The 46,791-nt window shown below is 44.2% G+C and carries 40 protein-coding genes and 1 riboswitch; of the genes, 23 read left to right on the top strand and 17 right to left on the bottom strand.

The genetic code is table 11. The features are described from left to right. Positions 1 to 628: 628 nt before the first annotated feature. From DN068_RS18220 to DN068_RS18205, 4 genes are all read right to left on the bottom strand, one after another. A complete protein-coding gene (locus DN068_RS18220) occupies positions 629 to 1,132 on the bottom strand; it encodes a hypothetical protein (protein WP_111000379.1) in 504 nt (167 codons plus the stop codon). 127 nt (positions 1,133 to 1,259) lie between these two features. Continuing rightward, positions 1,260 to 1,928: an RloB family protein gene (locus DN068_RS18215; protein WP_111000378.1), complete on the bottom strand. Its 669-nt coding sequence runs from the start codon at positions 1,926 to 1,928 to the stop codon at positions 1,260 to 1,262. Continuing rightward, entirely contained in the window at positions 1,909 to 3,117 is a 1,209-nt protein-coding gene (locus tag DN068_RS18210) for an AAA family ATPase (RefSeq protein ID WP_165836447.1), read from the bottom strand. The genes DN068_RS18215 and DN068_RS18210 overlap by 20 nt, the downstream gene beginning before the upstream one ends. A gap of 204 nt (positions 3,118 to 3,321) precedes the next feature. Further along, positions 3,322 to 3,729 (bottom strand): helix-turn-helix domain-containing protein, encoded by a 408-nt coding sequence (locus tag DN068_RS18205; RefSeq protein WP_111000376.1) that lies wholly within the window; start codon positions 3,727 to 3,729, stop codon positions 3,322 to 3,324. A 283-nt stretch (positions 3,730 to 4,012) separates the two neighbouring features. On the opposite strand from DN068_RS18205, the gene DN068_RS18200 reads away from it, so the two are divergent. Continuing rightward, the gene (locus DN068_RS18200) at positions 4,013 to 4,285 is read left to right on the top strand and encodes a hypothetical protein (protein WP_111000375.1); all 273 of its coding nucleotides are present in this window, start codon (positions 4,013 to 4,015) and stop codon (positions 4,283 to 4,285) included. A 424-nt stretch (positions 4,286 to 4,709) separates the two neighbouring features. Beyond that, a complete protein-coding gene (locus tag DN068_RS18195; RefSeq protein WP_111000374.1) occupies positions 4,710 to 8,240 on the top strand; it encodes an NHL domain-containing protein in 3,531 nt (1,176 codons plus the stop codon). A gap of 264 nt (positions 8,241 to 8,504) precedes the next feature. On the opposite strand, the gene DN068_RS18190 is transcribed toward DN068_RS18195, so the two are convergent. Next, positions 8,505 to 10,103, bottom strand: coding sequence for a T9SS type A sorting domain-containing protein (locus DN068_RS18190; protein WP_111000373.1), 1,599 nt, complete (start codon positions 10,101 to 10,103; stop codon positions 8,505 to 8,507). 271 nt (positions 10,104 to 10,374) lie between these two features. On the opposite strand from DN068_RS18190, the gene DN068_RS18185 reads away from it, so the two are divergent. The 5 genes from DN068_RS18185 to DN068_RS18165 are packed head-to-tail and all read left to right on the top strand — an operon-like array spanning position 10,375 to position 16,913. Next, a complete protein-coding gene (locus tag DN068_RS18185; protein ID WP_111000372.1) occupies positions 10,375 to 11,418 on the top strand; it encodes a hypothetical protein in 1,044 nt (347 codons plus the stop codon). A gap of 38 nt (positions 11,419 to 11,456) precedes the next feature. Then, the gene (locus DN068_RS18180) at positions 11,457 to 12,191 is read left to right on the top strand and encodes a hypothetical protein (protein ID WP_111000371.1); all 735 of its coding nucleotides are present in this window, start codon (positions 11,457 to 11,459) and stop codon (positions 12,189 to 12,191) included. A gap of 49 nt (positions 12,192 to 12,240) precedes the next feature. Then, on the top strand, positions 12,241 to 13,152 hold the full coding sequence (locus tag DN068_RS18175; protein WP_123985399.1) for a hypothetical protein: 912 nt from the start codon (positions 12,241 to 12,243) through the stop codon (positions 13,150 to 13,152). Positions 13,153 to 13,169: 17 nt separating this feature from the next. Next, entirely contained in the window at positions 13,170 to 14,822 is a 1,653-nt protein-coding gene (locus tag DN068_RS18170) for a beta strand repeat-containing protein (protein WP_111000369.1), read from the top strand. Positions 14,823 to 14,882: 60 nt separating this feature from the next. After that, a complete protein-coding gene (locus tag DN068_RS18165) occupies positions 14,883 to 16,913 on the top strand; it encodes an autotransporter-associated beta strand repeat-containing protein (RefSeq protein WP_165836446.1) in 2,031 nt (676 codons plus the stop codon). 446 nt (positions 16,914 to 17,359) lie between these two features. Here the strand turns inward: DN068_RS18165 and DN068_RS18160 are convergent, their stop codons facing one another. Next, positions 17,360 to 18,664: a cryptochrome/photolyase family protein gene (locus DN068_RS18160; protein WP_111000367.1), complete on the bottom strand. Its 1,305-nt coding sequence runs from the start codon at positions 18,662 to 18,664 to the stop codon at positions 17,360 to 17,362. 742 nt (positions 18,665 to 19,406) lie between these two features. Here DN068_RS18160 and DN068_RS18155 point away from each other — a divergent pair. Then, positions 19,407 to 19,586 (top strand): hypothetical protein, encoded by a 180-nt coding sequence (locus DN068_RS18155; protein ID WP_111000366.1) that lies wholly within the window; start codon positions 19,407 to 19,409, stop codon positions 19,584 to 19,586. Between the two features lie 33 nt (positions 19,587 to 19,619). After that, entirely contained in the window at positions 19,620 to 20,222 is a 603-nt protein-coding gene (locus DN068_RS18150) for a TrmH family RNA methyltransferase (RefSeq protein WP_111000365.1), read from the top strand. Between the two features lie 230 nt (positions 20,223 to 20,452). Here DN068_RS18150 and DN068_RS18145 read toward each other — a convergent pair whose 3' ends face one another. Further along, on the bottom strand, positions 20,453 to 21,322 hold the full coding sequence (locus DN068_RS18145) for a sigma-70 family RNA polymerase sigma factor (protein ID WP_111000364.1): 870 nt from the start codon (positions 21,320 to 21,322) through the stop codon (positions 20,453 to 20,455). A 263-nt stretch (positions 21,323 to 21,585) separates the two neighbouring features. Between DN068_RS18145 and DN068_RS18140 the strand changes: the two genes are divergently transcribed. The 10 genes from DN068_RS18140 (at position 21,586) to DN068_RS18095 (ending at position 32,615) form a co-directional block, all read left to right on the top strand. Further along, a complete protein-coding gene (locus tag DN068_RS18140; RefSeq protein WP_111000363.1) occupies positions 21,586 to 21,969 on the top strand; it encodes an START-like domain-containing protein in 384 nt (127 codons plus the stop codon). A 495-nt stretch (positions 21,970 to 22,464) separates the two neighbouring features. Continuing rightward, positions 22,465 to 23,931, top strand: coding sequence for an LptF/LptG family permease (locus DN068_RS18135; protein ID WP_165836445.1), 1,467 nt, complete (start codon positions 22,465 to 22,467; stop codon positions 23,929 to 23,931). Continuing rightward, entirely contained in the window at positions 23,924 to 24,583 is a 660-nt protein-coding gene (locus tag DN068_RS18130; RefSeq protein ID WP_165836444.1) for a phosphatase PAP2 family protein, read from the top strand. Before DN068_RS18135 ends, DN068_RS18130 begins: the two co-directional genes overlap by 8 nt. Positions 24,584 to 24,597: 14 nt before the next feature. Continuing rightward, entirely contained in the window at positions 24,598 to 26,223 is a 1,626-nt protein-coding gene (locus tag DN068_RS18125) for an ArnT family glycosyltransferase (protein ID WP_111000360.1), read from the top strand. Between the two features lie 464 nt (positions 26,224 to 26,687). Then, complete coding sequence (locus tag DN068_RS18120; RefSeq protein WP_111000359.1) at positions 26,688 to 26,927, top strand: hypothetical protein; 240 nt, start codon at positions 26,688 to 26,690, stop codon at positions 26,925 to 26,927. 203 nt (positions 26,928 to 27,130) lie between these two features. Beyond that, entirely contained in the window at positions 27,131 to 28,540 is a 1,410-nt protein-coding gene (locus DN068_RS18115; protein WP_111000358.1) for a DUF1800 domain-containing protein, read from the top strand. A 19-nt stretch (positions 28,541 to 28,559) separates the two neighbouring features. Next, positions 28,560 to 29,768 (top strand): DUF1501 domain-containing protein, encoded by a 1,209-nt coding sequence (locus tag DN068_RS18110; protein ID WP_111000357.1) that lies wholly within the window; start codon positions 28,560 to 28,562, stop codon positions 29,766 to 29,768. 210 nt (positions 29,769 to 29,978) lie between these two features. Further along, positions 29,979 to 30,881: an ABC transporter ATP-binding protein gene (locus tag DN068_RS18105; RefSeq protein ID WP_111000356.1), complete on the top strand. Its 903-nt coding sequence runs from the start codon at positions 29,979 to 29,981 to the stop codon at positions 30,879 to 30,881. 4 nt (positions 30,882 to 30,885) lie between these two features. Further along, on the top strand, positions 30,886 to 32,244 hold the full coding sequence (locus DN068_RS18100; protein WP_111000355.1) for an ABC transporter permease: 1,359 nt from the start codon (positions 30,886 to 30,888) through the stop codon (positions 32,242 to 32,244). 92 nt (positions 32,245 to 32,336) lie between these two features. After that, positions 32,337 to 32,615, top strand: a complete 279-nt coding sequence (locus tag DN068_RS18095; RefSeq protein ID WP_111000354.1) for a hypothetical protein — start codon at positions 32,337 to 32,339, stop codon at positions 32,613 to 32,615. A gap of 58 nt (positions 32,616 to 32,673) precedes the next feature. On the opposite strand, the gene DN068_RS18090 is transcribed toward DN068_RS18095, so the two are convergent. Then, positions 32,674 to 33,249 carry a DJ-1/PfpI family protein gene (locus DN068_RS18090; protein WP_111000353.1) on the bottom strand — a complete coding sequence of 192 codons (576 nt, stop codon included), beginning with the start codon at positions 33,247 to 33,249 and terminating at the stop codon, positions 32,674 to 32,676. Positions 33,250 to 33,553: 304 nt separating this feature from the next. On the opposite strand from DN068_RS18090, the gene DN068_RS18085 reads away from it, so the two are divergent. Continuing rightward, complete coding sequence (locus DN068_RS18085; protein ID WP_111000352.1) at positions 33,554 to 34,201, top strand: DUF47 domain-containing protein; 648 nt, start codon at positions 33,554 to 33,556, stop codon at positions 34,199 to 34,201. A gap of 19 nt (positions 34,202 to 34,220) precedes the next feature. On the opposite strand, the gene DN068_RS18080 is transcribed toward DN068_RS18085, so the two are convergent. Then, a complete protein-coding gene (locus DN068_RS18080; protein WP_111000351.1) occupies positions 34,221 to 35,648 on the bottom strand; it encodes a TlpA family protein disulfide reductase in 1,428 nt (475 codons plus the stop codon). A gap of 443 nt (positions 35,649 to 36,091) precedes the next feature. Here DN068_RS18080 and DN068_RS18075 point away from each other — a divergent pair, with 443 nt between their 5' ends. After that, the gene (locus DN068_RS18075) at positions 36,092 to 36,679 is read left to right on the top strand and encodes a nitroreductase family protein (RefSeq protein ID WP_111000350.1); all 588 of its coding nucleotides are present in this window, start codon (positions 36,092 to 36,094) and stop codon (positions 36,677 to 36,679) included. Between the two features lie 429 nt (positions 36,680 to 37,108). Here the strand turns inward: DN068_RS18075 and DN068_RS18070 are convergent, their stop codons facing one another. Beyond that, positions 37,109 to 37,888 (bottom strand): chitinase, encoded by a 780-nt coding sequence (locus tag DN068_RS18070; RefSeq protein ID WP_243630311.1) that lies wholly within the window; start codon positions 37,886 to 37,888, stop codon positions 37,109 to 37,111. 194 nt (positions 37,889 to 38,082) lie between these two features. On the opposite strand from DN068_RS18070, the gene DN068_RS18065 reads away from it, so the two are divergent. Together DN068_RS18065 and DN068_RS18060 are read left to right on the top strand one after the other, a co-directional pair. Beyond that, complete coding sequence (locus DN068_RS18065) at positions 38,083 to 38,574, top strand: YajQ family cyclic di-GMP-binding protein (RefSeq protein ID WP_111000348.1); 492 nt, start codon at positions 38,083 to 38,085, stop codon at positions 38,572 to 38,574. 58 nt (positions 38,575 to 38,632) lie between these two features. Then, the gene (locus DN068_RS18060; protein ID WP_111000347.1) at positions 38,633 to 39,238 is read left to right on the top strand and encodes a thiamine phosphate synthase; all 606 of its coding nucleotides are present in this window, start codon (positions 38,633 to 38,635) and stop codon (positions 39,236 to 39,238) included. A gap of 87 nt (positions 39,239 to 39,325) precedes the next feature. Here the strand turns inward: DN068_RS18060 and moeB are convergent, their stop codons facing one another. From moeB to thiS, 7 genes are all read right to left on the bottom strand, one after another. After that, the gene (moeB, locus tag DN068_RS18055) at positions 39,326 to 40,387 is read right to left on the bottom strand and encodes a HesA/MoeB/ThiF family protein (RefSeq protein WP_111000346.1); all 1,062 of its coding nucleotides are present in this window, start codon (positions 40,385 to 40,387) and stop codon (positions 39,326 to 39,328) included. A gap of 23 nt (positions 40,388 to 40,410) precedes the next feature. Further along, positions 40,411 to 41,514, bottom strand: coding sequence for a 2-iminoacetate synthase ThiH (thiH, locus tag DN068_RS18050; RefSeq protein ID WP_111000345.1), 1,104 nt, complete (start codon positions 41,512 to 41,514; stop codon positions 40,411 to 40,413). Positions 41,515 to 41,702: 188 nt separating this feature from the next. After that, positions 41,703 to 42,488, bottom strand: a complete 786-nt coding sequence (locus tag DN068_RS18045) for a thiazole synthase (RefSeq protein ID WP_111000344.1) — start codon at positions 42,486 to 42,488, stop codon at positions 41,703 to 41,705. Then, positions 42,481 to 43,119, bottom strand: coding sequence for a thiamine phosphate synthase (locus DN068_RS18040; protein ID WP_111000343.1), 639 nt, complete (start codon positions 43,117 to 43,119; stop codon positions 42,481 to 42,483). The genes DN068_RS18045 and DN068_RS18040 overlap by 8 nt, the downstream gene beginning before the upstream one ends. Then, a complete protein-coding gene (locus tag DN068_RS18035; protein WP_111000342.1) occupies positions 43,116 to 43,874 on the bottom strand; it encodes a hydroxymethylpyrimidine/phosphomethylpyrimidine kinase in 759 nt (252 codons plus the stop codon). Before DN068_RS18035 ends, DN068_RS18040 begins: the two co-directional genes overlap by 4 nt. Positions 43,875 to 43,997: 123 nt before the next feature. Next, positions 43,998 to 45,851 (bottom strand): phosphomethylpyrimidine synthase ThiC, encoded by a 1,854-nt coding sequence (gene thiC / locus DN068_RS18030; RefSeq protein ID WP_111000341.1) that lies wholly within the window; start codon positions 45,849 to 45,851, stop codon positions 43,998 to 44,000. 168 nt (positions 45,852 to 46,019) lie between these two features. Next, positions 46,020 to 46,223, bottom strand: coding sequence for a sulfur carrier protein ThiS (gene thiS / locus DN068_RS18025; protein WP_111000340.1), 204 nt, complete (start codon positions 46,221 to 46,223; stop codon positions 46,020 to 46,022). 66 nt (positions 46,224 to 46,289) lie between these two features. Then, positions 46,290 to 46,398, bottom strand: a riboswitch (TPP riboswitch). Positions 46,399 to 46,791 lie beyond the last annotated feature (393 nt).

Genomic DNA, 46,791 nt, shown 5'->3' with positions numbered 1-46,791 from the left:
AAATCTAAAGGACCGTGTTTTTGTATAGCTCATGATACATAGCGCGCCCGCGTTTGTCCTCCTATGTTTGCCATAGAATGTTTTACTCGCGTTTGTCCTCCCGATGAAAGAGGGATCCCGCGAAATGCGTATCTACATTTCGCGGGACGTCTCCTTTGTCGACGTGACATGGAAAAAAACACTCGCGTTTGTCATCCCGATGACGAGGCACGAGGAAGTGGGGATCTGATTTCGCGCCGAGGTAAAACGCCAATGACCCAACCTATCGATTCAATAGCAGCACCTATAAACTTCATTAGCTCCACCTAATCCCTCCATTAGCTCCACCTTTCAATTGAATAGCTCCACCTATTGACTTCATTAGCTCCACCTAATCCCACCATTAGCTCCACCTTTCAATTGAATAGCTCCACCTATTGACATCATTAGCTCCACCTAATCCCACCATTAGCTCTACCTATCGATTTGATAGGTGGACCTATTCCTACCATTAGGTCCACTTAATGATTTAATAGGTGGACCTATCGATTTAATAGGTCGACCTAATGATTTGATAGGTCGCCGGAAAGGGTGTTATGCATAAAAAAGCCCCACGATATGTGAGGCTATTTGTAAGAATGTCAATTGTTTATTGTTGGTTGTCTGGAGCGGCGTTATTCGCCGTTGCGTCAGTAGCAGCTTTTTTGACGCCGTAGCGTTTGTTCCAGTCGTCAATTTCATGCATGGCAGAATCGAGCGAGCTATTTCCGGACCGGCCTACCTGCAAAGAAGCTCCATAGTGATCGGCATACTGCATGATGTCTTTGCTGTTGGCGATCTGGATATTGTTGATGAGCTCAGAAAGTGCCATGAGCGATTGGCGGAGATCTTCAAGGTGCTGGTCGTAATCGAGCGCATCTGCGAGCAGCTGCGGATCATCGTTGCGGCTGAGACAATCGGGGTGGGCCAGCGCAATGCGCGACAACAGGCGAACATAACCTTCGCGGCCCTCCGCCATTACGCGGATGCCTTGTTTCTCTACGCCGGTAAGCGACACAACAAAAGGCAGCAATGTGGTTCTGAAATCGTTTACGGAGCTTTGGTAGCTGGTGAGCACTGCGTCTGCAATGCGCTGCTGAATCATTTTATTCATAACAGAGAGTTGTTTTGATTAACCTTCTGTTGTCAACTAGCGTGCCGGATTTTGCAAGGAAATGTTAAAAAGAAAGAGCCGTGCGCCGCACGGCTCTTTAAAATATTGAGACTTAGTGAGATTCACACTATTCAGCTTTTGCCTTGTCAAGCTTTTCTTTCAAAAGAGGAAGAAAACTCTGTGATAATCTAAATACCTGTGTTGTACCCACCGACGGCCGGCCATTAGAATCTTCGTAGTTCTTAGACGAATTTTCAACTGCAGTTTCAATATTAAGCGGATGTTTTCGTGAATTGAATCCACCCGGTATTTCTCGGTTCACAATTCCCTTCCAGGTAATACACGCTAAATGGTCGTCTCCGATGTTTTGTGGTCTTTCAGACGCAAAATGATAGTAGAGCCAGACTTCAAAACACGGATTGCTTTCTACTACATCCCAATTCTGTTCATTACATTTTTTCTTGACTTCCTCAATCTTGGCCGCTCTGGAATCTACCTTATCTAAGTCTGTATCTAAAACAATCCACACTTCATCGCCTTCAATACATTCATACTTTGGTGTTGGGTTTTCTTCTGTCGCAATTATAGAAGCACATGCCTTGGCATATAATCCCAAGGGAGAGTTATCTTCTTGATCATCTAATTCATGGACTACAATATTTATCCTTGAATCTATCTCTTTAAAATAATTGAAATAGTGGAATTCCCTTTTTGTTCCCTCGCAGAAAATATAGATTTTCTTAGCGTCTTTGCTTGGCTCTGTTCTTTCAAATGATCTATTTTTTCTCAGAAGCATAACCGTGCCAGTTTAAGTTTTCAAGATTCGCGAGGAATGGAATAGCACCGTATCTGCCAGTTAAATATCCCTTTCTAATGTCTATGGTTTTATGTTCTTTAAAGTCGCTTAAAGAATATAGATCAGTAACACCTTCATTATTCTTTTCTGCAAACCAGATTTCGTCTTGTCTGAATATTTCCTGATCTAGTAACGAAGATTCATGGGTTGTAAAGATGAGTTGGCCTTGTGTTTGTTCATCCAATGAAAACCTTTTTACCAGTTCTTTTATCAATAAAGGATGGATACTTCTTTCTATTTCGTCGATAATAAAGACTTTCTTTTTCAAGAATATGCTTCGAAAAGCAGGGATCAAGTCTAATAATCTTACAGTTCCATCTGATTCTTCATCCAAGCTAAACGACACCACGCCGTCTTTACCTTTATGCTTCAGCGCCAATTGCTTCACCACAATCTCACTACCATCTGCCGCAATGACATTCCCACGACTATCGGCAACAAACTCTTTATTTGAGTCCTTAATATCTGCAAATATTTCTTCAATTTTATCTACTTCCTCGTCTGAGTAAACTTCTTTAACGTTGGCTTTATCGACATGCAGTTCGCTGATGCCAATACCGAAAGATTTAATAGTATCCTCGGCGTAACATTTGAAATCAATATCGGTATCGATTGTATGCGCAAGCCCGCCAGGCTTTGCATTAGGTGTTACAACTTGAAGAGCTTGAAACCACTCAAATGCTTTTGGAATCTCTTTCAGATGTTCGCCAGCCCTTTGAGCCAATATTTTCAAGGCAGTCTCACTGGGTTGAATGAAGTCTTCTAGAAGAGATTTTAACAGAGAACTTTTTTCATCTTTCTCGAAGTCTTCATTAAATTTTAAAGTTGATAGACTATTTGCATTTATTTTTCGTTCAAAAATTAAACGATCTTCTTTTCCTAGTCCCGATATGTATAATTCTTCCGTACTGATTCGTCCATCGGTTATTTCAACACCATAATAAAATGGGATGCCGTCTTGCAGAAATTCCAACGCCAATAATTGTGGCAAATCGGCTTTTCGTAGCTTGAATTGGGTTCTTTTTACCCGGGAGGTACTTATCTCGCCGTGAACCAAGTCTTTTAACAGCGCTATAGACTTAACAAGATTGGATTTCCCGGCAGCATTAGCTCCATAAACAGAAGCCATTTTTAGGTATGAAAAGTCACCCGACGAGTATTTATGATGCGAAAGCGTGCCCAATCTCGGATTAGGGAGCATATTGAATTCCTTTCGTTCGCCGAAGGAAAGGACATTGTCAACTACAAACCGGATTAACATGGCGTGAAATTTTCACGCAATATACCATTCTTCTGGTAATCACAAAAAAAGCGCGGCTCACACCGCGCTTCTCTATTTCTTATCCAACAATCTTTGCAACAGCTCAACTTTCTCCTTTTCGCTTTGCAGCAACCGTTCGTAAAGCTGTTTATTTTCTTCTAAAGCGGCCAACCATTTTTCTGTGGGATTAATGATTGTATCGTGGTTAATTCCAACTGCTGATTCTGTGATCGTATTGCCAATAATATTTACACTTGGGTCTTCATTCAGCGCATCAAAAGCTTCAACCGGAATTTTCAGGACTGTAGAAAGTTGTTGCAGAATGGCGTCATCAATTATTTCTTTTTGTTCCAGCAGCGAGATTTTTTTCTGGCTCCAGTCGTCGCCCATTTCAAAGGCGAGGGCTTCTTGTTTCAGGCCTTTCCATTCGCGAAACTTGCGCAGGTTTTTTCCGTGATGTGCTTTGTTGTGATTCGCCATAGACACAAATATAACAATTGACAGTTGACAATGGATAATTGACAGTTGCACTTATTTCGCCACAAATCTGAGTGTATTATTTTCAGCGTGCGTCTATTCGCGTGCCTATTGTATGTCATTGCGCAGGCTGCTTCATTCTTCGCAGTGACGCGTGTGGGTGTATACTTTCCTAGCGGCGGAGTTACCGGTTTTTGCGCGGTGTCGCGGTTGCTAACTTAGGCACAGCGCGTACTATAGTAGAAGGATAGTAGTTGCTACTTCGCTGTACAAAATAAATTCTGCTATGAATCGCAAACAAATGCCCGGTGTTATCTGTACAGATCGTGAGCTGCAACCGATGTTTCTTTCTGACGCCGACGTGGTGAATCCTAAACAAGTGCTGGAACGTTTCTTTGAGCTTTACACACTGCCCGATTTTCGTGCCTGCCTCGGTTCGTTGCTGAACGATGCGTTGAATAATCCTGCATTGCCGGAAGAAGTAACTAAGGCGCATCAGGCGTTTGCGTTGGAGGTTACTCAAGTGGTGGAGGCGGCGTTTGTTTTAGTGAATGATTGATCAATGGCCTTGCTGGCGCTGAAGGGTGCGACGCAACTCAGGCTGAACCGGAGTGTAGTTGCTGGTGCAAAAAAAGAAAGGTATACGCCGTTAATTATATTAATATTTTCAAATTATGCAATACCTCTGTTTTTGCATGCCTGTTTCCCGGTAAGTTTTTATCCCGTTTAGGAGAAATTGCTTTTGATGTAGCCTGAAAAAATATTTAGAGTTCTCATTAGGGAAATATATTCATTATCAATTTTTTATTTATTTCCATGATATACTATGTAGCGTTTGGTGCAACGGGAAAAGGTATTTATACGGGGTGTCTTCTGGATGTACTTTGAATCATAAATCAATGATTTCAGTCTGCAAATTGGCGTTTTAGCGAAAAGTATCAGCAAATACTGGGGGTAGATTTGCGCTTCCAATTTTTAGACGTATGAATAGAAGAATTTCCCTTTTGATTTTTCTCGCGTGCAGTGTGCTCTCTTATAAGCCAGCTTCCGCTCAAATTATTACGACCTATGCCGGGTCCAGTGCCGCAGGTTTTGTAGATAATGTTCAGGCAAAGTCGGCAAAAATAAACCAACCCTACGGTGTTGCTTTAGACGCGAACAATAACGTGTACATCGCAGATTACAATAACAACCGGGTTCGTAAAGTAGACGCCGCTACAGGTATAATTTCTACGATTGCCGGAAACGGAACTTCAAGTTCTACCGGTGATGGCGGGCTTGCAACAAACGCAACATTGAAAGGTCCGTCTGGTATAGTTGTCGACAAGTTCGGAAATATCTACGTGTCGGAGCTTGGCGGAAATAAAGTCCGTAAGATTGCTACAAATGGCAATATCAGCACCTTTGCCGGGAATAGTACGCCAACTTTTGCAGGCGATGGTAACTTAGCTGTCAATGCCAGCCTAAATAGTCCAATCGGCCTGGCAACTGATACTGCCGGTAATATTTATATCGCTGACGAGCTCAATAATAGAATACGCATGGTGAATACAACCGGTTACATTTCTACAGTAGCTGGTAATGGTCCGTCAGGTTCTGGTTCGTATGCAGGTGACGGCGCTGTGGCAACCTCTTCCACAGTGAGATTGAACAAACCTTATGGTGTGGCTGTGGCTCCCAACGGTGATATCTATATCGCAGATAACGGAAATTGTAAAATACGCAAGGTGGATTTTGCCACCGGTATCATCAGCACATATGCTGGGGTTAATACCGGAGGTGGTAGTACCGGTGACGGTGGTGCAGCTGCGAGTGCAAAATTGCTGAACCCGTACGGTGTTTCTCTTGATGCGGCAGGCAACGTTTACATCGCAGATAAAGGAAATAATAAAATCAGAAAAGTGGATGCTGTTTCAGGCATCATTACTACCATTGCAGGAAATGGGAGTAACGGTTTCAGCAGCGACAGCGTATCGGCTACTACGTCAAAGTTGTCGGCTCCGGCAGGCACAGTGGTAGACGCTAACGGAAATATTTATATTGCGGATCTTGGCAACAGCCGCATCCGCGAAATCGTTCCATTCTATCCTTCGGTAAGCATAGCTGCTTCGCAGAATAATGTATGTTCCGGTACTTCGATAACTTTTACAGCCACACCAACAAATGGCGGGGTAGTACCTTCTTATCAGTGGATGGTAAACGGAGCGTCAGTTGGCACCAACAGTGCAACTTATACTTATGTTCCTGCAAATGGTGATGCGGTGAGCTGTGTGCTTACCAGCAACAATCCATACGTGAATCCAATTACTGCTAACAGCGATACAATCACAATGGTGTTAAGTACCTCTTTAGTGCCATCTGCTACTATTGCTGCTTCGCAAAATAATATGTGTTCCGGTACACAGGTTGTTTACACTGCTACAGCAGTAAACGGTGGTGCTACACCTTCTTATCAATGGATGGTAAATGGTGCACCAATGGGAACGAATAGTACCACATTTAATTACGCACCTGCCAACGGTGAAATGATCAGCTGCCAGCTTACCAGCAGTCTCGGTTGTGCTACACAGGCTACTGTTGCCAGTGATACGGTAACGGCAAACGTGGTTACGTCTGTAGTGCCATCAATCACCATTACAACACCGCAAAACAATATTTGCGCCAACACACCGGTAACGTTTACCGCTGCTATTACAAATGGTGGTACAACACCGGCATACCAATGGTTAGTAAACGGCGTAAATGCAGGTACAAGCATCAATACATTCAACTATACACCGGCAGACGGTGACAGCATCAGTTGCATACTGACCAGCAGCGCGGGTTGTGCAAATCCTGCGGTTATAGCCAGCAACGGCATTGTTATGACCGTAAATCCGGTGGTGAATACAGCGGTAAGCATCAGTGCTTCGCAGAATAATATCTGTTCCGGTACGCAGGTTACTTACACTGCTATCCCTACCAATGGCGGTACGCCTTCTTATCAGTGGATGATCAACGGTGCTGCTGTAGGAACAAACAATGCAAGTTTCACCATTGCTCCGGCAAATGGTAACGTTGTGAGCTGCGTGATGACCAGCAGTATCGCCTGTGTTAGCCAGGCAGCTGCAACCAGCAATAACGTAACAATGAACGTAACAACTTCTGTAGTGCCGCAGGTAAATATTACTCCTTCTTTAAGCAGCGTATGTGCCGGTACTTCAGTGTTATATACTGCAATTCCATCCCACGGAGGATCAGCCCCTTCCTATCAGTGGACGGTGAATGGTGTGAGCATGGGCGCAACTGGTACTAACTTTAGCTACATTCCTTCAAATGGCGACGTAGTAAATTGTATTATGACCAGCAATGCCGCTTGTGCCATCCCGGCCATAGACACCAGCAATAATTCTGTGGCTACCGTAGCGGCTCCGACAACACCGGCAGTAACCGTTACGCCATCTCAAAACACGATCTGTCTGGGTTCATCGGTTACTTATACGGCTACACCTACAAATGGCGGCGGTTATCCTACGTATCAGTGGAGTGTGAATGGTGCGAATATAGGTCCGAATACAGCGGTGGCTACATTTTCATACGTGCCTACAAACGGAGATGTAGTGGCGTGTACCATTACCAGCAATGCAGTTTGTCTCACTCAGGCAACTGCTGTGTACAATGATACTGCAGTAGTAAATCCGATTCTGATCGCAAATGTAAATCTCACGCCTTCGCAGAATAATATCTGTGGCAGCACTCCGGTTAATTTCACAGCAACGCCAATCAATGGCGGTACTGCACCTGCGTACCAATGGAAAGTAAATGGTGTGAGTGTAAACGGCAGCGGTAATACGTATAGTTTTACGCCGCTAAATAATGACGCGGTGACTTGTGTGATGACAAGTAATGCGCTTTGTGCTGATCCTGGTGTTGTATCTGCTACAGTTGATATGGTTGTTAATCAGCCGGCGGTTCCTGTAGTTACAGTGAGTGCAAATCCTTCGTCTGGTGCTATTACCGGCCAGCCGATCACATTCACAGTCAGTACTGCAAATGCAGGCACAAGTCCACAGTACAAATGGTATCGCAATAACGTTCTGATTGCAGGTGCGACGCAATCCGTTTATACTGCACTGGCAGGTACAGATGTAGCAAACAACGATCAGATCGCTGCTACAGTTACTAATACAGATCCGTGCGGCGATACGGCAATCAGCAATAAATTTACAGTGGCAATTGTGCCTAGTGGTGTTGCAAACATCAATGCAGACAATAATTCCGTGAGTTTGTATCCGAATCCGAACACCGGCGATTTTATCGTAAAAGGTTCATTGGAAAATAAAACACAGCATGCCGTTACGCTTGAGGTATTCAATACACTTGGTCAGAGTGTGTACCAGGAAACAATCCAGGTTTCCAACGGTGCGTTCGAGCATAAAATCTCTTTAACAGGAAATGTTTCAGCAGGCAGCTATTTCTTAAAGCTCAATGGCGGGAATGGCAGCAATATGGTAAGATTTGTAGTAGGGAAGTAGTTAAGTATTTTTGCAAAGTGGGCAAAAATGTACAACGGCAGCTGATTAGCTGCCGTTTTTTTGTGCGGTTCCGTTTTATTTGTTCACCGGCGTTTTCGCTCCGGTTGGGCCTGAGTTGCGTCGCTCCGTTCATCGTCAGCAATGCTATTGGCCCATCGCGAGCTTGAAAACGCGAAACCCGTTCCAGGCTCATCCTGCGTCGTTCTCAGGACGGCCACGTTGTGCCGTTGCTCGTCGTGAGAAAAATCAGCGCTCTGCCATTATTTAATAGGCGTTCTTGACCAGTAGTTTCAATGCTTGTACAAATGTGCCATCATTGTCTGTTACTACCACAGAGTACATGCCCGATGCGTAGTTGCTGATGTCAAGGATCAGCCAGGTAGTTTCTGCTTTATAATCTTTCAGCAGCCGGCCGGTTATATCATACAATGCAATTTTCTGTCCGACGATCAGCCCGGTTACAGAAGTGGTGTAATAAGCAGGGTTGGGCACCAGCACGATTTGCTGTTTACTGTTAGCGTCACAATTGGTGCGTACCGTTTGTGTAGTAGAATAGAGCGCTTTGCCGTTATGCTGCACGATGCTCAAGTTGTACAGCGCTACCGGCGAGTATTGTGGTATTTTCACGTTGTAGTCCGAACCATCAATATTCTTGGCAGGAATGGATGCGACCGGGCTAAAAACTTTTCCGTCTACAGAAGAGCGTACCTGATACATTACTACGTCACTTTCATCGCCAGCTCGCCAGGATAATGACGCATTGCAGCCTTCTGCTTTAGCTTCAAAGAAAAGCAGCACCACCGGTAGCGGATCGGTTGTATTGCTTGCTTTAGAATAATAAGCTTCGTTCGCGGCTGAGGTGGTGGCCAGTGCCGGATAATTACGGCTGTTTACTTCAGAGCCAGCCACAGTACCCGGTGTACTTGCCGAAGGGGTATTGCTTTGCCACGGTCCTGCAGAATTCTGGTCACCTGTATGATTGGGCGGATTGCCATACTGAGTCACGAAATTGGCATTAGTAAGAAACTGAACCTCGTTGGTAATACTGTTATGCTGTAACGAAATCAATGCACCGTCAGTAGTATTGCCATAGATATTCCAGGTGCGCTGTACGCCGTCAGGATTGGATTCTAACGGGGCACTGTTTGCATAGGTTGCAACATTCACATGTATCGTATTTGCCGTGGCCGGGGTTACAATTGCCGGCGTATAATCATTGTCTCCTTGTCCTACCGGAAAAGTAAATGCGCCGCTGTAATTTTCTTTCACCAGATGTCCGTCAGATGCTGTGACAACGTATTTTGTTTCGTTGTAGCCCGTTACTGCTGCATTGTCTGATAGTACCGTATTCTGGATGTCTGTGTATACGTGTCCGTTGGTAAAAGTCATGTTACTGCCGATACGTGTATCGGTATTCATCAGTTTTACGCCGGAAGCATTATTAATTTCAATAGCGGTAAAGGTGTTTTGCGTATTGTTTGCAGGATTGCCGCCGTTACCACCATCCAGTGTTTGCTGTACGGTGCTGTTGTCATTCGGATTCGGTTGCACAAATACGATGCTGCCATTGCCTGCACCCTGCACGAGTGTTGTCCAGATATTGTCTGCGCCATAGATTCTTGCTCCGTTGGTAGCTTGAAAATTGGTGCCATAAAAATTTATTTTCCCGGTGTCCTGTATATACAATTGTGCATTGGCACCCAGAGAAGCATCCCCGTACCATTGTTCATTGCTGCCCGACGCAGTATAATACGGGCCATTTATATAAATAGCATCGGTTTGCGCTCTTGCAGAAAAACTGCTAGAGAAGAATGCTGTCGAAAGGCCGACAAAAAACAGCAATGAATGCTTGTTTCCTTTCATTACCGATACTCGAATCCATTCGGGAAGTCGAATTCAGTAAAGATATGCTATTTTAACAATATGTATTTTGTGGATTTTATTCGTCAATGATTTAGCGGTAGAATGCAGAGCGAAGCTATTTTATTTTTAATATTGTTTATATTTTATATATATATTTGCGCTTGATAGCTCCGACCGTCATAAAGACTCCCCGCGTACTGAGATCTTCCGTGAAACAAATAGACCGGTATTATAAATGTCGTTTTCTTAATCCTTTAATGTCAGATTTTTTATGGAACATTTCTCTGTTTCTGATTTATGGAAAAGAGGAATTGCAGGATTCAAAGCTATTAGCAGCCTGTTGCTCGCTGTGTGCTTGTTTTCTGTGTCAGTAAAAGCGCAGACCAAAATTGGCGGTGTTCCGGGGCCTATCAATCCTTATGCTTATTTACAACTGGGAGATAGCGGCACTGCCAACAAAGGGCTTTTAGTAGCCAGGGTCACATTGACTGCTACAACGCAAGCTGCACCTCTTGGTGCGCATGTAGCAGGCATGGTTGTTTACAATCTGGTTGCCGTAAATGATGTAGTTCCCGGATTGTACTATAACGACGGCACACGATGGGTACTGATCGCAGCTGTACAATTGGGACAGAGCGCTTATTTGCGGATCGCGGACACTGCAGCGATGCTGGCTCCTTATTTAAATGATGCTCAAAACGGGCTTCATAAGTCCGGACAGATTGCGAAATTAGGCGGGGCGCTCATTGAGCCAACCAATATAGGTACTTCCATCGCTAATCCGCTATCGATATCCGGTTTACAATCCGGAACCAATAATGATAGTATTTTGGTTGTAGACCCCCTCACCAATAATCTTCGCTTTATTTCTAAAGCGAGCCTGCTCAATGCACTTTATTTTAATAATGGCCTCACAAGAAATGGCGACAGCGTTCAGCTAGGTGGTACGCTGACGCATCCGACGGTGATTAATACAGATCCGGTAAATACGCTATCAATAAAAGGTTTGCCAGACGGGCAATTCACCGACAGTATTGTAACTGTAGCACCCAATACAGGCACCCTTCGTAAAGTAAGTCCGGCGGCATTAGGAACTACCATGGTAAAACAAATATCGCTTGCTACAGCCGGTCAGACAGTTTTCACGACACCGATGGTTATTACCTCGCTCGATAAAGTTCAGGTATTCAGAAATGGCGTAGAAGTGCCTTTTAATGCGACAGTCGGTACATCACAAATCACTTTGATCCTTTTTAGCGATACCAATAACGCCTGCTTCGACGGCGATGAAATCAAAATCTATCAATGGCAATAAAAACGAGAAGTATTTTTTAACCACAACAATACCGCAACATGAAACAAAACATTACATCCCCAAAGCGAATGCTGAAGTTTGCAGGCGTTCTGTTTATCTTATTAGCTGGTTTTAATGCCCAAGCACAACACGGTACTCCGGACATCGCAAAACAACCTGCACCTACTACGCTTGGCTCGGTAGGCAACGGCAGCAGTACTCCGGGTGGTTATATCCGCGTTGTAGACAACAAGGGTACTATCAAATTCCTGCAAGTGCAAAACGGCATCACACAGGTGACCAGCACTACTCCTGCAGGTGGCATCATTACGACATGGCAACTTGGTGGTCAGTTAACCGATTCTACTTATATTGATGTAAACGGAAAAGCATTTACATTCCAAAACATGGACTCCATCGCCAGGGGGACCGGAATAGCAGCTACTCAGTTTGCAGCCACCGGTGATGGTTCTGTGACAGGCTATAGTTTCCTGGTGCATGATGAAGCTACCGGAAGGGTTAAAAAAATGCTCGCAACGGATCTCATACAAAGCGGACAAACCATTTTCACTGCAACAGCAGCGCAGAGCGCATACGATATGACTGCCTCTACCGGTGGTCAGCCATTGCCTGTATTCAGCAAAGTATGGGTTTACCGGAATGGCGTAAAGCTGGAAGGTAATGTAGATTATACGATTGCAGGCACCATTGTGACCATTGTACCCAATGCAACGCCGGATCAGGATTTTACAATTCTGGCAGGTGATAAAATTGAAGTGCAGTATCTGAAATAGAAACATCAGACGTTTGTCTATTAAGTTGTTTTAACATTATCATCATTTCATGAAAATTGCGACGTGGATATTATTCTTGTTGTGTCTTCCTGTTTTGTCAATCGCACAGAAAGGTGTCAGAGTTGTGGATAATAAAGGAACCGTGCAGTATGTCGATACGAGCAAATGGTTTAGTCTCGGCAATAATCTGTACAATAAAAATAAAACAGGGAATATCGGCATCGGACTCGATACTTCTGTCATCCCTTCTGCACGGCTGGTGGTCAGTAACGGAGGGAATAGTTCGTTGCCGCCATTAAAACTTCAATATCCGTTGAGTGGTGCACTCGCAGATAGTGTACTTACATGGAACAGTGCCGATAGTACCGTGAGGAAAATACCAGCGGGTACTTTGTTAAACAATGCCTGGCTACGCAATGGAAATGCAGGCACGAATCCAGGTACCTTCGCTAGCCCTGGTCCTGATTTTATTGGTACCACCGATGCTGCAGGTTTTGTCATTCAGACGAATAATACAGAACGACTGCGTGTGTTGTCCGCTGCACCAACACAGGTTGGCGTGGCCACGGATGCACCTGCGTTTACAACACCTGCCAACACCGGTGCTGCTATTCCTACATTCGGCGTAGATGGTACTATTAATGCAACCAATTATACCAATCCCGTTCAAACGGTTACTGGTGGCGCCTGGGATATGAGCAAAGGCGCCACTGCCAAATGGACATTAGCCGCAGGCGCCAATACACTTACGGTAACCAATATGAAAGCGGGCATGTATGGTTCTATTATCGTCACCAATACCGGTACCAGCACCATTAGTTTTGGCAGTGGTACCAACAAGGTAATTAACGGTGGCGGCGGTGCTCCTACGCTTACGCCCGTCGCAGGCGCTGTAGATGTTCTTTCTTTTTTGTACGATGGTACTACCTTTTGGTGGACGGTCGGCAATAATTTCAACTAATCCGTTAACTCGATGAAATGGCTGCTAGATGGTCTGTAGGTTCTAAACTGTATTTAATAGTACTTCTGATATTTTGGGAGTTCCCTGATGCGTATGCCCAAACTCCTGTGCAGCAATTCTGGTTGCAGAATCAATCGGTCGATAGTCTGATCTGGGACAATACTGCGGGCAATGGGGTCATTGATAACGGAAGTGGCACATGGGATACCACATCACTCAACTGGCTGCATTCGCAAATTGGTTTTGGAACGGTCAATGATAACTGGCCGGGCGCATCGAAACGAAAATGCAGGCCAGCTATATTTGGCGGCAATCCTGGAGTGGGTAATGCGGGTACTGTTACTCTGGCTTACCCGATTGCCAATGTAATGTCTATAAATTTTAAACCTGTGCCGGGAGGCAACTTTACCATAACAGGGCAGAGTATTCAATCGTGTGCTCCCAGGCTAAACCTGTTTACAGCTCCTAATGTGAGCGCTACCATTGCGTCAAGTATTACTGGTGCCCCCGCACTTATAAAATCGGGGACAGGAACACTTATTCTGACGGGCGCTAACACATATACTGGCACTACTACGGTAGCTACTGGTACGTTGCAGGTGGGTAACAATGGCACGACGGGCACCTTAGGCACAGGAAGTGTGACCAATAACGACTCCCTGATGTACTACAGAAGCGATGCAATTGCCGTGCCTGCTTCAATATCTGGTGCTGGCAATTTAATACTTCAGACTGCCGGTAACATTAATCCGTCGAACGGTTCTGCAATTACGCAATCTTCCATTACCGCAAATGGTACCCAGTTCAGTCTGACGAACACAAACTGGAAAGCACCGGTAATAAACGCAAACGGCAATTATTTACCGCTTAATGGTACTATTACAATTGATGCAACCGGAGGCGCAGCAAATTTTACTTTTAATAACACCGGAAACTACGCAATAGCTTCTGGAAACGGCACTACTTTAAACACGTTTGGCAATGTTACCCTCACCGGTAACATGACGGCAGGTAATGGCATCTACGGTGGCATTGGTTTTGGCAATACGCTGAAAAATACAGGAGGATTACTGAAGCTGGTTGCCACATCGATAGGAAGAGTGGCGTATGAAGCAGGCGTTACAGGTTCATATGCAACAGGCATCAATATTGTTGGTAATGTAGAAATTGACGGTATGGCCGGAGTATTTATTGGCAACTATCATGACATAGCTTCCGCCGGACAGGTGCTGGGAAATGGAACGCTGACTTTGGTGGGCAACAGATATGGATTCAATTTACAAAGCAATGTGCTGGACAATGGTGGCCCGTTTGCAGTTATTTTCAGGACAACGGATGCCGCTAATGGCACCATCGTTGTTTCCGGTACGATCGGTGTCGGTGCGTTGACCTTTGACGTTGCGGGTGGTACAAGCACACTCAATGGATTAATCAGGAACGGTACGTTCAACGTTTGTACTATAACGAAAGCCGGAGCCGGAACCGTGCAACTAGGCGGCGCCAATACCTACACTGGCGGTACGACTATAAACGCTGGCACGCTTACCGCAGGTAGCATTAATGCATTTGGTACTGGTACCATCACGGTCAACGCTGGTGGTACGCTTAATAAAAATGGTTTTGCTATTACTAATACAGTGGTCAATAACGGCGGAACAGTGATCCCCTGAATTTAGATTATCAGATATCAGATGTTAGATATTAGATGGCAACGACGGATTTTTTTCGCTATGCGAAAATATTTACTGGCAATCCTGATTTTGGTTTGCCGGAAAACCCATGCCCAAACTCCTGTGCAGCAGTTCTGGTTGCAGAATCAGTCGCCCGTTGCAACAGATACTTTAACCTGGGATGTGGGTCCGTGGAACAGGCAAATAGATAATGGAAGCGCAACACTTCAACTCACGGCCCCCCTTTGGACTCAAAACGGCGGCAAAACCAATACAAAATTTATCAGCTGTAAAAATGTGGTGTTTGGCGGCAACCCGGGTGTGGGTGCGGCCGGTATGGTAACGTTAGGCGCTGCAGTATCCAATGTGCGGTCTATTTCATTTTATCCGGCAGCTAGTGGTGATTTTACCATAACCGGTCAATCCATTCAAACGAGCTGCGCTGATAGCTTGCCGGTGTTTGTGTCGGCGGGGTTGAGTCCTGCAATTATATCTGTTTTAAATGGCACGAATTCCCTCAATAAAAATGGCTCGGGTTCATTGGTTTTGATGGGTGCAAATACTTATTCCGGCGCCACTCAGATAAACAATGGTGTGTTACAGATAGGTAACGGTGGCAACACGCTGGCTAGCATCAACACTGCGTCAGCTGTTAATGTAGCTGCTGGGGCGTCCTTGTTTTGGGATGTGGTAAACGGCTCCAGAACTTTTCCTAATCCAATAACAGGAGCTGGTGCATTAAGCGTAAATGTAGCTGGTAACATGTCTTTTAATGGTGGTGGGGATGGTACGCTGTCTAATGTCAATAACGCATCAAATTCATATGCGGGTGGAACAACCTTGCTCGGTGGTTTTATTAGTGCTAATACTGCTGTGCTGGGAACTGGTGCGATAACGATGAAAGGTGGTGGTCTTTGTTTCGGCACAACGGGAACATGGAGTAGCAACGCTATATTTGTTCAAAACGGGTCTTCCGGTTATTTGCGTGCGTTCACGAACCAGACAGGTACTGTAGCAGTCCCAGTCTCTGGCACCGGTACACTCAATTTTACTGACAACGGAGCAATCATTCTTACCGCCAGCAATCCTTTCAATGGAAACATCGTAATGGGTAGTGGCAATTTATCAGTAAATGGAACTGGAGTACTTGGGAGTGGCAATTTTTTAGGGAGTATCAGCAACTTAAATGGAAAGGTATTTACCTGGAATGCTACGACTCCGCAAATATTTAATGGCGCATTAATTGGAACCGGCGATGTAGTTTTCAATACAGGTACCGTTACCACACTTTCTGGTGGCTCAAACATTACGGCAGGAACGTATTATTTGAATGCTGGAGCGACCAATGGGATGGTGATACAAAACGTAACGGCAGGAACTTATTTGTTTAACAACTTCACTTTTTTGCAAAATAATATAAACAACGCTCAGATTATTTTGAATGTCTCGGGCGGTAATTTAACGGTCTCCGGTCTTATGGAAATGGGAACGGCGACAACGACAGGTGGCGGCGCTAACGGGGATACATTAAACATTACGGGTGGAAGTATAACGGCGACTACATTTTGGTGTTATAAATGGTCTAGGAACTATATCAACATTACAAACGGTTCCTTAATAGCAAACACATTACATGTGGGCTGGGTAGATACCGGGCCGTTTGCCCTTTTTACGATAAACTCCGGTGGGGTATTTAGATTTGACGCGTTGCAAATTGATGCTATTCGCAATAATTCTATTAATCTGAATGGCGGTACGTTAATACCATGTCCGATACCGGCAAATACTTTTGGGTCAGTAACCGTGCAGGCTAACGGAGGCACCATCGATAATAATAGTGCAAGCATTGACATCGCTCAGGTCATTACGGGGAGCGGTGTGCTGACGTTTAAAGGATCGGGTGTTACCACGCTTTCCGCTACTAATCTTTATACAGGCGGCAGCGTTATCAATGCCGGAACTGCCCGCGCTAATAGTCTTGCTGCATTTGGCACAGGCACTATAACAGTAAACGCCGGTGCCACCTTAGATAAAAACGGATTTTTGCTCACCAATATCGTCGTTAATAACGGCGGAACAGTGATCCCGTGACTTGTCAGCGGCCAGATGTCAGGAAGCTGCGTTAAGTATTTACCACTCCTGTTTTTAGGTTTTAGCTTTTGCTTTTACAGGGCATCGATGACTTTTTTGGTCCTCATCGGGTATTAAACAACTACCTCGCAACCTCCAATTTAGTACCTCGCAACCATTAATTAAGTACCTCTTGGGTACTAAAAAAGTACCTCACAACCTCCAACTTAATACCTCGCAACCATTAATTAAGTACCTCTTGGGTACTAAAAAAGTACCTCATAACCTCCAATTTAGTACCTCGCAACCATTAATTAAGTACCTCTTGGGTACTAAAAAAGTACCTCACAACCTCCAATTTAGTACCTCGTAACCATTAATTAAATACTTCTTGGGTACTAAAAAAGTACCTCACAACCTCTAATTAGTACCTCGTAACCATTAATTTGGTACCTCCCGGGTATTAATCATCGATCTTTTAGTGCTTTCTTATACGTTTCAATCGCCCTGTTTCTTGCAAAACTATGTTCCACCATTGGCTGGGGATAATCAAGTGAATCCAGTTCCGGAACCCATTTGCGCACGTATTCCAGGTCTTTGTCAAACTTCTCCGTTTGTAACGTCGGATTAAACACACGGAAATAAGGAGCCGCATCACAGCCACAACCCGCCGACCACTGCCAGCCGCCGTTGTTCGCCGCAAAATCGAAATCCAGCAGTTTCTCTGCAAAATAAGCTTCGCCCCAGCGCCAGTCAATCATCAGATGTTTGGCAAGAAAAGAAGCAACAATCATGCGTACACGGTTGTGCATAAAACCCGTTGTATTCAGCTCACGCATACCGGCATCTACAATCGGATAACCGGTCTTACCGTCGCACCATTTCTGAAAATCAGCTTCATCATAGCGCCATTCAATAAAATCGTACTCGCGTTTAAATGCTTGTCCTTTGCATATATGCGGAAAATGATACGTGATACATTGATAGAAATCCCGCCAGATAAGTTCATTGAGGAACGTTTCACTTTGTTGTTGTGCGTGTTTCGCCAAAGCGCGAATGCTCATTGTTCCAAAACGTAAATGCAGACCAAGATGCGAAGTGCCATGAACAGCCGGAAAGTCACGCTGGTCTTTGTATTGCTCAAGTATTGCTTTTGAAATTCGTTTGGGAGGAAATGGCTCACCACTTGCTTCAAACCCCATTGCATGCAATGACGGAATCTTGATCGGAGCGTGTTGAAAGAAGTTGTGAAAGTATTTTTTTGCAGGGTAGGGACGAAGGTAAAGATCATTCAGTTTTGCTTTCCAACGTTTGCTGTATGGTGTATAAACAGTGTAAGGGCTGCCATCATCTTTCACCACTTCATCTTTATCAAAGATTACCTGGTCTTTGTAGGTATGAAAGGCGACATCGTATTCTTTCAGCAGATGCGCTATTTTTTTATCGCGCTCAATGGCTGATAACTCGTAGTCATGATTGGTAAATACTGCTGCAATGTCGTAGTGTTTTAAAAGTTTGTTGAAACACGTTTCCGGCGTACCATGCAATACGTGCATCGTGCTTCCTGTTGCTTCCAGTTCGGTCTGCATCTCTTCAATCGCCAGGTGGATAAATGCCACACGTCTGTCTTTTTTGTCTTCAAGCAAATCGAGTATTTCGGTATCGAAAATAAAAACCGGCACCACAGGTTTATCGCTTTTTAAAGCATGGTAAAGTGCTGCATTGTCCTTCAGTCGCAGATCCCGTCTGAACCACATGATATTTACCTTCATTCGTCTAATATAGGACTCAAAGCTGAAAGCTTAACGCGCAACGCTAAAAGCTCGCTCGTGTTTGTCCTGTCGACGACAGGAGACATCCCGCAAAATATAGGATACCACTCACGTNNAAAAGCTCAAAGCCAAAAGCTCAAAGCTCGCCCGCGTTTGTCATGTCGACGACAGGAGACATCCCGCGAAATATAGGATACCACTCACGTTGGGCGTCCTTTAGAGTCAAAAGCTCAAAGCCAAAAGCTTGCCCGCGTTTGTCATGTCGACGACAGGAGACATCCCGCGAAATATAAGATATCACTCACGTTGGGCGTCCTTTAGAGTCAAAAGCTCAAAGCCAAAAGCTTACCCGCGTTTGTCATGTCGCGGGAAATGCAGATGCTGTATAAATATGTCACCCTCTGAGCAGAGCCGAAGGGTATTATGATGTGAAGTCTATTTTAAAATCTTAGCGTTTTTGCTCCTTATGCCTCTTTGCGGGAAACCTTTTATAGTTGATGCACAGAGGTATTTTGTGACATGCAGATCAGGGTAAAAATAATGTCGCCCGCGCGGAGCCGAAGGGTATAGGTTGTGTGAAAGCTATTTTAATTTTTCGATCCTGGTTTCGCCTTATGCATTATGCCTTAGGCTACAAACGTTTTAACCTAATAACCTTTTAACGTATCAACCCACCCAGTGGCATGTGTTTTTTGCCATTAGCATGAAACCAATTTTTTAAAAACGTTAAAATAAATCAGCCATGAAAATGCAACAAACAGAAGTTCCGATGCAGCCCACAAAGCAGCCGGAAGTTCACCCGACGCCGCCTGAGCATCCGTCACAACCGCAGGAACCGATACAGCCGCCACAACCGGCACCGATGCAACCGCCAACCATTCAGCCTGATAAAACGAATCCCGTACCACAGCCGAAAAGCTAGCATCTGGCGACGAAAGAAAGTATCTTCGCGGCTATGACGCCTGAACGTATTTCCCGGTTCACAACAGTATTGAATAACCGCCAGCCCGATTTTACCATTGTGCTGGAAGATGTAAAAGATCCCCACAACATTTTTGCCGCGATCCGTTCCTGCGAATCAGTGGGGATGATGGACGTATTTGTCGTAAACACCCGGATGGTCCGCTATAAGAAATTCGGAAAGAAGAGTTCTTCCAGTGCTGCTTTGTGGTTAAACATCCACGAATTTGACAGCCTGGAAGCCTGTTTTGCAGAACTGCGCAAACGCTACGACAAGATTTACGCGACACATCTTGGGGAAAATGCTTATTCGCTTTATGAGATGAATCTCACGGAATCGGTAGCACTTGTTTTTGGCAACGAACAGATGGGCGTATCAGAAGAATGCCTGAAGCTGTGCGATGGCAATTTTATTATCCCGCAGGCAGGTATGATTAAGTCGCTCAATATTTCTGTAGCGGTAGCGGTGACGCTTTATGAAGGTTACCGGCAGCGACTGGTTGCAGGGCTTTATTCCGGCGAGCCGCGCATTCCGCAGACGCAATGGAAGGAACTGGCAACAGAGTGGGGGATGAAGGATAGTGAGATGCCGTTTTAGATTAATAATTGACAGTTGACAATTGACAATTACTCGTGTTTACAAATAATTTAGTTGACAGTTACTCATATTGCAACAATTTTTTTGATGCTTACTTAGTGCGAGATGCGCGGTAATAAAGGAACAAATATTGCGGGCATTGTCAATTGTTCATTGTCAACTGTCAATTGAATAAAAAGAAGAGCCGCGCAAAATGCGCGGCTCTTCTTTTTCTATGGTATGTAAAGTTCTTAGTTGCCGAGATAGCTTTTTAAGAGTTGACAACGAGTTGCAGTACGCAATTTAGTGATTGCCTTGTCTTTGATCTGGCGTACACGCTCACGAGTGAGGTTGAATTTTTCGCCGATATCTTCCAGACTCATCGGATGTTCTACACCAATACCGAAGTACAGTTTGATTACATCACGCTGACGGTCTGTAAGTGTGCTCAGAGAACGCTCGATTTCGCAACGCAGGGAATCATGATGATCCAGGTCTGCGTCGGTTGCATCAGCATTCGGATTTTCAAGCACGTCCAGCAGGCTGTTGTCTTCACTGTCAACGAACGGAGCATCTACAGATACGTGGCGGGCAGCAACACCAAGTGTTGTTTCCACTTCTTCTGTGCCGATGTCGAGCAGTTCAGCGAGTTCTTCAGTAGAAGGTTCGCGTTCGTACTCCTGTTCCAGTTGAGAGTAAGCTTTGCTGATTTTGTTAGAGAGACCCACTTTGTTGAGTGGCAGACGCACGATACGTGATTGTTCCGCCAAAGCCTGAAGAATAGACTGACGAATCCACCATACGGCGTAAGAAATGAATTTGAAACCTCTCGTTTCATCAAAACGTTGTGCTGCCTTGATGAGACCCAGATTGCCTTCGTTGATAAGGTCACTCAGCGAAAGACCCTGATTCTGGTATTGCTTCGCGACAGAAACCACAAATCGAAGATTTGCTTTCGTCAATTTTTCGAGGGCGCGCTGGTCACCTTGTTTGATTCGGATGGCCAGTTGCACTTCCTCTTCTGGAGTGATCAAATCCACTTTACCAATTTCCTGCAGGTATTTCTCCAGAGATTGACTTTCACGATTAGTGATCGACTTCGTGATTTTTAGCTGACGCATGGACATAGGCAAAGCATTTGTTTGTTAGTAAAGAATTTTTTGAGTGTGAAAAAGAAATAGCTTGGTTTCAGAATGACATTTGTGTGGCAAATCTAAGGCCACAATCGATTCCACCCAAAAAAAATTAAGATATTCTTAACAGCGCGCTGCCAACCGTTTTCAGCGATATGGAATTACAAACGACAAAATATTTTTTTAAAAATTTTGAATATTGTTCCCTTTTTCTATTATTGCACAAAGTTAACTTCTGTGAATTTTAAGCGATGAGTAAGAAAAAAGTAATGTACACGTTAGAATTTCCGGTTCGATGTTCCCCTACTATACTGTATGAATTTTTGTCAACACCTGTGGGATTGCAAGAGTGGTTTGCGGATAAGGTAGACCAAAGAGATCACACTTTTTATTTTAGCTGGAATGGTGCCACTGACACCGCCGAGGTAATTGACCAGTTTGAAAATGATTATGTTCGTTATCGCTGGGATTATTACAGTGATGATGAGTTTTTTGAGTTTCGTATTGAGCAAAGCCCGGTTACCAACGAAACCATTTTAAAGATCACTGATTTTGCTGATAAAGCGGAACTGAAAGACCAGGAGCGTCTCTGGAACACTCAGGTAAGCGATCTGAAGCACCGTATCGGAAGTTAAGACATTAAAAAAAAGCCCGCATCCGGCAAAAGAAAAGAGGTTTCTGATGTCCTATGCAATTGAAGGTTTGCCCCAAAAGGTGAACCTTTTTCTTTAAGTCAAAATTCAAAAGTCAAAAACAAAAAGCTTGCCTGTGGTTGTCATGTCGAAGAATGAGACATCCCGCGTAATCCGGACGACCCCACTCAGTCTGATAAATGAGGGGATGTGCGATGAGTTTGAGTGTTCTGATTTGAGTTCACCAAACTGTGAGCTTTGACGTTTCACGTTTGACGTTTCACAAAATACACCATACCGCAGAGGCGTTTTGCGTAACGTTTCCCGTTAACGATGGATTATCGTAAAATGAGTTTGAATGTTCAGATTTGAGTTCACCAAACGGTGAGCTTTGACGTTTCACGTTTGACGTTTCACAAAATTCACCATTCACCATTGACCATTCACCTCTAGAAATCAGGCATTTTGCTTAGGTTTGCAGGCAAATCCCCACGGCATTTGATTAAAAAACTCGATCTGCTCCTGATCCGAAGTTACATCGGACCATTTATCGTCACATTTTTTGTGACGCTTTTTGTGCTGGTGATGCAGTTTTTCTGGTTGTACATGGACGAACTGATCGGTAAGGGACTTGGTATCTGGATGATTCTGCAGCTGCTTGTGCTGATGGCCACCACATTGGTGCCGCTGGCGCTTCCGTTGGCTGTACTCCTGGCCTCTATCATGACTTTTGGTAATATGGGTGAAAATTTTGAACTCGTAGCCATTAAAGCTTCAGGTATTTCCCTGCTGCGATTCATGCAGCCGCTGCTCATTTTCATTATCGGTTTGTCGGGTCTGGCATTCCTGTTCAACAATAATATCATTCCGGTTGCCAATCTGAAAGCACTTTCCCTGCTTTATGACCTGCGTAATTCCAAGCCAACGCTGAATATCCGCGCCGGACAATTTAATAACGATATTGAAGGATTTTCGATATATGTGGGTGCCAAAGACAAAGACGGTAAAACCATCCATGATGTAAAGATCTATGATCAAAGCACCGGGATGGGAAATACCAGTCTGGTACTCGCCGAAAAAGGCGAGATGATTCCTTCGCCTGACAAGCAGTTCCTGATTTTCCGTCTGCACGATGGCTGGCGTTATGTGGAGGACGAAAAATCCGGCAATGCCCATGTGCAGACGCGCATGCATTTCGGTCAGTGGGATAAAGTTTTCGATCTTTCCGGGTTCAAGATGAACCGCACCAATGAAGATCTGTTCAAAAATGCCTATCAGATGCTGAACGTGAGTCAGTTGAATAAACAGATTGATTCGCAGCGGAAAATGATTGTGCGTTCAGCTAACATGACGAATGTGTACATGATGCCGTACCTGTCGTTCCTCAATCCTGAAAAGCCGGGGCAGTTGCTGAAAGAAAAACTGAAAACTGTTGATAGTACAAAAATGCGCAGTTATGGGAAAGAAGGATTTATCGGGCTGGTTCCTGATTCTATGAGGGGCAGGATTGCGCAATTTTCCACCAATAACATCCGGAACATGAAGAGTATGCTGGATGTGACGGTGAGCGATCATAAAAATAACGTGGAGATTCTGCAGAAATACGATGTAGAGTGGCACCGGAAATTTTCACTCTCATTTGCCTGTATTTTGCTGTTTCTGATCGGTGCCCCGCTGGGGGCCATTATCCGGAAAGGTGGCCTGGGTATGCCGATGATCATTGCGGTGGTGTTCTTCCTGGTGTGGTATATCATTACCATTACCGGCGAAAAGCTTTCCAAAACGGGTGCGTTGCCGGCCTGGATCGGTATGTGGATGTCTACCGCCATGCTGCTGCCGATTGCCTTTGTCCTGATCCGTCAGGCCCGTAATGATTCGCAGATATTCAGCAAAGAATGGTATGGACGCATCTGGCGCGCCATTATCAAAACATTTCCAACCAGAAAAAAGAAGAAACTTGCGTAAAGCGCCATACACATCCTACAATCTGTATTTTATAATCCCATTTATAATATGGATTATTTTTGGCGGCTGCATGTTGCTTTCTTACGATAAGCAAACGCTGTTCGCGGCCGTAAATACCCATTATTCCCCAATTGGAGATGTGCTGATGTACAACATCACGCATATGGGAGAAGGGCCGTTTATCATTATTGTATTGCTGGTTTTGATTGGTGCTGCATCATTTCGCAACATCTGGTATTTTGTGGCGGCAGTGATGTGCAATGCAGTTCCTGCTTTAGTGATACAAATGGCAAAGCGTATGGCACATGCGCCACGCCCGCTCAATTATTTTAAAGAAGCCAGCTGGATACATATTACCTCAGATTGGCCTAAATTGTATCAGAATAGTTTTCCTTCGGGGCATTCGGCGGGAGCATTCAGTCTTTTTTGCTTCCTGTCTTTTTTGCTGCCGGAGCGTTATCGTGCTTTCGGATTGTTGTTTTTTGCCATGGCCATTTCCGTTTGCTACTCCCGGTTGTATGTTGCGGCACACTTTTTTGCCGATGTCTACGCCGGATCTGTTATTGGTTGTACGGTAACCATTATTAGTTTTGCTATTATGAGATCTTTGCAACCGCGATTTTTTTCAAACCAAGACTTTCTGACCAAATAACTGCCCGACTCATTATGCATCATTTCATCAGATACTCGATTATCGTGGTACTGGCAGCAGTACTTTTTCTCCCGTTTCTGGGGCACGTACATCTTTTCGACTGGGATGAGATCAATTTTGCCGAATGCGCCCGCGAGATGATCCTTTCCAAAGATTATCTCCGCGCACAGATCGATTTTAAACCATTCTGGGAAAAACCACCATTGTTTATCTGGATGCAGGTTTTGTCCATGAAAGCTTTTGGTATTAACGAATACGCGGCGCGCTTCCCGAACGCGCTGATGGGAGTAGTTACGCTTGGCACTTTGTACAGTGTCGGCAAAAAGATCATCAATGAAAAAATGGCTATCTGGTGGGTTATTCTTTATGCTGCTACCTGGTTGCCACATTTCTATTTCAAGTCAGGCATCATTGATCCGACGTTCAATTTTTTCATATTCCTTTCCTTTTACCAGGTGCATTTACTGCGTTTTTCCGACCGGAAAGCAATGCACGCGTTACTGGCCGGGCTGTTTATGGGATTGGCGGTACTTACGAAAGGGCCGGTAGCGATACTTGTTGCGATACTTGCGTTTGGCGTGTTTATGATTTTAAACCGCGGACTGTGGGGGTATAAACTGTCGCAGCTTGGCTTGGTTGTATTGGGGGCTATGGCGCCGGTGTTGATCTGGTTTGGCGTCGTAATACTATATCACGGATGGGATTTTGGCAGTTGGTTTCTCAATGAGTTCATCACTTATCAGATTCGTCTGTTCCGAACGGAGGATGCAGATCATGGCGGACCATTCCTTTATCATTTTATCATTCTGCTGCTGGGTTGTTTCCCCGCATCGATATTCTTGTTTCAGTTCTCCCGCAAACGCGTTACCGATAACGAACCGGCGCGTCATTTTACACGCTGGATGTGGATCATGTTCTGGGTCGTATTGATTCTTTTTTCCATCGTAAAAACGAAGATTGTACACTATTCTTCACTGTGTTATTTCCCGCTTACTTATCTTGGAGCGTTGCAATTATATCGTCTGAGCAATGAACCGATGCGCATGAAGAAAGTGGTGCAGGTGCTGTTGCTGACGATTGGTTCTTTACTGGCCGTTGCGATTGCCGCATTGCCCCTGGTTGGCCTGAATAAAGAAAAACTGATTCCACTGATAGACGATCCGTTTGCCGTTGGTAATCTCCAGGCAAATGTGAGCTGGAGCTATGCCGAATGCCTTTGGGGCGTATTATACCTGATCGGCATTTGGGTAGCGGTGCTGATGATGCGAAAGGATTTTCGCCGGGGTATGCTGGCTTTATGCATTACACAGATCGTAATTATTCAGATTACGGTTTTGCATTTCACGCCAAAGATTGAAGCATATTCGCAGCGCGCTGCTATCGATTTTTTCAAAAGCCTGGAAGGGAAGGATGTCTATGTACAGGTGCTCGGTTACAAAAGTTACGCACAGCTTTTTTATACAAAAAAGACAAAGCCGACCAATGAAAATTCTTATAATGAACAATGGCTGCTGACAGGGCCCGTAGATAAGCCTACATATTTTGTCTGCAAGGTTATCGCCGCTGATCAATACCGTAAAATGCCCCAGCTGCAGCTGATAGACGAAAAGAATGGTTTTGTGTTCTTTAAGCGAAAATAGATGTCATAACATCAAAATATTCAGGCCAATAGCTTTCGCTTTTGGCCTTTTTTATGCCCGTATTTTTACGGAATTAATGGATGTATAAAAAGTGTAATAAAATAGTGTAATTCCTGCTTATTTCATCAAAATGGCGATGGATATTTGTATCAGAAACCACCCTACTAAAGTTGTCGAATACCCCTTCAGGAATTGAATCCTGATTAATTGAAACGAAGCAGGACTAAGAAGATTGCAGTCCTTTTAACTCTTCGAAAGCGGTGTAGCACCTCATGTGAACCCAGAAGCCGTGAGACGATTTTACGCCGCTTTCTTTTTTCTCCCAGTTGTAAAGTTGAAAGCAGTTCGACTTTAGCGCTCCTGAAACATCAGATTTTCTATTCATCGAACCAGCCGTTTACTGAATTAACCGGCCAAAGGGGCTTGACAGCATGATATCTTTTTATTATATTTAAGATAAAAAAATGGGCGCCGCTTTCTTTTCTGCCGATTTCGTTGTGAATGGCCATAATAAGCAATTTCAGTTTATCAAAACGGAGGAAGATTATGAAGTGTCTGTACCTGATGATCCCGCTGTACCACCTTTTCACATGATTATGGATCAGGAAGGTATCTGGTATTTTCTTGATAAATCATTGCCGGCCTGGGTGGTAGATCTTGAAATGGAACTCGGTGACATTATTGAAGAACACGAAGTTATTTGAGATTTAATATTTCAGATTTACGATTGCACTGATTCCGTTAAATAATTAAAACGATAAAGAGTTAAATAAGTCATGAGTTTTTTCGGGCTTATGCGTCTTCGCGGAGACCACATCATCGGTACGGTACCAACCTAATCTTAAATCTATAATAACAAGTAAACTTCGCGGAGAGGTGGCAGTCAAACTGGCTTTAACGCTACTGTATGGAGCTTCGCGAAAGAAACAAGTTGTTGTACGACCGGGCAGGGTTTGGGATTTCCCTTAGCGATTATGATCAGCCAAAGCCAATTGAAAATTTGACCCAAAGCTTGTTTCCTAAACAGGCGGCTGCACCATTAACCGTTGTTACTGCTGCCGCCTGGGCTGAAAATGCGCCGCGTAAAGAAATGGATCCACAGGAACGTAAAGAAAAGCGCATGGAGATGCGGCAACTCGTCGGCGATCTCAATCTTCTTTGGCTGAACGAAATGGTACAGACTGCGTATCCTTTACTGGAAAAAACCAGTCTTTTCTGGCATGGACATTTTGCCTGCCGCATTGATAATCCATATTTTCAACAGGACTTATTGCAGAATATTCGCAGCAATGCGCTGGGTAATTTCGGGGATTTGCTGAAAGCCGTGTCGAAAAGCCCGGCGATGCTTTCCTTTCTCAATAATCAGCAAAACCGGAAACAACATCCCAATGAAAACTTCGCCCGCGAAGTGATGGAATTATTTACGCTTGGTCGTGGTCATTATTCGGAAGACGATGTGAAGGAAGCTGCCAGAGCCTTTACCGGATGGGGTTTTGATCAAAGTGGCGGATTTGTATTCCGCGAGCGGGCACACGACGAAGGGCGGAAAAAATTTCTTGGTAAAGAAGGGAATTTTAACGGTGACGATATCCTGAATATTTTACTAGCGCAAAAGCAGACCTCTGTTTTTATTACACAAAAGTTATACCGGTATTTTGTAAGTGATACGCGCACTGATGAAAGACGCGTCAATGAGTTGGCAAAGTATTTTTATCATGAAAACTATGATATTGGCAAACTGCTGGAAAAGATGTTTACCGAAGATTGGTTTTATGATGATCAGAATATTGGTGCTAAAATAAAATCGCCCGTAGAGCTGATTGTGGGCTATATGCGTACCGTGCCGCTGCGTTTTACGAATGAAAAAACACCGTTGCAATTACAGCGGATATTAGGTCAGTTGTTGTTTGCACCACCCAATGTAGCTGGATGGCCAGGCGGTAAAAACTGGATTGACAGTTCATCGCTGGTGATCCGTATGCGGCTGCCGGAAGCGTTTTTAGGTTCAAAGGAAATTAACCTGCAGCTGAAAGAATTAGATACAGATCTTGCCGAAGCTTCTGAAAAAATGGAAGTACATACGCAGCAATTCAACCTGGCGCGCGCCAACCCTGACTGGGATAATTACGTAAATTACTGGAAGCAACAGGCGGAACAAACATTGCCAAAATCGCTTGCTGCTTATCTATTGCCTTTTCAACTGCCGCCGGAAAAACTGGATGTGCTGAAAAAGTTTGCTGATAAAGACTCGTCCGAAGAATACATCAAAAGTCTGACCATCTTGCTGATGGAAATGCCCGAATACCAATTGTGTTAATAAAGAAAAGAGTAGTGTTATGCCTGTTTCGCGAAGAAAATTTATACAACTGAGTTCTCTGGCCAGTGCTGCGTTACTGGTGCCGAAATTTTTAAAAGCATTCGAATATAACCCGATGCCAACGGCGATAAGCGGCGAAAAGGTTTTAGTGATCATTCAGCTTTCCGGAGGGAATGACGGCCTTAATACAATTATCCCTTACCGTAATGATATTTATTATGGCAGCCGTCCGAAACTAGCTATTGACCGGGCCTCAGCGTTATCGCTCAATGATGATGCCGGTATACATCCGGCATTGCAGCAGGTAAAATCATTGTATGATCAAGGTTTCGTAAGCATTTTGAATGACGTTGGTTATCCGCGGCCCGACCGTTCTCATTTCCGGAGCATGGATATCTGGCAAACAGGGAGTCGTGCAGATGAACTGCTGACTACTGGCTGGATTGGCCGTTATCTCGATGGCAGTTGTGCGGATTGCGATGATCATAATACGCGCGCCATTGAAGTAGATGATACGTTGAGTCTGGCTATGAAAGGGCGGGATAGAAGTGCATTGGCGGTGAGTGATGTCAACAAATTTTACAAAGCGGCTTCCGATCCGTTCTTCAAGAAAATAGCGGCGACACATGCGGAGGAGCATGAAGCCCAACTGGCGGATTATTTATACAAGACATTGCACGAAACAGTTTCCTCAGCGGATTATGTTTTTCAGCAAAGCAAGATTTATAAATCCACGCAAGTCTATCCGGATACGGCTTTGGGCAAGCGCATGAAAACAATTGGTTCGCTGATCAATGCACATGCCGACACGAAAGTGTATTATGTTTCGCACGGTAGTTTTGATACACATGTTGGCCAATCCCAAAGACAGGAACAGTTATTTAAAGACCTGGATAATTCCATTGCTGCATTGGTCGCTGATCTGAAACAGAACAACCGTTTTAGTGACGTGCTGATCATGACTTTCTCCGAATTTGGAAGAAGGGTGGCGCAGAATGCGAGCAACGGCACCGATCATGGCACTGCAAATAATATGTTTATGATCAGTGGTGGTCTGAAAAAAGCAGGCCTTTACAATCCGCTTTCTGATCTCACCAATTTAGATGAAGGTGATCTTCGTTACCAGCTCGATTTCAAACAAGTCTATGCCACTATTCTGGATAACTGGCTGGATGGCGCTTCGCGCAATGTTTTGAATAAAAAATATCAGGTGCTGGATTTTGTGTAATAGGTGAGTGGTCAAACGTGAATGTCAAACGTCAACGGTATCCGCTAAGCTGGCGTCTTTGCTCCTTATGTATCTTCGCAAGAAACCTTTTATAGTGGCATTGTCTTCGTTGTGTCGTTGGAGCATTATCCACCAGGTTTTGACTTTTGAGTTTTGAATTCGTCAGCCGTCGGCGAATATTCCTATCTTAAAGCCTTCAAATCACTATATATGTTGAGTATTCGCAACATTGTAAAACAATATGCAAGTCAGCGGGCGTTGGATGATGTAAGTCTGGAAGTAAAGCAGGGACAAGTTTTTGGCTTGTTGGGGCCAAACGGTGCAGGCAAGACATCATTGATCCGCATTATCAATCAAATCACAGCACCGGATTCTGGTGAGATTTATTTTAAAGGAGAAAAGCTCAATCCTTCCCATATCGAGCACATTGGCTACTTGCCGGAGGAGCGCGGTTTGTATAAAAAAATGGAAATCGGCGAACAGATTCTTTATCTCGCGAGATTAAAAGGTCTGAGCAGTGCAGAAGCAAAAAAACGGATGAAGTACTGGTTTGAAAAACTGGAAATTCAAACCTGGTGGAATAAAAAAATCGAAGAGCTATCCAAAGGCATGCAACAGAAAGCACAGTTTATTGCTACAGTTTTGCATGAACCTGAATTATTGATCCTCGATGAACCGTTCAGTGGCTTTGATCCCGTAAATGCGGAGATTATCAAAAATGAATTGCTGGAACTCAACCGGAAAGGCTCGACCATTATACTTTCTACACACCGCATGGAATCGGTAGAAGAACTTTGCGATTCAATAGCGCTGATACATAAATCACATAAAATTCTCGACGGTGAAGTAAAGGCGATTAAGAAAGCCTATCGCAACAACACTTATTTCCTGGAATACGAAGGCCCGAAATTTGCGGTGAACGGCAATGCCCCTTTTCAATTGCTCTCGGAAGCAGCCACAGATGATGGCTTTTTACTGCAGCTGAAAACAAACGACAGTGATATGAATGCAACATTGCAGTATTTCCTGCCACATGTGCGCATTACCCGTGTGCAGGAAGTGATTCCGTCTATGAATGATATTTTTATCGAAAAAGTAAATCAACTCGGCTAGAACCATGAACAAGATATTACTCATTATACAGCGCGAATATCTTTCCCGTGTGCGAAAGAAATCTTTTATCCTGATGACCTTTCTGGTTCCGATACTTTTTATCGGCATGTATGGGCTTATTATTTATTTCGTCATGAACAGTGATGAAATGGCGGATAAAAAAACCGTGATCGTTGCGGATGATTCCGGATTGTTTAAAAACAAAATGGAGAACACGGCGAGCATCAAATTTCAGTATGCGACGAACAGCTACGCAGATGAAAAACAAAAACTCACCAAATCTGAAGACGAGCAATTGTATCTGTTGCATATTCCTGCCGATGTGAAAAATGTAGAATTGCTGAGTGCTAAGAAATCGGGCGCCAGTACTATTTCTGCGGTAGAGAATCAGCTGAGTACGGTGATGCAAAACGAACGACTGCGTAATGCCGGTATTGACACCGCAGTATTGGCCAAAGCCCAAGAACATATTGATGTATCTGCAAAACAGATTACAGCAGAAGGAGAAAAAGACGCAGGGACGTTTATGGCCTATGGAATTGGCTTTGTCACCGCGTTGCTTATTTATATGTCGCTGTTTATTTACGGTGCACAAGTAATGCGTGGTGTGATTGAAGAGAAAACCAGTCGTATTGTGGAAGTGATCATTTCTTCGGTAAAACCATTTCAGCTTATGCTGGGCAAAATCATCGGTATCGGTATGGTTGGGCTGACGCAGTTCCTGCTTTGGATTATACTCACAATCGGCCTTACTACTGTGGGCAGTGCAGTTTTAATGAACGGACAGAAAATGGATAAAAATAAAACGGAGGCCCTCATGAAATCTACCACTTCTGGTGCTGCGATGTCGGCGGCCAACGGCGGTACTGAAATAACTATGACTGCCGGAAGTAAACAGGAAATGGGCATGAAGATTATGCAACAGCTGAATGCCGTGCCGATCGCTTATACCGTTACGATGTTTCTGTTTTATTTCTTGTTTGGTTATTTACTCTACAGTGCCATATTCGCGGCTGTCGGTTCGGCGGTGGATAATGAAACGGAGACGCAGCAGTTTATGTTGCCCGTTACCTTGCCGCTTATTTTCACTTTCATCCTGTCCATGAATTTTGTGATCAATAATCCGGACAGTAATATTTCATTCTGGTTGTCGGTGATTCCGTTTACCGCACCGATTGCCATGATGATCCGCATTCCGTTTGGTGTTCCGGTATGGCAGCTTGCTTTGTCAATGAGTCTGATGGTTGCAGGATTTTTATTTACAACCTGGTTAGCGGCACGTATTTATAGAGTTGGTATACTTATGTACGGTAAGAAGGTAAACTACCGTGAGCTCGGAAAGTGGCTTTTTTATAAGGAATAACGCAGAAAATAATTCTCGGAAATCGTTTTTTAAGACAGATTTAATATATTAGAGGATAATTTAGTTTTCCTGTATCAAAATCTAGCCGGAATATGAACCGAAAAGTACTTAAATCCATTGTTGCTGCATCATGTCTTGCTGTGGTAGGTTTGGTTGCTTGTGAGAAAAATAACGACTCATCTACTAAAGACGTTTGGGAAGTGCACAATTATTGTGTGCCTTTACGTCCGGATGTATATTGCGCGCAAAATGATACGTTGCAGGAAACTTATCCGCACGATAAGTACAAACAAGGACAAACGATTATTGTATCTCAGGATGCAAACATCATTTACTACAAATATTTCATTACACTCGTAGGACAACAATAATCCTCTGATTGTTTATATAAAGAAACAGGCCGTAAATTTTTACGGCCTGTTTTATTTTTTATTGAATGGTAATGCCCAGCAGTTTAAAAAATTCCTGCAGAATGCGTGGATGACCTGGCCACGCAGGAGAGGTGGTGAGATTGCCATCCGTAATTGCTTCATGCACCGCTATGTCCTTCCAGGTGCCGCCCGCTAGTGTAATATCAGGACCAACAGCAGGGTAGGCCGTGAGTGTACGTCCTTTCAGGACACCTGCTGTGGTTAGTATCTGAATGCCGTGACAAATAGCTGCGACTGGTTTGTTTGCATCGAAGAAATGTTTGGTGATTTCGATCACCCGTTTGTTGAGACGGATATATTCCGGAGCACGACCGCCGCAGACATACAGGCCGTCGTAATCTTCCGGTTTAATATTGTCGAACGTTGCGTTGATAGCGAAATTATGTCCGCGGGTTTCCTGGTAAGTCTGGAAACCGACAAAGTCGTGTACCGCAGTCGCTACCGTGTCGCCCGATTTTTTATCCGGACAAATTGCGTGCACCTCGCAGCCTACGGCTTGTAGTGCCTGAAATGGAACCATTGCTTCGTAGTCTTCGACAAAATCGCCCACGAGCATCAGAATTTTCTTTGCCATTGAGATAAATTTTAAGTTGTACGTTTTACGTTATAAGTTGTTGTGTGTACGTTTTTTTATGGGTCATCACGATGATGTACGATCGGTTAGTTTGAAATAAAAGTGTCCAAATACGTCTTTTGTTTTTGATGCCATAGTCAAGAGTTAAAGTTGTCCCCTAAAAGTTACGCCTAATAAATCATCGTGCTTCGAAAACTAAAGGATGTTTTTTATTTTTATATTGCTAAATTGTTAAATAGGTTGAACGTCTGGTATTCCCAACTTTTATCATAATAGCTTTGTCCAGAATAAGAATTAGCTGAATATGGCAATGCCGTCTATGCTGCGTATTTTCTTTCCGAACAACGATAAGTTTTATACGTTGTTTGAAGGAGTGTCGCTGAATGTGGTAAAAATGAGTGCGCTGTTTGTGACGTATGTGTCCGAAAATGATTTCGAAGCGCGCAAAGCATTACTGAGGGAACTGGAAGAGACGGAACATGCAAATGACGACCTCACCCATAATCTGTTTGTCACACTTGGCAAAAATTTCATCACGCCATTTGACCGCGAGGACATTCACTACCTGGCCAGCACGCTCGACGATATCATCGACTACATCTGGAATTCGGCGATGCGCATGAATGACTACAACATACTGCCGGTAGATGACGCAATCGTAGATTTTGCAAATCGCGTTGCCCGGATTGCGGAGATTCTGGAAAAGGCAATTCATCAGCTGCGCGATGTACGTAACCTGATGCAGATCGCTGAGAATTGTATTCTCATTGGCCAGATGAGCCATGAATGCGATGATATGATGGATAACGCTACGGTGCAAATGTTTGCGACAGCTACTGATGCCAGTGAGGTAATCCGTAAGTTAGATGTTTACGAGATGCTGCAGATAGTAGCAGAAAAATGTCAGGATGTCTCCAACGTAGTTGAATCCATCCTGATCAAATATTCATAGGTTCATAGTGCTTCGGGCGTTAATTCTTTGACGTTTTTTCCCGCGTTTCCAGCATTTCTATTACGGTACCGATATTGGTATGATCAATTCGCTTGCCGCGGATGATTTTCTTTTCATCGAGCAGATAAATAACCGGTGTACTATAGATATCATACTTTGCACGATAGTCTGATGTGCGTTGCCAGTCTGCCACGTTTATCCAGTCAGACATGTTGTTCTTCTTGATAAAATCTTTCCATTTCGGCTCGTCTTCAGTAGCTACTGCGTAAATTTTTACGCCTTTTGCTTTCAATGATGCACGATAGAGAGAATCGAGCTTTGGAATTTCCTGTGCACAGTGTCCGCAATCGGGAGAGTAGAAGAGCAGGAGTGTGTATTTTGACTGCACCCCGGAGAGGCTTTGCGTTTTACCATCAACATCTGGCAGTTTTAATTCTGGTGCTATATTGCCCACAACATTCGGTGCAATGTCGCGCGCGCGTTTGATGCGTTTTTGCAAATCTTCGGGACTCAGCCAGGTGCCATCGCCTTTCATAAAATAATCTTCTACAAGGTAAACGAATACCTCGTCCATGCCCATGATCTTGCTGTCGTGGCTATTGATGGTAAGCCATTCCAGCGTGAATTTAAACAGGTCTTCGGAACCTCGCGCTTTGGCGATCACTATGTCTGCATATTTCTCGATTGTGTCCGGAATTTGTTCCAGTACTTTGTTGAAATACTGATCCAGCTTGTTTTGCAGCAGCGGCGTGTTGATCAGCCGGTTGTCCTTAAAGTCAAAGTTGTCCCAGTAGTGCGTTTTATAATAGTTGTAAGCGAAAGTTGAATCTTCCTTTCCGTTAGGTAAATAATGTTTTCCTTCCGGTACTTGCACTTCGGTTGACGCGCCGAGCACATGCGCGAGAAAGCTGCTTGGGTATTTGGTTCTGAGCTCGTCGCGATAGGCGTTCATTGCTTTGAACAGGCGTTCACTTTCTGCCTTGATCGTTGTGGTGTCGGAAGAGGTGCGAGCTTTAGCCAGGCGGTTTTTGAGCGAATCCTGTTGAATGCCGTATCCCTGCATATAGTTTTCATAAGTCAGGAAATGTTCATTTTCAGGCGAATTTTTGATGACGATGCTCGCCGGCAAATGCTTGGTGTCTACGGTAACATTCAGATCGTCTCCGTTATTCAGGATGATTTCAAAAAAAGTAGCCATGTCTGAAAGTAAAAGCACATAAATGCCGCCGTTTAATTTTTCCTTTCCGGTGAGATTGGCTACACCGTTTTTGATCCGTGCAGAATCCGCTTTATACAGGGCAGGAAAGGGTTTGGCATAATAATGCGCCAGGTACACCATGCTGTCGTTGACCGGGTTGGTGATTTTTAATTTGATCTTATAACCGTCGCCGGCAAAAGACTGTAATGCAATAAAGCAGAGCAGGAGTAAAAATGTTTGTTTCTTCATTTTTTTAGGTTGACCTGATTAACGGATAGCGGTTAGACGCCAGAAGTTAGGTACAATTTTTTGGTTACGGTAGCAATAGCGTATGTAAAAATTGTTGTTCCTTGAAAACTAGCATATAGCATCGGGAAAAAAGACGTGTCTTTTCCTGTAATCGCTGGTGTGATAATTATAAGTATTTGTTAAAAGCCTGAACCTGGGGGAAATATGGACGGCCTGATTGTAACGCGAACGCCGGGATAATAGCCCTGATGGCAGCGGTTACCCCGCAGCGACCAAAGGAGCGAGGAGTAATAGCGGACAGCGGGACTGTTGCTGAACGGGGTATTTCTGCCGGGCTGATAAATGATAAATATCGGATATCGGAGCTGGAACCTTTTTCGCTGTGGAGAAAAACTCGTCATTGATAACTTATACTCCTAACTAACGGTGTACCTTTGCGGCCTATGTCAAACAACGAACTCCAGACTTTAGAGAAAATAATTACTGGTCGTCGTACTACGAAAGCGGCGTCTATGAACGGCAAAATGATCGATAACGAAACGATCGCGCATTTGCTGACACTGGCTGACTGGGCACCGACACATGGTCGCACAGAGCCATGGCGCTTTTTTGTATATACGGGTGAATCGCTGAATAAATTCTGTGAAGACCATGCGCAGATGTATTGGGATAATACAGCAGAAGATAAACGCAGCGAAGCGACTTTCGAGAATATGAAACGTACGGGTGATAAGGTTTCTCACCTGATTGTGGCGGTAATGCAACGTGGCGCAAATCCGAAAATTCCACAACTGGAAGAAATCGCAGCAACCAGCGCTGCTATTGAGCACGTGCTGCTCGGCGCCACTGCCAGCGGTATTGCCAGCATCTGGAACACGGGCGGTATGACGCTGCAGCCTGCAATGAAAAAACATTATGATCTGAAAGAAGAAGATCAGGTAATGGGTTTGCTGTATCTCGGTTACACGGATGAAGAAGTGAAAGAAGGTAAGCGCAATATTCCGGTTTCGGATAAGGTGCAGTGGATGTAGTCTGAAGTCAAAATCAAAATTCATAAAAACGGTTGGACGGCTCAAAGTCGTCTGGCCGTTTTTTCATTACACACGACTTATACCAATTGAACTTCAAAAACGGCATTAAAAATTTTGGCTAAATCAATTTCCCAGGAGTGTTTTCTGTCACTTTTGCCTTGAAGCAAAAGTAACCAAAAGTTCAAGGCTTAAGGAAACCACGGCTAAAATGAAAAGGCATTTCGCTGCAATTATTAAAGCTTACTGTGCTGCTTTATACCCTTCCTGGCCAATCTATAACTGACCTGTGTTGCTCCGTTCACCATCATAATTGCGGACGCTGTATGCATTTCATTTTTTAACGCCTACGTTTCCTTAGGCCGGAGGTGTTCCGTTAATCCTTCTTTACACCGTTCCATTTTTTTGATGGTCAATTGGTATTACTTAAGATCAGAAATTAAATGGTTTCTGTCCGTTGCAGTCTGCGTTTTTGCCTGGATCTACTTTGAAGTACTTGCAGAAATAGAGATAATAGGCATAACGGTTTTGTGTTTTCTTTTTCGGATTTGCCAGACCGCATTCCACGCCACCGTTGATCACATTGACGGTAGTGCCAAATCCCGGATATCTGTTGGCTGCTGAATCGCGGGTTGTGGGTATCCATTTTTGTATCATGATATCGTGGCAGGACGGTTTAGGAGGTTGCGCCGTCATCCAGAACCAGATCGCTGATGCAAATGAAACAACCGGGTCAGTTGCTAATAATTCGGGGTGTCGTAAAAGGCTGTCCTTGTCGCCAAAATAAGCCTCACTGAATTGCCCATAATTGTAATTCCAGGATAGTTGCTTTGGTCCTCGGCCATGGTAGGAGACGCCATTTGCCGGCAGCCAGTTTTTCTTAGAAGTATCGGCGTAGTTATTGTGCGTTTTCGACCAGTCTTGTTCTTCCAGAAAATAGAATCCCCATTTAAAATAACCACCTGGCGCTTCATCCCAGCCTCCCGAAGTTTCTTGGGCAGCATTAGCCAGAAAGGCTGCCAGTTCTCGTTTCCGGTCCGCTTCTTTTCCTTCGTTCAGAAAGTTAGGGAACTGTTTTGCGGCTTTGCAAAACGCCTGGAAGCTATAGAAATCTATCGCCGGCGCTGCAGCACGTTTGGGATCTTTATACGTAGAAACACCATAACGGTTGGGAAAAAGCTCGTTCCATTTTTGTTCATTGAGGAAGCGCATGACACAGCTTTTCTGAGCAATGGACGGCATTGCAAATGAACATGAAAAAGCAAGAAAAAACAGCAGATGTTTGTGCATGTGGTATAAAGCTAAGGGATTTGCAGGTTATTGCTTGCAGCTTTCGGGCCTCAGGCTTTAAGCTTTCAGCTTTTTGACGTAAATTTCCAGCCGATTTCATAACTAAATTTTGACGTATGCCATCTTTCGATATTGCTTCTAAAGTAGATCCGCAGGTACTTGACAATGCGGTAAACGTGACCAAAAAAGAAATTGAAAACCGTTTCGACTTTAAAGGGACCCATGTTTCTATAGAGTTGAACAAAAAAGAAATGGTCATTGAGTTGGAGGTAGAAAGCGATATGAAATTGAAACAGGCTGAAGATGTCCTGCTCACGAAGTCGATGCGCCAGGGACTGGAAGCGAATAGCTTTGATATGTCGAAAGATTTTACCGCTTCCGGTAAATACATTCGTAAAAAAATTCCGGTAAAAAACGGCATTGATCGCGATAATGCGAAGAAGATTGTGAAGCTGATCAAAGACAGCGGACTGAAAGTGCAGGCTGCAATCATGGATGATGTGATCCGTGTAACAGGTAAGAAGATTGACGACCTGCAGGACGTAATTCAGCTTTGCCGTGGCGGTGGACTTGATCTGCCATTGCAGTTCATCAATATGAAAGCCTGATCAAATTTTTCAACGATAGGAACGGCATCTACATGGTGCCGTTTTTTTATGACCTTGTATGAAACTGATTTTAATTACGCCAGATGATACTTTTGGCCGCGAGCTATCCATTGTGAATGGTTGTTTTGCGTATGGATTACAGCGGTTGCATTTGCGGAAAAAGGGTTTCAGCAAAGAAGATTACAGGAATTATATCGCTGCTGTCGATGATACTTTTCATGATCGCATTGTGCTTACCGAATATTTTTCATTGCTGGAGGAGTTCAACCTGGGCGGTGTGCATCTCAACAGTCATATCCGTGATTTGCAGAAAACATCAGATGAATTAGCATTGTTAAAACCGAAACAAATCTCATCCTCTTTTCATAGTTGGGATGAAATTGCAGCTGCGAAAGATCATTTTAATTATGTGTTTATCAGTCCGGTTTTTGATAGTATTTCCAAGAAAGGATACAAGGCGGGAATTGATCTGGAAGGTGCTGCAACATTGAAACAGACGAAGGTTGATTGTCCTGAAGTTATTGGTTTGGGTGGTGTGCAGGCATACAATATTCAAAGGTTGAAAGAAATGAATTTTGATGGTGCTGCCTTGCTTGGCGCCGTTTGGGAAAGCGAAAATCCGGTGGTGGCGTTTCGTGAAATTTATTTGCGGACTCAGGGGTGAACTTAGTTCCCACTAATATTGCCGCAGTCGGAAAACTAGCTGAATTTTATAGACACGAGTCGCCCTTCGGGAGCCTCGCGCCAGAATCTATCGTGCCGAAACCACTCCGTCTTTTAAACTAAATACGTCCTGAAACCCTTGCTGCATCAGCCACGTGGCCCATTGTTTGCTCATTTGTCCAACCTGGCAGTAGAGCACTGTCTTCTTATTTGGGTCCAGTTCAGAAACTCTTGTTTGAATTTCGTAGTAAGGAATATTGATGCCGCCGATATTAAAACGAGCATGGTCAGATTCTTCACGGATATCTATCAGTTGCACGTCTTTTTCCTGTTGCAATAATTCTTGTAAATGGCTGTAGGCAATTATTTGCGGCGCTGCACAAACTTTTTTTTGTGATTGTTGCAGCTGATAAATGTCGCGATTTTTTTCGTTTAGCGAAAAATGAAACTGATGAAATTGCATTGACAGGGCATTGAACATAAGTAGTGTTCCGCTTAAAACGTTCCCCGCCGCAGTAATGATTTTCAACACTTCATTCGCCTGAATACTGCCTACAATGGCCGGAAGGGTAGCGATGACGCCAATTTCCGAGCAGTTAGGCATCATTTCTGCCGGAGGCATATCGGGGAATAAGCAACGGTAAGTTGGACCATTATTATAATTGAATACCGAAACCTGCCCTTCAAATTTATCAATAGATCCAAATACCAACGGCTTGTTCGTGATGACGCAGGCATCATTCAATAAATAACGTGTGGCGAAATTGTCGGAGCCATCAACCACAATATCATAGGGCTGAATGATCTCAATTGCGTTTTCGTTATTTAGTTCTGTATTGTAGGAAACGATGTCAATGTGTGGATTCAGTAATCGTATTTTCTCTGCTGCGGTTTCTGCTTTTGGTTTGTCGATATCAGCTTCGGTATAAAGAATTTGTCGCTGCAGATTACTCAGTGAAACAACATCACCATCTACTATGCCAATGTGACCAACACCCGCCGCAGCAAGGTATTGCAGCACAGGGCAACCCAATCCGCCGGCGCCTACCATCAGTACTTTGGCAGCTTTTAATTTTTGCTGACCATCTTCACCGATCTGCGGCAGCATGATTTGGCGACTATAACGTTCCTGTTCTGCGGGCGATAACATGATGGTTAACTTGAAATCTAAAATTACGAAAAAGCCGTCCAGTCTTTCCAGACAGGCGTATAGCCCTGTTCTTTAATCATTGCTGCTACTACGGCCGGGGAGCGGTTATCGTCGATACAGAATTGCTCCAGCGATTCTGGCTCTGTAACATAGCCACCGGGATTGGTAGCGCTGCCGGCACTCATGCTGGTAATTCCGAGACGAATAATATTATCCCTGAACGATTGACTTTCACGCGTAGAAATAGATAATTCCAATTCTTCGCGGAAAATACGCCAGGCACAAATCAGTTGTGTAAGCTCGCGATCGTTGATGACAACTTTTGGCTCTATCAATCCTTCCGCTGGTCGCAAGCGGGGAAAAGAAATGCTGTAGCGGGTTTGCCAGTATTGTTTTTCGAGATAAGACAGATGTAATGCCGTAAAGAAATTATCCGTACGCCAGTCTTCCAGTCCCATCAACACGCCTAATCCGATTTTGTGAATATTCGCTGTGCCAAGCCTGTCGGGTGTTTCGAGCCGGTAATCGAAGTTTGATTTCTTTCCCTTCGGATGATAATCTTTATAGTGCTCTTTGTTGTAAGTTTCCTGATACACTAGTACTGCATGCAATCCTTCCTGCGTCAAAGCCGCATATTCATTGGCGTCCAGCGGTTGTACCTCAATAGAAATGTTTCGAAAATGAGGACGTAATAACCGGATTGCTTTCTGGAAATAATCCAGTCCAACAGTTTTGTTTGCCTCGCCGGTTACGAGCAATACGTGCTCAAACCCTTGCTGCTTCAGGTATTCAGCTTCCTGTAAAATCTCAAATGATGAAAGCGTTTTGCGTTTTATTTTATTATCGTAGCTAAAGCCGCAATAAGTACAAATGTTCTGGCATTCGTTGGAAAGATACAACGGCACATAAAGCTGCACGGTTTTTCCGAAACGCTTTTGCGTAAGCGCGGCACTTAGTTGTGCCATTTGTTCCAGATATGGTGCCGCTGCTGGAGATATCAAGGCTTTGAAATCCTCAATGTCGCGCTTTGATTTGCGCAGCGCCAACTCCACCTCTCCAGCTGTTTTGCTGTAGATGCTGGATTGCACATCGTGCCAGGAATGTTGGTTGAATATGTGGTCGAACATTTAATTCAAAATTCAGAAGTCAAAAAAGCAAATTCAAAAGGGCAATGGTCAATTGTGAATGGTCAATGCGCGATAAATTATTCTCGTGTTTGTCGGCCCTTCGATTCCGCTCAGGGGGACACTTATTTTACCACAGCCCATGTTTGGCCGCATTTGTTCGATGGTATAACATAGAAATTGACCATTCACTATTCACCATTCACCATCAAAAATTCCGTCAACGGACTACTTGCGACCGCTCTTTGCTGGACTGCGCCGAGCTTCGCGTTATAGGCCATTCTTCCGGCTTCAACGGCAATTTTAAATGCAGTCGCCATTTGTACAGAATCCTGTGCCACTGCAATCGCTGTATTTACAAGTACTGCATCTGCGCCCATTTCCAGTGCAGCGGCGGCATGGCTTGGTGCGCCAATCCCTGCGTCTACCACAACTGGCACGTTGCTTTGTTCGATAATAATTTCTAAAAAATCAAGTGTGCGTAAACCTTTATTGCTGCCGATCGGAGCGCCCAAAGGCATTACTGCAGCTACACCTACTGCTTCAAGTCTTTTACATAAAACGGGATCTGCATGAATATAAGGCAACACCACAAATCCTTCTTTTACCAATTGCTCTGCTGCTTTCAGCGTTTCTATTGCATCTGGCATCAGGTAGCGCGGATCGGGATGGATTTCTAGTTTTAGCCAGTTTGTCTGCAGGGCTTCACGAGCCAATCGAGCTGCAAAAATCGCCTCATCTGCGGTTCTGGCGCCAGATGTATTTGGCAGCAGATTAATGTGGTCATGATTTAGATAGCGCAGTATATCGTCTTCTTCTTTATCGTTGAAGTCGATACGCTTCAATGCCATGGTCACCAGTTCGGAGCCGGAAGCAACAATCGCTGCTTCCATTTCCTGATGATTTCCGAATTTTCCGGTGCCCAGAAAAAGCCTTGATTGAAAGGATTTTCCGGCTATTACTAAAGGATCATTCATACGTTTGTAATTGTGTGTGGTAAACTGCATCAAGCAGTGTATTCGTTATCATGGCAGGATCCTCAGCATTTGAAATAATGCCGGAAACAGCAATGCCATATAAGCCTGTTTGCAACAACGCGGCTATATCGTCTGTCTCAATGCCGCCAATGCCAACAATTGGCGGGTGTTGTATGTTTTGTTTGTTTAACGCCGCGAATATGGCTTCATACCCTTCCAGGCCAATAACCGGGCTCAGGTTTTCTTTCGTTTTTGTGAAACGGAAGGGACCGAGACCTATGTAATTGATCGGTTCTTTCGACAGGCGTATGATGTCTTCAATTGTATTTGCAGTGCTGCCGATAATGAAGTCATCGCCGAGCAAATCTCTTGCTTTCGCAGGCGGCATATCTTCTTTGCCCAGATGTACGCCATGAGCGCCGGTTTCCAAGGCAAGGGAAACATTATCATTTACTATAAAAATCGCATTGTATTGTTCGCAGACAAGTTGCACCTCTTTTGCCGTTTCGAGATAAGCTTCATAATTCACATTTTTGAGCCGGAGTTGTATCCATTTTGCTCCGCCTATACAGGCTTTCTCGGCTAAAGATGCATCTGTGGTGATGTACTGCAAACGACTGATTTTCTTCATAGTTCGTAACTGATTTGATGATGACCTAATAATGATGGGTTGCTGGCCAAAAAACGCTGTGTGTACTGATTAGCCATCCGCGATGCAGTTACAATATCCATGCCAAGTGCGAGGTAGGCCGTAAGTGCTGCTGAAAGCACACATCCGCTGCCATGTTTTTCGCCGTTTGGTATTTTTTTATTGAAAAAGCGATACTCATTATCATGCGTAAACAAATAGTCGTTAATTATGTCTTCTTCTGTATGGCCACCTTTTAGATATATGTTGGAAGGCTGGTTTTGCAAAGTCTGGTGTAGCATATTTTCACCAAATAGAGTCTTTGCCTCCGGTATATTAGGTGTTATGCAATAGAGCGCCGGCATTATGTTTTGCAACCTTGCGGCGAAGTCTGCGCCATGAAATGCATAACCAGCGCTTGCTTTCAGAACAGGATCGAAAATGATACGTACCTGTTCGATGTGTTGCTGCAGATACCCAACGATTTCTTGCAATACATCCAGGTCTTCGATCAGGCCAATCTTCACATACTGCACTTTAAAACGGCGCAATAAAAGCTCTGTCTGACGAATAATTTTTTCCGGAGCAATCCAGTCCACGCCTTCAAATTCCACGTCGTTCTGAAACGTGAGTGCAGAAACTACGCCAAATCCATGCACACCGCATTGCTCAAATGTTTTTACATCTGCGAGTATGCCGGCACCGCCAGAAGCGTCGTGTCCTGCAATAGAGATTGTAGTTGTTAGTTGATGGTTCATTATATAGATACTAGATTCAAAATGCCAGATGCTGGCTGTTTTACTCTGTTATTAAAATGTTTGCAAGTCTAATCTTTACGATTTAGAAAACAAAGCGTGCATCTGGCATCTGAATGCTAACTTCTAATTGTAAATCTCAGCTCCCTGATCCACAAACTCCGCTGCTTTTTCCTGCATCAGTTTTTCGTGTTCTGCAGTATAGTCGCGAATGTCCTGCGTGATTTTCATCGAACAGAAATGCGGACCGCACATGGAGCAGAAATGCGCAATTTTTGCACCGTCGGCTGGCAATGTTTCATCATGGAAAGAACGTGCTGTTTCTGGATCGAGCGAAAGATTGAATTGATCTTCCCAACGGAATTCGAAACGCGCTTTGCTTAATGCGTTGTCTCTGTGTTGTGCACCAGGATGACCTTTCGCCAGGTCCGCAGCGTGCGCTGCAATTTTATAAGCGATAATGCCGTCTTTCACATCTTTCTTATTCGGCAGGCCGAGATGTTCTTTTGGCGTCACATAACAAAGCATCGCAGTACCAAACCAACCAATCATTGCCGCGCCGATCGCTGATGTAATATGATCATAACCCGGTGCAATGTCAGTTGTTAATGGACCGAGCGTGTAGAAAGGTGCTTCGTGACATTCTTTCAATTGCTTGTCCATATTTTCTTTGATAAGGTGCATTGGCACGTGTCCCGGACCTTCAATCATTACCTGCACATCATGTTTCCAGGCAATCTTTGTGAGTTCACCGAGTGTTTCCAATTCGGCAAACTGTGCCGCATCATTTGCGTCTGCAATAGAACCTGGGCGCAGGCCATCACCTAATGAAAAGCTTACATCATAAGCTTTCATGATTTCGCAGATTTCTTCAAAATGCGTGTAGAGAAAATTCTCTTTGTGGTGCGCCAGGCACCATTTTGCCATGATACTGCCACCGCGTGAAACGATGCCCGTCATACGTTTGGCTGTAAGTGGAATATAACGCAAGAGCACACCAGCATGGATCGTGAAATAGTCAACGCCTTGTTCTGCCTGTTCAATCAAAGTATCTCTGAAAATTTCCCAGGTCAGGTCTTCCGCTTTGCCGTTTACTTTTTCTAAGGCCTGATAAATCGGAACCGTTCCAACAGGCACCGGACAGTTGCGGATGATCCATTCGCGTGTTTCGTGAATGTTCTTTCCGGTAGAAAGATCCATCAAGGTATCGCCGCCCCAATAACAGCTCCAAACAGCTTTTTCTACTTCTTCTTCAATGCTCGAAGAAACCGCTGAGTTACCGATGTTGGTATTGATTTTCACCAGGAAATTACGACCAATAATCATCGGTTCACATTCCGGGTGATTGATATTAGATGGAATAATTGCACGCCCTGCTGCAATTTCCTCGCGCACAAATTCTGGTGTGATATGTGTCTTTGGAACGCGCGCGCCAAAGTCTTCACCGGCATGTTGTGCCCACAGCTCATTCTGCTGTTGGAGTTCATCGATGCGTTGATTTTCGCGGATCGCGATGTATTCCATTTCTGGAGTTACGATGCCTTTTTTCGCGTAATGGAGTTGCGTTACATTTTGTCCTGTTTGTGCACGGTAAGGCATTTGAATATGCTCAAAACGAAGTTCTTTCAGCTTCGGATCATTCATGCGTTCGTTGCAGTATGCTGATGAAAATGCAGCCAATTGGTCTACATCGCCACGCTCATTGATCCAACTTTCTCTTAGTCTTGGCAACCCTTTTTTTACATCTGCTTTATAATCCGGATCGGTATATGGACCGCTGGTATCATAAACCGTTACTGACGGATTCGGCGTTTCTTCCTTTAGTCCGAAAGTGCTGGTAATAGTAGGGTTGAGCGCTATTTCGCGCATAGCCACTTGTATGTTATGCAGTTTGCCAGGCACATAAATTTTGCGCGACATAGGCAATGCGTTCGGCTGAAGTGAACCAGCTACAAATGCAGGAACTTGTTCTTTTTTCATAAAGAAGCAGAATAATAAATGAAGACCAGGTCTCCTCTAACTCCTCCAAAGGAGGAGGATTCCCAGCATTATTTTAGATTGACTATTTGCAATAGAAGATTAGTCCGGAGCATATCAGTACGTTTAAGTTTGACCTTTCACGTTTGACGTTTCACCATTCACGATTAATTACCCGCCTTGCGTAGCACGAATAATTACCAGATTATCGTCCTGGCCCAGCGCATGGCTGCTCCACGATGAAAATGGAATAATCGCATTGTTGACGGCAACGGCTATGCCGCTAAATGCAGTAACCCCGGAGGATTTCAGCGCTTCCATGATGGTAGCGTTTTCCGGAATTTCCTGCAGTTTACTGTTGATATAAATGTTCATAAAAACCCACAGGGGCGTTTAAAAATCAAACAATAAACTTTAAGGAAGACATGAGATGAAAGACAGCCGAAGCTGTCTGCTTTTCCCTTCGCAGGTCCTAACCTGATCAGGTACTAAGGGTATAATCTCAGGAACGTTTGATGCACGCATCTTAGTCCCACCCCTAAAGTCTTTAGGCAAATGTAGGGAAAAACTCAAAATTCAAAAGTCAAAATTCAAAAATGATGAAACGGCGAAGGTGAAACGTCAGAGGTGAATACTCGTGAGCATAATTACATGGTCATGTCGACGAAAGGAGACAGTTCCCGAAATGAAGGTTTAGTTCACGTTTGTCATGCTGAACGGACTCGAAGTTTGTCATGCAGAGCGGAACTCGAAGTTTGTCATGCTGAGAGGGTGTTTAAAAAGAAAAGCATAAAAAAAGGAATCAGTGTTGTAACTAAGAGGTTTAATCAAACACCATCTTGCAAATGTGTTTTCCTTCTAGTTTAACTGATTCCGAATGGCAAGTTATATCAAGTTTTTTACCAGCCAAAACCAAAGGCAAATATTGTTTAAGATCCATCAT

The organism is Taibaiella soli (assembly GCF_003236175.1).
GTDB lineage: Bacteria > Bacteroidota > Bacteroidia > Chitinophagales > Chitinophagaceae > QKTW01.
This window is presented reverse-complemented; position numbering and strand designations above follow the sequence as displayed.

What these genes read in the sequence shown, in the direction of transcription:
- DN068_RS18220 (WP_111000379.1), bottom strand. Translation starts at nt 1,132, where the DNA reads ATGAATAAAATGATTCAGCAGCGCATTGCAGACGCAGTGCTCACCAGC.
- DN068_RS18215 (WP_111000378.1), bottom strand. Translation starts at nt 1,928, where the DNA reads ATGCTTCTGAGAAAAAATAGATCATTTGAAAGAACAGAGCCAAGCAAA.
- DN068_RS18210 (WP_165836447.1), bottom strand. Translation starts at nt 3,117, where the DNA reads ATGGCTTCTGTTTATGGAGCTAATGCTGCCGGGAAATCCAATCTTGTT.
- DN068_RS18205 (WP_111000376.1), bottom strand. Translation starts at nt 3,729, where the DNA reads ATGGCGAATCACAACAAAGCACATCACGGAAAAAACCTGCGCAAGTTT.
- DN068_RS18200 (WP_111000375.1), top strand. Translation starts at nt 4,013, where the DNA reads ATGAATCGCAAACAAATGCCCGGTGTTATCTGTACAGATCGTGAGCTG.
- DN068_RS18195 (WP_111000374.1), top strand. Translation starts at nt 4,710, where the DNA reads ATGAATAGAAGAATTTCCCTTTTGATTTTTCTCGCGTGCAGTGTGCTC.
- DN068_RS18190 (WP_111000373.1), bottom strand. Translation starts at nt 10,103, where the DNA reads ATGAAAGGAAACAAGCATTCATTGCTGTTTTTTGTCGGCCTTTCGACA.
- DN068_RS18185 (WP_111000372.1), top strand. Translation starts at nt 10,375, where the DNA reads ATGGAACATTTCTCTGTTTCTGATTTATGGAAAAGAGGAATTGCAGGA.
- DN068_RS18180 (WP_111000371.1), top strand. Translation starts at nt 11,457, where the DNA reads ATGAAACAAAACATTACATCCCCAAAGCGAATGCTGAAGTTTGCAGGC.
- DN068_RS18175 (WP_123985399.1), top strand. Translation starts at nt 12,241, where the DNA reads ATGAAAATTGCGACGTGGATATTATTCTTGTTGTGTCTTCCTGTTTTG.
- DN068_RS18170 (WP_111000369.1), top strand. Translation starts at nt 13,170, where the DNA reads ATGGCTGCTAGATGGTCTGTAGGTTCTAAACTGTATTTAATAGTACTT.
- DN068_RS18165 (WP_165836446.1), top strand. Translation starts at nt 14,883, where the DNA reads ATGCGAAAATATTTACTGGCAATCCTGATTTTGGTTTGCCGGAAAACC.
- DN068_RS18160 (WP_111000367.1), bottom strand. Translation starts at nt 18,664, where the DNA reads ATGAAGGTAAATATCATGTGGTTCAGACGGGATCTGCGACTGAAGGAC.
- DN068_RS18155 (WP_111000366.1), top strand. Translation starts at nt 19,407, where the DNA reads ATGAAAATGCAACAAACAGAAGTTCCGATGCAGCCCACAAAGCAGCCG.
- DN068_RS18150 (WP_111000365.1), top strand. Translation starts at nt 19,620, where the DNA reads ATGACGCCTGAACGTATTTCCCGGTTCACAACAGTATTGAATAACCGC.
- DN068_RS18145 (WP_111000364.1), bottom strand. Translation starts at nt 21,322, where the DNA reads ATGCGTCAGCTAAAAATCACGAAGTCGATCACTAATCGTGAAAGTCAA.
- DN068_RS18140 (WP_111000363.1), top strand. Translation starts at nt 21,586, where the DNA reads ATGAGTAAGAAAAAAGTAATGTACACGTTAGAATTTCCGGTTCGATGT.
- DN068_RS18125 (WP_111000360.1), top strand. Translation starts at nt 24,598, where the DNA reads ATGCATCATTTCATCAGATACTCGATTATCGTGGTACTGGCAGCAGTA.
- DN068_RS18120 (WP_111000359.1), top strand. Translation starts at nt 26,688, where the DNA reads ATGGGCGCCGCTTTCTTTTCTGCCGATTTCGTTGTGAATGGCCATAAT.
- DN068_RS18115 (WP_111000358.1), top strand. Translation starts at nt 27,131, where the DNA reads ATGGAGCTTCGCGAAAGAAACAAGTTGTTGTACGACCGGGCAGGGTTT.
- DN068_RS18110 (WP_111000357.1), top strand. Translation starts at nt 28,560, where the DNA reads ATGCCTGTTTCGCGAAGAAAATTTATACAACTGAGTTCTCTGGCCAGT.
- DN068_RS18105 (WP_111000356.1), top strand. Translation starts at nt 29,979, where the DNA reads ATGTTGAGTATTCGCAACATTGTAAAACAATATGCAAGTCAGCGGGCG.
- DN068_RS18100 (WP_111000355.1), top strand. Translation starts at nt 30,886, where the DNA reads ATGAACAAGATATTACTCATTATACAGCGCGAATATCTTTCCCGTGTG.
- DN068_RS18095 (WP_111000354.1), top strand. Translation starts at nt 32,337, where the DNA reads ATGAACCGAAAAGTACTTAAATCCATTGTTGCTGCATCATGTCTTGCT.
- DN068_RS18090 (WP_111000353.1), bottom strand. Translation starts at nt 33,249, where the DNA reads ATGGCAAAGAAAATTCTGATGCTCGTGGGCGATTTTGTCGAAGACTAC.
- DN068_RS18085 (WP_111000352.1), top strand. Translation starts at nt 33,554, where the DNA reads ATGGCAATGCCGTCTATGCTGCGTATTTTCTTTCCGAACAACGATAAG.
- DN068_RS18080 (WP_111000351.1), bottom strand. Translation starts at nt 35,648, where the DNA reads ATGAAGAAACAAACATTTTTACTCCTGCTCTGCTTTATTGCATTACAG.
- DN068_RS18075 (WP_111000350.1), top strand. Translation starts at nt 36,092, where the DNA reads ATGTCAAACAACGAACTCCAGACTTTAGAGAAAATAATTACTGGTCGT.
- DN068_RS18070 (WP_243630311.1), bottom strand. Translation starts at nt 37,888, where the DNA reads ATGCGCTTCCTCAATGAACAAAAATGGAACGAGCTTTTTCCCAACCGT.
- DN068_RS18065 (WP_111000348.1), top strand. Translation starts at nt 38,083, where the DNA reads ATGCCATCTTTCGATATTGCTTCTAAAGTAGATCCGCAGGTACTTGAC.
- DN068_RS18060 (WP_111000347.1), top strand. Translation starts at nt 38,633, where the DNA reads ATGAAACTGATTTTAATTACGCCAGATGATACTTTTGGCCGCGAGCTA.
- moeB (WP_111000346.1), bottom strand. Translation starts at nt 40,387, where the DNA reads ATGTTATCGCCCGCAGAACAGGAACGTTATAGTCGCCAAATCATGCTG.
- thiH (WP_111000345.1), bottom strand. Translation starts at nt 41,514, where the DNA reads ATGTTCGACCACATATTCAACCAACATTCCTGGCACGATGTGCAATCC.
- DN068_RS18045 (WP_111000344.1), bottom strand. Translation starts at nt 42,488, where the DNA reads ATGAATGATCCTTTAGTAATAGCCGGAAAATCCTTTCAATCAAGGCTT.
- DN068_RS18040 (WP_111000343.1), bottom strand. Translation starts at nt 43,119, where the DNA reads ATGAAGAAAATCAGTCGTTTGCAGTACATCACCACAGATGCATCTTTA.
- DN068_RS18035 (WP_111000342.1), bottom strand. Translation starts at nt 43,874, where the DNA reads ATGAACCATCAACTAACAACTACAATCTCTATTGCAGGACACGACGCT.
- thiC (WP_111000341.1), bottom strand. Translation starts at nt 45,851, where the DNA reads ATGAAAAAAGAACAAGTTCCTGCATTTGTAGCTGGTTCACTTCAGCCG.
- thiS (WP_111000340.1), bottom strand. Translation starts at nt 46,223, where the DNA reads ATGAACATTTATATCAACAGTAAACTGCAGGAAATTCCGGAAAACGCT.